Origin of the sequence: Microbispora triticiradicis (genome assembly GCF_005864065.1) — a bacterium.
GTDB classification, from domain to species: domain Bacteria; phylum Actinomycetota; class Actinomycetes; order Streptosporangiales; family Streptosporangiaceae; genus Microbispora; species Microbispora triticiradicis.
In genome coordinates this window covers 1,014,074-1,071,201 of sequence record NZ_VANP01000001.1, presented here as the reverse complement: position 1 = coordinate 1,071,201, position 57,128 = coordinate 1,014,074, and the positions used below count along the sequence as shown (strand labels likewise).

Genomic DNA, 57,128 nt, shown 5'->3' with positions numbered 1-57,128 from the left:
GGCGATCCCGGCGTATCCGGCGGGCGTGCCGGGCTCGATGATCACCAGCATGCCCGCGTGCCGCGCCGACTCCAGCGCCAGGGACCGCACCACGTCGTCCCGGACCGCGGGCGACAGCTCCCCGAGCACGTACGACATGGTGACCAGGTCGGCCGCGGGCGCGGCCGTTCCCCGGTCGAGCACCGTCTGCCGCCAGCGGGCCTCCCGTACGGCCGCCGCGGGAGAGCGGGCGGCCAGCCGCCGGCCGAAGGCGATGGCGGAGGCGGACTGTTCGAGCACGGTGACGTCCGTCAGCCCGGGCCAGACCGCGTTCGCGGCCCACACCGCGCTGCCCGTCCCGCCCCCCACGTCGGCGTGCGTCCGCGGCGCGAAGCCGGGCGCGAGCAGGGCGACCTGGCGCAGCGCCGCGGCCACCGCGCTGCAGGTCGCCGGCATGCGGTAGCCGGCGTACGCGGCGACGGCGGCCTCGGAGCCCAGCGCGGGGACGCTCCGGTCGAAACCCTCCCGGTACTGCCGGATGAGCGCCGATACGTTTCGCGTCAGTTCGGGCACGGGAAAGCGGCCGAGCGACTCTTCCAGCGCGTCGTCGAGGGCATCGGGAAGGGCGGACACGCCGTTCATGATGCCCCGCCCCCGGTCACGCTGTCGAAACGACGCCTCACGCGAGCCGTACGGTGACCGTGTGGGAGGCGCCGGCCCGATCCGCCGGCCGGCCGAAGACGAGCGTGAGCCGGGCCCCCGTCCGGGCGCTGTCCAGGAGCGGATGCGGGTCCACGAGCCCGGCCACCGGGTGGTCCCACGTCACCGTCAGCCCGTCGAGCTCGCGCCGGGGATCGGCCACCGTCACCGTCGCCGTGCCGTCGCCCAGGTCCCGTACGAGGACCGCGCACGGATCGGAGGCGGCCAGGCCGCCCGCCCGTCCCCCCGCCCAGAAGGCGACCGCGGTGATCCCGAGTGACGGCACCGCGATCCCCTGCTGCGCGGAGGTGTTGGCGAGCACGCGGGCCCAGCCGGGGTCGGCGGCACGGGCCCGCGTCGCGGCCGGGCCCGCCCCCGGCATGAGGTGGTAGACGTAGCCGGCCGCGTCCGGGTCCACGCCGTGGTCCAGCCAGATCGTGGCGTACGACCGGCCGGCCCCACCCGCCGTACGGGTTTCGCGCAGCGTCCGCAGAGGCTGCCCCGGAGGCAGGACATAGCCGCCGTGGCCGTCCAGATGCGCCCACCCCGCCGTGACGTCCACTGTGAGGGCGTCCACGGTGAGGGCGGCGCCGGTCCTGCGGTTGTCCACCACGGTCTCGACCGGCACGCCGTCCCGGCAAGTGATCCCGGCGCCGAGGCAGACGACCGCGTCGTCGAGGAAGAACCACGACTTGAAGGCCTCAAGGGTGCTTTTCAGGCCGTACAGGTGCTGGCCCACGGCCGCGTACGCGCCGTCGGTGACGCCGCCCACCCATTCGGCAGGCGGGCGGGTGTCGCCCCACGCGCCGCCCGCCCCGTCGGGCAGGCTCAGCGTGGAGACGGTGGTGCCCGGCAGCCGGTAGGGGTCCACGGTGGGCCAGAAGGAGTCGGAGTACTGGTCGCCGTGCTCCCGTCCCCACCAGTAGAGCATTCCGGCGCCCGTGTGCCAGCCGCGCGGGTTCTCCCCGTTGCCGTGCTCGTAGTGCGCCACCCGTGAGGAGGCCATGCTGAGCGCCGCGCACCAGCCGGGCCGGCGGTGTACGGCGCGGGCGCTCGCGGGGAACAGGCGGTGCCCGAGGGGCTCGGGCGCCGCCGGTGTCGTCTCGTCGCGCAGCACGGCCGCGAGCCGCGCGTGGAACGCCGGATCGCCTCCCTCGGCGGCCCGGAGCATGGGCTTCGCGGTGTCGCGCGCCGCCCAGCCCTTGACCATGCCCCGCCAGCGGGCCCGGTCGGCGGCCGGGGCCGTCTCCGCCAGCAGCAGGATCGCGGCGGCGATCTCCCTGCCGCGTGCATGGTCGCCGTACGGCCGCCTGGCGACGCCGCGTCCCCGTACGAGGTCCATGAACGCGCCGTCGTGGACGAACGGCGCGAACGACCTGTCGACCGCGTCGAGGACGTTGCGGAAGGCCGGGTCGGTGATCTCCCACGGCGTGCCGCGCAGCACCGCGGACAGCGTCGCGAGGCCGGTCAGCGCCACCACGCCATACCCTCCCTGGTAGGGGACCGAGCCGTGCTGGATGAACGAGCCGTCGCGGTAGAACCCGTCGCCCTCGGTGACGTACCGGAAGACCGGCGAGAGCGCGGAGACGGCGAGCGCGGCCCGGCCGGGGTCCGCTCCGGCGATCGCCCGCAGCAGCGTGACCGTGCACAGGTCCACCCGGTTGGCCCCGGTGCTGTTGCCCGCGTAGTCGTCGAGGCGGCCCGGGGGGACGAAGTTGTCCACAGCCTCGCACAGCGCACCGGTCTGACCGCCCGTCAGGTGTGGATTGGCCAGCAAAGCCGCGTCGAGGAGTGCCCTCGGCGCTCCGATCTGCCAGTCCCACCAGTTGCCGGTCTGGCCGGCGTCCGCGGCGTACACGTGCCGCACGTAGTGCTCGATCCCGGTGGCCACGGCCGAGCCGAGGCCCGGCTCGGCCGTCAGCCCGGTGCCCGGCAGCGCGTACGCGCGGGCCATGGCGCGCAGCCGCGCCGGGGTGGCGCCGAGGGACGGGAAGGGCAGGTCCGGCCAGAGCGACCGGCCGGTGGGGGTCATGGCGTCGCGGTGCAGGCGGGCCTCCGCACCCAGCCGCGCCAGCCGGTCCCGGTACGGCTCCCGCGCCGGATCGAACAGGCCCGCGCCGAGCGTGACCTCCCGCCAGCGGCGGCCCAGCACGGCCACATCCTCGGCCCCGGGCCCGGTGTGGGGGTCACAGGCCGTCAGGAGGACGGCGAGGCCGCTGAACTGGAGAAATAATCGCCGGGAAGGTCCCTTCACGCGTAGATTATCCGCGCGATCCGCCGCTTTCATCGATCTTCGGCAGACATCTATGGGAGCGCTCCCAAATGACGTACCTTTCTTCTGCCTTGTCACCGGGAAAGGGAGCGTGTTGTGAGACGAGTGTTATCCGCGGCCGGTCTGGCCCTGCTGCTGCCGCTGACGGCGACCTCGGTCGCCTCCGCCACAGGCGGGCACGGGCCGGGGACCTGCGCGAAGAAGGCCGCGCTGTTCTGCGAGGACTTCCAGTCGCTGCCCGTCGGCGGCGCGGCCAGCCTCAAGTGGGGCGTCGACACCAAGCACGGCACGCTCACCGTCGAACCCGCGGCGGGCGGCCAGAAGGTGCTGCACGTCCACACCGAGGGCAACGGCCGGGCCTTCCTCAGGGTGGACGACTTCGCCCCTCCCGGCAACGGCTTCTACGGCCGCGTCCGGCTGCGCGTGAAGGCGTTCCCCACCGCGCCCGACTGGGCGCACTACACGCTCGTCGAGGCCACCGGCGCGGGCCCGGAGATCGTCCGGCCGCTCGGCGGGCAGTACGTCCCCACGCTGGGCAAGGACCTGTGGGGCGTCGGCGCGGACGGCGGCCCCACCGGCGACTGGACCGACTGGCGCGAGTCCGCGCCCTCCCGGGCCGGCGTCTGGCAGTGCGTCGAGTGGCGGATGGACCCCGCCGACAACCGGATCTCGGTGTGGTTCGACGGCGTCCCCCAGCCCGATCTGACCGTCTCCACCCGCGCCCACGGCGGCAACGACGCCGACTTCGTCTTCCCCAGGTTCGACACGGTGAAGCTCGGCTGGCAGCTCTACCAGCCGAACCCCGCTCCCTCGGCGTACGACCTCTGGATGGACGACATCACGCTGAGCACCGGCCGCGTCGGCTGCGCCTGATCCCGGACGCCCGACCCGTCACGCCGCCTCGGTCCGGCTCCCGCACAGCAGGCGCAGGGAGCCGGCCGCCAGGCCGGTGACCAGCACGACGTGTACGGCGAGGTGGACGGCCATGAAGTAGGCCGTGAACGCCACCCCGCGCTGCCGGCGTACGAACCCGACCAGCACCGGATCGGCGGCCGCGAACCCGGCGACGAACGCCGCGGGCAGCACGGACGCGAGCGGGTGGAACAGCCCGAGCGGCACGCTCAGCAGCACCAGCACGAGGCACGCCAGGGCGAGCGCGCAGGAGAGGATGCCGGCCGGGCTGTTGGCGTGCTCGGGCTTGGCCGCGCCGCGCCGGGCGGTGGCCAGGGCGAGCGGGATCAACGGCAGGGCCCGCCGCCACTGCTCGGTGAGGATCGGCAGCAGGCGGCTGCCGTCGTCGTGGCGACCCACGACCGTGTCGGTCAGCACGATGCGGCTGCGCACGGCGAGCCTGCTGCTGTACTCGACGTCCTCGCAGTCGCGCAGCCGCTCGTCGAACCGGCCGGCGGCGAGCAGCACGTCGCGGCGGATCGCGGCGAGGGCGAAGACGACGCTGTTGACCTCCCCGAGGTGGCGGCGCCGCCAGTGGACCGCGTGCAGGATGCGGTACCACTCGACCGGGCCGTCGTCGATCAGGGGCTCGACGTCGTAGACGCCGTGCACGCAGCCGACCTCCGGGTCGCGCTCCAGGATCTCCATCGCGCCCGCCACGGCGTCGGGCCGCAGCGCCACGTCGGCGTCGAGGAAGAAGATCACGTCGCCGGTGGTGGCGTCGATCCCGGCGTTGCGGGCGGCCGAGACGCCCCGGTTCTCCGGCAGGCGCACGACCCGGCAGCCCAGCTCCTCGGCGATCTCCGCCGAGCCGTCGGTGGAGGCGTCGTCCACCACGACGACCTCGCCGGGCCGCCGCGTCTGCGCGAGCACCGACTCCAGGCACAGCCGCAGGGTCTTGGCGGCGTTGTAGCAGGGCACCACCAGGGAGATCACCGGCGGCCCGCCTTCCCCGCCGATCCGGCGTACACGGCCAGCGTCTCGTCGGCGGCGCGGCGCCAGCTCAGCGTCTCGCGCACCAGCCGCTCCCCCCGCTCGGCGAGCGCGCGGCGCAGGTCCGGGTCGCTCATGACCTCGACGACCCCCTCGGCGATGTCACCCGGCTCGTCCGCCCGTACGAACCGCACGGCGGGCTCGGCGGGGTCGCCGAGGAAGATCCGGGAGAAGCCGTCGCCCAGGATCACCGGGCGGGACAGCGCCATCGCCTCGGTCGCCACCAGCCCGAACGGCTCGAACAGCGAGGGGAAGACGCAGGCGTCGGCCATCGCGTAGTGCTCCAGCAGGGCCTGGCCGTCCACGAAGCCGCCCGAGGTCAGCACCCGGTCGCCGAGCCCCGACCCGGCGGCGATGCGCCGCACGCCGTCCTCGTCCCCCTCGCCCACGATCACCAGGCGCAGGCCGGGCACGGCCGCGGCGATCGCGGGCATCGCCTCCAGCAGTTCGTAGACGCCCTTCTGCCGTTCGATCCGGCCGACGAACAGCAGCACCGGATCCTCCGCGCCGATGCCGAGCCGGGCGCGCAGATCCGCCGCCCCCAGCCGCAGCTTCTCCCGGTCGAAGCCGGGGTCGGCCACCACCCGTTCGTACGTGCCGCCCAGCCGGACGACGTCGATCGGCGTCCGGTCCCACCCCGCCGCGAGCAGTTGCTCACGCACCTCGGGGGTGGCCACCACGACCCGGCGGGAGATCCGCGCCAGCCACCGCTCCAGCGCGGCGAACAGGCCGAGCGGGTCGGTGATGCTGCGCTGCCGCGCCACGCCGTACTCGGTCGTGTGGACGTGGAAGACCACCGGGAGCCGCAGCACGTAGTGACTCAGCAGGCCGCACAGGAAGTTCGTCGAGTCGTGGACGGCGACGACGTCCGGCCGCCGGGCGGGAGGCAGCCGCCGCAGCAGCAGGAAGTAACGCCAGTTGCTCACCACGACGGTCAGCGCGAGCAGGAGGAACTCCGCGCCCCGCGTGCGGTTGAGCCGCCGCCCGCGGGCGACCGCGCCGAGCACCCACCCGAGCACGCGCCCGCGCGGCCGGTACGCCGTGACGCCGCCGGCCCGCTCCCACACCGGCAGCCCGCCGTCGTTCAGGGTGAGGACGGCGAGGTCGTGGCCGCTCGACAGGTGCGGCGCGATCATCTCGGCGTACCGGCCGAGCCCCGCCGTGATGTTGGGCGGGAACTGGTTGATGACGAAGGCGATCCTCATCGCCGTGCCTCCCGTACGCCGGTCACGGCCGCGGGAGGCTCGCCGGGCCGGTACAACCGGGCGCAGGCGGCCACCACGACGGCCACGAGGATGAGATTGGTCAGGGCGAAGGCGACCAGCCCGCCGGTCAGTCCCTGCCAGGCGATGAGCGCCGCCTGACCGCCGAGCGCGAGCGGCGTGCCGGCCAGCAGGCAGCCGATGAGCACCCGGGCCCCCCGCACCCCGTCCATCGTCAGGGCGACCTGGTAGAGGTTGAAGACCGTGTGCGCGCCGATCCCCAGCGCCGACAGGGCCATCAGCCCGAGCGAGTACGGATACTCCCCGCCCATCAGCAGGAAGAAGACCGTGCTCGCCGCGAACGAGAACACGGCCGTCGCGGCGAAGACGGCCGGGCCGAGCCGGGCGATGCGCCGCATCACCGCGGGCTTGTCCAGGGTCGCCAGCGTGGGCAGCAGCACCAGGCCGACACCGTCGGTGAACACCACGCCCAGCAGCCGCTTGGGGAACCCGTTGTAGACGGAGTAGACGCCGACGTCGGCGGGAGGCGCCCAGTGGTTCAGGAAGATCACGTCGACCCCGAACGCCACGGCGGTGAGCGCGCCGATTGCGGTGACGTACGCGCCGTGCCGGTACGTCGAGCGGGCCAGCGCCCGCGACCAGAGCCTCGGCCTGACCTCGAACCCGGCGAAGGAGAGCGCGGCGAACACGAGGTTCGTGCCGATCAGCGCGACGAGGTACGGCTCCGCGTCGCGCACGTCGAGGGCGAGCAGGCAGAACGCGGCGGTGCCCAGATAGGCGACCGCGACGGCGAGCTTGAGCCACGCGACGAGGCTGAACCGCTTCAGCCCCCGCAGGAAGCTCTCGGTGAGCTGGTTGAGCGTCATCGACAACGCCAGCGCGAGCGCGAAGGCCAGCGTGCGGACGTCCACGCCGAGCGCGGCGGTCAGCGGCCCGGCGGCCAGCAGCCCGGCGGCGAACACCGCCGCGCCCAGCACGAGCGTCGACAGCAGCGCCGTGGTCACCAGGGCAGGCCGCGCGCCGGGCTCGGCCCGCGGCAGCTCCTGGAACATGACGAGGTTGAGGCTCATCAGCATGCCGACCGTGACGATCAGCGCGATCGACAGGACGACGGTGAAGTGGCCGAACGCCGCGGCTCCGGCGCCCCGGGCGATGACGAGCGTGGTCGCCGCGGCCGTGCCGCTGGCGACGGTGCTGACCAGCGTGGGCCCGGCCGCCCAGCGGTGGGCGGCCAGCAGCGCGGCCGCCCGCTCCGTCAGCGCGCCCACCGCAGGTACGCCCTCCGGGCGAACTCGAGGTCGTCGGCCGTGTTCACGCCGCGCGCCTCGCCGGGATCGGCGACCGGCACCACGGTCAGCGGCCAGCCCCGCTCGCGCGACAGGTGCGGCAGGAACGGCAGGAAGTTGACCTCTCCGGTGCGTGCCCCCACCGCGGCCCCCACCGCTGCCTCTGCCAGGTAGCGCGTCCACTCCTCGTGCAGCCCGGCGACGTCGAGGCAGAAGACGCCCACGTCGCCGAGCCCGCCGGGACGGCACTCGTCGCCCTCCCTGGTCTGCCGCACCCGCGTCAGCACGCCCCGGTCGTCCAGTTCGTACTCCACGTACGGGTCCGGCATCGGCACGAGCGGCAGCGTGAGGCCCTTCTCGTGGGTCTCGGCCACCTCGTGGATGGTCGAGGGCGACAGGTTCGCCTGGTCGCCCCAGACCACCAGGATCACGTCGTGGCCGCTCCAGTGCGGGGCCGCGCCGAAGATCGCCCCGCCCATGCCGGTGGGCGACTCCTGCACGCTCACCGAGACCGATCCCGCCGCGATCTCCGCCGCCGCGAGCGCGCGGAACGGCCCCTCCCCCTCGGGAGACATCACGACGTGGACGTGCTCCACGTGCGGCCGGAGCCGCTGGTGGAGCACGTGCCACACGGTGACGCCGTCGGCGACCTCCACCATGATCTTCGGGATGCCGAGCCCCAGGCGGGTGCCCCGCCCGGCGGCCGGGATCACCGCGCAGATCCGCTCAGCCCGCACCGCTCACCTCCACGTCCTTCTCCGCGTCCGTCTCCACGGCCGGCTCCGCGTCCTTCTCCAGCAGGGTGGCGATCTCCTCCAGGTCGCGGGCCGCGACCGCCCCCGGGGCCGGCTCGGCGACGTGCGCGTGGATGGTCGCCAGGCCCGCGCCGACCGCCGACGCGACGCCGTGCGCGGAGTCCTCCAGCACCACCACCGCGCCGGGGTCGAGACCCCAGTGCTCGCAGGCGTACGCGTAGCAGGCCGGGTCGGGCTTGCTCACCGGGAGGTCGTCGCCGGTGAGCACGTCGATGAAGTACGCGTCGAGGGACCGCTCCGCGAGCGTCCGCTCGACCGAGGCGCGGCTGCCGCCGGTGACCACGTACGCCGCCCGGCCGGCGGTGGTCAGGCGGGCGAGCAGCCGCCGCGCGCCGGGGAACACGGCCACCGTTCCAAGGTTCTCGCGGTACAGCCGCTGCTTGAGCCGGGCCAGCCGGGCCGCCTCCTCGGTGTCGCCCAGCAGCCGCACCGCCACCTCACGGGTGCTCGCGCCGGTGTGGTCCGCGTACCGGAAGGAGGCGAGCAGGCCGGGCGCGACCTCGGCGATGGCCTGTCGGAAGGCCGCCTCGTGGGCCGGGCAGGAGTCGACGAGGGTGCCGTCGAGATCGAAGAGCCAGACGCGGCGGGCACAGGCCTCCGCCAGGAGATCGGTCACCGGGCCCCCGCCAGCGCCGCCTCGTGTCTGATGGCGAGCAGCGCCTCGGCCGTACGCCTCCCGTGATGCGCGCCGGGGTGGCCCGGGTCCTCCAGGTCGGCGGTGAGCCAGCGGGCCCCCGCCCACTCGCCCCGCCCGAGCACCCCGTGCGGCACCGTCGGAACGCCCGGCGTGGCTTCGGCTCCCGCGGCCGCGTCCGGTCCCTGATGGCTGAGGACGTGGGTCACCAGGCGCCGCCGGTTGCCGGGGTCGCCGAGGTAGGCCAGCGTGCGGTCCACGAGGTCCGGCGCGCTCAGCCCCCGGCTGTCGTGGTCGTCGCGGGTGTTGACGACGAAGACCTTCGCCGCCGCCCGGCTCCGCGCCACAGCGTCCGCCACGCCCGGCGTCAGATAACTGGGCAGCAGTGAGGAGTGCGGCGTTCCGGGGCCGTACACGATGAGGTCGGCGTTCCTGATCGCCTCCAGCGCCCGCGGGTTCGGCGTGACCTCGGCGCGGTCCTCGAGCAGGTCATCCCTCGCCCACTCGGGGGGCGACGCCTCCAGTTCGGCCCGCCGCCGACCGCCGACCGGCTCGCGCAGCAGGAACAGATCGGTGATCGTCGCCTGCGGCCGCCGCTGGTCGCGCGGCGCGACGATGTCGGCCTCGTCGGCCAGCAGCGTGCCGTCCCGCCTCAGCGCGACGAGGAACGCGTTCTCCCCGTTGGTCACGTTGAGCAGCCGTACGGGCGAGCCGAACGCCCGGGCGCAGGCGTCGACGGCGGCGTTGAAGTCCCGGCCCAGCCGCAGGTACGCCCCGGCGAACACGAGGTTGCCGAGCGCGCAGTCGGCGAGGTCGAACCCCTGGGGAGCGGCGGCGAGCCGCCGGGCGAAGGCGCGCAGGTGCGCCGCGACGAGCGCGGACGCCTCCTCCGGCAGCGCGGCGAACCGGCCGCGCCGCGCGGCGACGGCCTCGATGACCTCGGTCAGCCCGGCGGGCGTGGCCCCGGCCGGCAGGCGGTGTTCGAGCACCGTCGCCAGCGCGGCCTGCGCCGGGTCGGCGGGATCGAGGTGGAGCAGCAGGTTCTTGCGGAAGTCCGACGGCCCGAGCATCCCGGGCAGGTAGCGCCGCAGCGCGCCGGTGGAGTGGCCGTTGTCGTAGCCGTTGACCACCAGCGACAGATCGACGCCGGGAGTGACCAGCATGCCCCTCGCGATGCTGGCCGCTCCGCGTCCGCCGTTGAACATGGTGACCGCGACGCTCATCGGGCCTCCTCGGCGACCGGCGCGGGCGTGACGGCGCCGGGGGTGGGAGGCCGCAGGACCCCCCGGCGCAGCAGCCAGTGACGGAAACCGAGATAGACGACGAACAGGGCGCGGTCGCGCGCACCGCGCCAGAACCGCCAGCCACGCCGGCCCCCGCCGCGCTCGCGGTGCTCGATGGGCACCTCCACCCACTCGTGGCCGATCTCGGCGACCCGGGCGGTGATCTCGGTCGAGCAGTTCATGCCGCCCGACTCCAGGGGCAGGGCCCGGAACAGCGGGCCGTACACCACCTTGAAGATCGAGTTGAAGTCGCGGTAGCGGGTGCCGTGCAGCAGGTTGCTGACCGCGCCGCTGGCCGCCGACCCCCAGCGGTACGCCGCGCCGTCGGCCTTCCTGATCCGGGCGCCGGAGAACGCCATGGCCTCCCCGGCCCGGATGCGCGGGACGACCCGATCGAGGTTGGCGATCGGGAACTGGCCGTCGGAGTCGAGCAGCACGACCCAGTCGAGCCGGGTGTGGGCGATGGCGGTGGCGATGGCCGCGCCCGCGCCCTGGTTGCGATGATGCGTGACGACGACGAGACGCGGGCACCGGGCCCGCAGACCGGCGAGGATCTCACCGGTCGCGTCACCGCTGCCGTCGTCGCAGACGACGATCTCCCAGTCGCCTACGGCCGGGTTGTTCTCCAGATACTCCTGCCACTCGCTGACCGTCGCCGCGATGGTCTCCGCCTCGTTGTACGCGGGCGCGGCCACGGAGATGTCGACAGCACTGTCCATCCGGCCGTCCAGGGAGCCGCCCGGGGAACCGTCCTCGGGACGCGTCACGGGATGCGTGTACGGCAAAGTCACCTCCTCGGGAGGTATCGGGTTGCGGGGAAACGAGGGAGAGGATCAGCGGTCGTCCGCGCCGAGCAGACGGCCGATCCAGCGGTCCAGGGGAAGCAGATTGATCCCGACGATGATCGGGACGTGCACGAGGGCGAACACGATCGTCGCGCCGAACGAGATCGGTCCCCCGGTGAACAGGTTGATGTGCGGCGCGTCGATGGTCTCGGGGATCTCGACGGGGTTGGCGACGAACCACATGATGTCGAGGAAGCCGGAGAAGACGATGAGGACGCCGGTCGCCATGATCTTCAGGCAGCGGCCCGGCGTGCCCCCGCCGATCCGGTACGCGGCGGCGACCGTGAGCACGATGCCCGGATAGAGCAGCAGATAGAGATGCGTGTAGAAGCTGTCGCCCTGGGCCCGCGCGCCGTCGCCGTAGTAGAACCAGCTGATCCTCGGGATCAGGTAGCCCGTGAAGAGAACGAACGGGACGTAGAGCAGCCAGTTCAGCCGGGGCGACACCCAGGGGAAGACCGCGATCGCCACGCACAGGCAGGCGAACGCGAGGAGCTTGGCCACCATCTGCCAGGGCGACTGGATCTCCCTGGTGTGCGGCGTGGCCAGCCACACGAAACCGGTGCCGGCGGCGCCGACGACCAGGGCCATCCACCACACGTGGGGCGCCCACGGGCGGGAACCGGCACGGACGACGTCCGCCGGAAAATTTCCGTCGAGACGGGGCCGGGACGGAGGACTTTCGCCGAATGCCGTCATGAGGACGCGGCACCTTCCTTCCAACGTGCCACTGGGGCAGGCGTGCCGTATGGGCGCTGCGAAGAATGCAGCCGCGAGCGCGGGAGCGCTCCCACGCATTATGTCATTCTCATCCGGAAATGCGTCCGCAATAGTGAGTATTGGGCGACAGAGCCGGATATTTTCGGGCGTCTTCCCAGGTCAGACGGGGTCGGGGTGACGAATTCGTACCCGCGAGTAGTTGAATGTTGCGCCACCGTTCGCCATTCCCTCGCGTTACGGACATTGTCAACCGTGTTTGCGGACGCATGTCAATTTTGGACCGGTCCTTATCCCGAGGAGCGGCCGTCCACCCGGACGCAATGCCGCGGCACGCGCCGACGGCGCCGTGCTCTGTCCTGTCCTGTCCCGCCCGGCGCCGTCCTCAACCCGGGTGCCCCCGGTCAACCTTTCTCGGGCACCCACCCGGGCCGCACCCGGACGATCGACACTTACCACTCGCCGGGATGGGCGCCGGGCGTGGATGGTCGCGCGTGAATGGCGCGGAGCGGAAAGCTCCTCCTTGAGCCATTCCATCAGCCCTGCCCTGCGGGACCGGCCGCGCCGCTGTCCGGCCAGGATGCGGCGCGCCACACCGTACGGCTTCGGTCCCGGCGCTGACACGAGAATTCCTCGCGCTCAAGAGGCGGCATTTTCCTGGTCGTTTCACCGGCAACCGCGCTCTTGATCACACGCAGATGACCCGCAGCTCATCACGCGACAAAAGTCGGCAAGCGGACATAATCCGGGAAACCCGCACTCCTCCGGCCGCTACGAGAGCGTGCGGCAGGGGTTCGGATCCCGGGTGAAGGCCTTTGGTCAGTGGTTGACGGGGATTCGGGGGGCTTGGGGGTCGGCGGTGGCCCTCCGATGGCGCGGCGCGTCCCCGCCGCCTCGGCCGTCCTGCTCGCCCGCTGCCTGGTCACGTCCCGGCTGCTCGGGCGCCGCCTGACGCGACGGCCGACCCTCGGCCTTCATGATCTCCTCTTCGAGGTCGCCCGGCGTGGGCGCCTCCAGCAGACGGGCCACGATCCGCGTCGCCGCCCGGGGGACGGCCCAGAAGCTGCCGGTGCGCTCGCCGTACCAGACCATCCAGCCGGGCGTCTTCGCCGCCAGGGCCCGCGCCGCGCTCCTGCCCGCGGTGCTCTCGCTCGTCATACCGATCCTCCCGCTCGCCGTGTCTCCGGGGAGCGCCCCTCTACCCCGTTACGGGCGGGCCAAGCACGGCCATGTGAGCACGGCGTGTGAGACGTGGCGCCGGGAGCCCGGCTCCCGACGGTCAGTAATGCCCACGCCAAGAGCACGCCCAGAAAGTAATACTGGTTAAGGGGGATATTAGGGATGGCCCGCTTATCTGGCTAGCTGGTATGTTTGAATGACTCAAGTCCCCGGTAGAGCGGGCGGCGGCGAGGCATCGGCCCGCCGACCCCAAGCTGTGCCGCGCCACTGGCTCGGACGACCGGCTCACGTCACGGAAACCCTTACGGAACAGGGGTTTTGCATGATCCCCGTAGCGCGGGAGACCCCCCGGAGCAACCAGGATAAGTCCCCTGTTCTTTACTTATTTGCCCCTATATGGCGCACAACTGGGGTTGCCGGACGGACTCCCATGCCATCGACTGCCGGACATTACTGGGACCTGACACTCCTCCGGGTAGCGTCGTTCAAGACAGTACGCCCGAAAAATATGGATGAAGGCGCGTATATGACAACGCAGCAGCTTGAGATCAGTGTGAGCGATCACCAGCCGGCCCTCGTGGTCGTGCTGCGGGGTGAACTCGACATCGCCACCGGAGACAGCCTCCGGAACGCGATCAGGAAGCTCGTCCACCAGGGTCGCGCGAAGATCGTGGTGGACGCGTCGAACCTGCGGTTCTGCGACTCCTGCGGCCTGGAAGCGCTGCTGGACGCCCGGGACGACATCGAGAAGGCCGCCGGTTGCCTGCGGCTCACCGGAGTTCACGGCATCTTGAAGATCGTCCTTGAGGCGACCAGGCTGCGCGACACGTTCTCGATCGACGGCACGCCCGTCGAGGCCGTCGCCGCCATGGTGGTGACGGACTCGCACGACGTGTCCATGGTCTGATCACCGGAGTCTGACCTCTGATCATCCGGCCCCCGCCCTCACGCCGAGGGCGGGGGCTCTCGTACAGAACCCCTCCTGCCGCAGCGCACCGGCGGTCGTTTGCACCGGTCGGGCCGGGGTACGCGCGGACGAGGAAAGACCGGACCGTTCAGGGGGAGCACCATGGATCAGTCCCGTGTGCCCGTGCTGGAGGCGTTGGCCGCCTACCGGAAGCGAGGAGACCTGAGCTTCACTCCTCCGGGCCACAAGCAGGGCCGGGGGGTGGATCCGCGGGTCCTGGAGATCATGGGTGCCGACGTCTTCCGCGACGACGTGATGGTCATGAACGGCCTGGACGACCGGCTGCAGACCAACAGGGTGCTCGAAGAGGCCCAGCAACTCATGGCGGAGGCGGTCAACGCGGAGCAGGCGTTCTTCTCCACCTGCGGAAGCTCCCTGTCGATCAAGAGCGCCATGCTCTCCGTGGCCGGTCCGGGCGAGCGCCTGCTGGTCGCGCGCAACGCCCACAAGTCGGTCATCTCGGCGCTGATCCTGAGCGGCGTCGAACCGGTATGGGTCCACGGAGACTGGGACGGCGACCTCCACATGTCGTACCCGCCCACTCCCCAGGCGGTGGAGGAGGCGTTCCGGGCCGCCCCCGACGCCAAGGGCGTGCTCGTCGCCAGCCCGGTCGACTACGGCACGTGCGCCGACCTGGCCGGCATCAACGAGGTGTGCCGCAGGTACGACCGCACGTTCATCGTGGACGAGGCCTGGGGCGCCCACCTGCCGTTCCACGACGACCTGCCCGAGTGGGGGATGAACATCGGGGCGGACCTGTGCGTGACGAGCGTCCACAAGATGGGCAACGGGCTGGAGCAGAGCTCGGTGTTCCATCTGCAGGGCAACCGCGTGGACCCCGCCGTCCTCAAGGCCCGCGAGGACCTGCTCGGCACGACCAGCCCCTCCACCCTGATCTACGCCGCGCTCGACGGCTGGCGTCGGCAGATGGTGGAGAACGGCAAGGACCTGCTCGACCACGCGCTGGAGCTCGCGGCGTCGGTCCGCGCCGAGATCGGCAAGATGCACGGGCTCTGGGTACTGGACAAGGAGAACACCGGCGCGTTCGACCTCGACCCGCTGAAGCTCGTGATCGACGTGTCGGGCCTCGGCGTCGACGGCTACCACGCCTCTGACTGGCTGCGCGAGCACTGCCACGTCAACATGTCGCTGAGCGACCACCGCAGGGTGAGCGCCGAGATCACCGTCGCCGACGGCGAGGAGACGGCCGGCGTGCTGCTCGACGCGCTGCGCGCCCTGTCGTCGGCCCGTGACCTGCCGCCCGCCGCCAGGATCGACGTGCCCGAGCCGGGTGAGCTGGAACTGGAGGTCGCCATGCTGCCCAGGGACGCGTTCTTCGGGCGGGTCGAGATCGTGCCCACCGGTCAGGCGGTGGGGCGGATCGCGGCCGAACTGGTCACACCGTACCCGCCGGGCGCGCCCGCCCTGTGCCCCGGCGAGATCATCACCGAGCCGGTGCTGAGCTACCTGACCACCGGCCTCGACGGCGGCATGGACATCCCGGACGCGAGCGACCCCACGCTGAAGACGCTCCGGGTGGTCTCGGAGTGACGACCCGGTCTCACGCCCAACGGGAGCTGACGGTCTCCGCCAGGAGCATCTCGGCGACCTCGCGCGGACGGCCGCCTCGGGCGTAGGCGGCCCGCTGCCGCGCGGCGCCCGATCCGTACCGCCGCATGTGGTCGAGCTGGAGGGTCAGCGCGGCCCAGTCGCCGTTCTCCTCCAGCATCGGCCGTACGTGCTCCAGCATGCGGTCGACCAGGTGCCAGCCGGGCACGCGGGCGCCGGCGAGCAGGTCGTACGCCTCGCCCTCCACTCCGTCGTGCGCCGCGCGCCAGTAGGCCGCGCGCAGAAGCGTGTCCTCCACCTCGGGGGCGGGCACGCCGGCCCGTACGTCCCGGAGCGCGGTGGCGGCCAGGCCCCGCACGAGCCCGGCCAGCATCGCGGTCTCGGCGGCGGTCGGGCACACGTCCGCCGCGCGGATCTCCAGCGTCGGCACGTGGTCGGAGAGGCGGGCCAGCCAGTAGATCATCCCCCGGTCGAGGATCGTGCCGCCGGTCAGCATCCCGGCGACGAGGTTCTCGTAGTGCCGGCTCGAGCGGAAGTACGGCGGCGGCTCCGCGCTCGGCCACCGGCCCATGACCATCGCCCGCCAGCTCGCGTGGCCGGTGTCCCTGCCGTCCGCGATCGGCGAGTTGGCCGTCAGGGCCTGCAGGACGGGGAGCCAGGGCCGCAGGTGGTTGCTGACCCGCAGCGCCTCCTCACGGTCCCCGAGTCCGACGTGGACGTGGCAGCCGCAGACGCCCTGCCCGTCCATCACGGCCCCGAACTCGCGGAGCATGGCGTGGTAGCGGGGGCACGACGACAGGGGCGGCACCCCGAGGTTGCCGTCCAGGGCCGTGCCGCACGCGGCCAGCCCCAGGCCCGCGTCCGCGGCGGCGCGGGCGGCGGCCCGGCGCGACTCCACCAGGTCGCCGTGCAGCGCACGCAGATCGGTGTGCACGGCGCTGTTGCTCTCCAGTTGGAACCGCGTCAGTTCGAACACCAGCCGGTCCGCCGCCGGCCCGGCCAGCCGTGCGTACACGTCCTCGGCCGCCGGGACGACCCGACCGGTGCCGGGGTCCAGAAGAAGGAACTCCTCCTCGACGCCGAGCGTGAGCGCCGCCGGGTCCACGGGTGCCCGGGTGACGAGGGAAGAGCCGTGGACGGTGTCGAACCGGCCCTCCCTTGTCACGTCTGGCATCGGTGGTCTTTCTCGGAGGAGGGTCCAGTGAATCAGTCCCCCATTCCCCCGGACGATGCCGCGAAAAACCACAAATGGCATTTCTTGACGCGGGTCCGTACGGCCCTGCCCGGGCGTGCCGCACCACTAGACTGACCGCCTGACCGGGGCCTGCCCGGCCGTGCCCGTGTCCGTTCAATGTCCGTGTCCGATCGCCCGTGTCCCGCCGAGGTGTGCCAGTGACCGCCGCCGTCGTAGTGACCCCCGTGCCCGCGCACGTCCCCGACCACGTCCTGGTCATGGCACTCCACGGCGCGCTGGACTACACCAACGCCGACCGGCTGCGTGAGGAGCTCACGGCGGCCGTCGGCGAGGGCCACCGCGAGTTGCTGCTCGACCTGAGCGCGCTGAGCTTCTGCGACTCCACCGGGATCCGGATCCTGCTGTCCGTACGCAAGCTGCTGCAGGAGCGGGACGGCGGGGTGACCCTGGCGGGGATGAACCCCCGGCTGGCGCGGATATTCCGGACCACCGGGCTCATCCACGCGTTCACCGTCGAGCCGGACCTCACGGAGGCCGTCGGCTCGCTGAACGCCCGGCCGGGGCCCGAGTAGGGCAGGTAGCGGCATCGGAAGGGTCACAAGAAGGTAGCCTCGGTGACGCCGAGGTGAGATGAACGGCAGAACCCGGTGAGGGCGTGGCAGGGCGGCGGCGAGGAGGACAGGTGGTGGACCACCACCAGCAGTGGCCGATAACGGATGACCTCGCGACGTTACGTGACGACATCCAGCGGTTCGCCCTTGCGGCGGGACTCACCGGCGCCCGGCTGGACGATCTCGTCATCGCCGCCAACGAGGCCGCGATCAACGTGCTCGAACACGGCGGCGGAGTGGGCACGCTGGTGATGTCCTCCGACGGCGCCGTGCTCGCCGTCGAGGTGGCCGACGAGCTGGGCACGCTGCGCCCCGGCGCCGTGCCTGGACAGCGGCCCTCCGGCCGGAGTGTCCGGGGCTTCGGCCTCTGGCTCATGGGCGAGTTGTGCGACTCGGTGACGATCGAGCAGGTGCCCGGCCGGTCGACGATCCGGCTGTCCATGAACCTCGACACCGGCGGCCCGGCCGCCGGAGCGGGCATCGCTCCCGTACGAGGGAGCATCCACCCGATCTGAACCGGCGGCCGGGCCTTCGGCCGGTCCCGCGTTGACCCTGGTTATCCTCTCGATCCCGTAAATCGGGCCGACACGACGGACCGAGCGCCATAACCTGGGTCCCGCCACCACCTCCTCCAGGGCTGCCGCACGGCTACCTGAGAAACGTCCATGACGCGGCGGCAACCGCGATCAGGACGCAGAGGCGAATGGTCCGGGGCGTGCTGTCGACGACGTCCCGGACCGCTCTGGCCACCTCGCCAACCCACGAGCCGATCTCCGGGTCGTGGAACCGGACTTCCTGACGGCGTTCCCCGCTTCCGCGGGGTCTGATGGCACTCATCGGGGCACCCTCCCCCATATGCGCTGTCCGGGCGGCGATTCCCCGGACCTTTCCCAGATGGTCACAGGTGACCCAGCGTGCACGCAACGCACACGGACGGCATTCGGGGTTCCATGCGGAGAGTGACGATCGTGTCACAACTTGCGAGGTATTTTCGCCCTGATACGTCCAGGAAAGCGTGCTTCGCTGTCTGATTTGTCCGCGGCCCTTTCCGGAAATTTGGACCAGCTCGCGACACGCCGTCATTTGTCTCCGAGGGCGGCGGCCGGCGGGCGTATCCGGGACAGCACACAGCGACCGCGGAGGCTCCTCGGAGAGCACAAGGAGGCTTCCACAGACGATGTTACCGAATGTGACGGAGTGGTCACGCACACCCGGGCGCTCGGCGGGCCGCCACCGATCCTGCCGCCACCCCAATCAGCCGCCGAGGTCGCGGACGACGTTCTCCAGGCACCGGGTCAGCGTCTCGACCCGCTCCTCGGTGACGGGCTGGTCACCGGTGGCCTCGGGCAGGTCCGCGCGCCGAGTGATCACCAGGGCCCGGTGCCGCTCGTCGATCTGGTCGAGCGGCAGCACCATGCACTCGCCCCGGACGAAGACCAGCGCGACGTCCGGGTCGGCCGACTCCAGCAGCCGTCGTACGCAGTCGGGGTCGAGCAGCGCCATCGCGACTCCTCCCGTGCCGGGATCGGCAGAACGGTTCAGGGCGGGTTCAGGGCCGGATGCCCACACCCGTCGTCACTTCCTTGATCCGTCCCCGGCCCGAGTCCGGGGCGAGCGGCGGGGTGCCCATGCCCGCCCCGCGCCGCATGCCCTCCAGTACGGCGCGCAGGGCGTCCACGGCGGTGTGGCGGGGCCGCCAGCCCAGCTCCTCACGGGCCCGGGTGATGTCCATGATCGGGATCTGCAGGGCCATCTCCACCAGGCCCGGCGAGGCCGGGATCAGCCGCAGGTGCCAGCCCGCCGCGACTGCCGTACGCACCAGCGTGGCCGGGACCGGCACCCGCCGCGCGCCGAGGAGGTCCGCGAGCACGGCGGGGTCGACGACCGGGTCGGCGGCGAGGTTGAACGCGCCCCGCACGTCGCGGGTGAGCGCCAGGCGGAAGGCCTCACCGGCGTCCAGCGAGTGCAGCGCCTGGAACCGCAGGCGGGGCATGTCCGGCACGAACGGGATCGTCCCCGGCCGCACCAGCCGCTGCGGCAGGAACGGACCGGCGAACAGCCGCCGCTGCTCAGTCGCGGCCTCCTCCTTGAAGATGAAGCCGGGGCGCATCCGCACGACCCGGATGTCCGGGTGGTCGCGCTCGAAAACGTCGAGCACCCGCTCGACGTACGCCTTCTCCCTGGCGTAGGCGGCGTTCGGCCAGCCGTGGGTCGGCCAGGACTCGTCGACGGGCGGGTCCTTCGGCCCCGGCGAGTACGCCCCCACGGACGACGAGTGGACGAGGACCGACACCCCGGCCCGGGCGGCCGCGGCGAAGACGCGCATGCTGCCGATCACATTGGCGTTCCAGGTGGTGACGGGATCGTGGGTGGGCTGGAACAGCCAGGCGAGGTGCACCACGGCGTCGGCCCCGGTCATGATCGGGCCGAGGTCGTCCCGGAAGACGTCGGCCGTCCGCCACTCGGTCTTCGCCGGGCACCAGTCCGGCATCCGCCGGGCCACTCCGACGATCGAGGTCACGCTCGGCTCGGACTCCAGGGCGGTGAGCACGCTGGTCCCGACGTTCCCGCTCGCGCCAACCACGACAACTCGCATGAGGCTCTCCGTTTCCTGACACCCTTCGCGACAAACCGCCACAAAGGTCGCGATAGCCCCATCCCCGACCGAGGCGCGATCATGCACCAGGGCGACCGAGAGGATGCGGGAGCTCCAGATTTCCCCTGGGACAATGCGGGGGAATCAGTGGTGGCGCGGGAATACCGCTACCTAGGAGGATTAAGTTCTCATAGTGGTCAGAGAGGCGGAACAGCAGAGATGGCTCAGATCGTCGGTGGCGGACGCCCCGTCAATGACGCCGAGCGACGGGTCATCGCCCACCTGCGGGACAACGCGCCTGACGACTGGCTGCTGCTGCACAACATCGAGGTGCCGCGCGGCGCGGACCTGTTCGAGGTGGACGTGGTCGTGCTGACCGGCCACTCGCTCGTCGTGATCGACGTGAAGGGCGCCCGGGGCCGGTTCGAGGTGTCGGGCAACCGGTGGTTCCCCCAGCACCGCGAGGCGTTCGGCTCGCCAGTGGCCAAGCTGCGCGGCACCGCGCGGGCGCTGAAGGGCCTGCTGATCGACAAGCACCGCGAGCTCGAACGGCTGTACGTCGACAACGTCGTGGTGCTGACCGCCCCGGGAGCCGTCCTCGTCGATCCCAGCGGGCGCGACGCCCGGCACGTCACGACGATCGCCGGGCTCGTCCCCATGCTCAGCGACGTGTCCCGGGTCAGGCACGGGTGCAGCCGGGACGCCGCGCCGTACCGGACCGCGATCATCGAGGCGCTGAACGGGACCGTGCGCCGGCCCACCGCCCCGCCGCGGTTCGGCAACTGGGAGGTGGAGGAGCAACTCGGCGGCGACAGCCGCGTCACCGAGTATCGCGCCGTCAACGCGACCGCGCCGACCAGCGGGACCGTGCTGCTGCGCGTCTACCGCGCCGATCCGATGGCCGAGCAGCAGCGGCGGGTCGCCGAACAGCGCCGCATCGCCAACGCCTACCAGGCGCTCGCCAAGATCCCGCCGCATCCCTGTGTCGTACGCTCGCGGGACTTCTTCGCCATCGACGACGAGAGCCGGTTCGTGCTCGTGCTCGACGACGTCCACGGGCAGGCCCTGCACCTGCATCTGACCGGGCGCGGGCTGGACATCGGCGCCAAGCTCGCCGTGCTGGAGGACATGCTGGACGGCCTCGCCCACGTCCACGCCAACAAGGTCATCCACCGGGCGCTCACCCCCGCCTGCGTGCTCGTGGCGGACGACGGCAACGCCATGCTGACCGGCTTCGACTACGCCAAGCCCGGCCCGCGCAAGCACACCGTCGCCAACGAGCTCCCCAACATCCTCGACGTCCACTACGTCGCCCCCGAGTGCCGGGCACGGCCCGACCGGATGACCCCCGCCTCGGACGTCTACTCGGCCGGGGTCATCGCCTCCCAGCTGCTGACGGGCGAACTCCCCATGCCCGGCATGGACGCCGAGCCGGCCGCCGCGGGGGTCGCCCCGGAGGTCATGGACCTCGTACGGCGGATGCGCGACCTCACCCCCGCCAAGCGTCCGGACGCGGTCACGGCCCTCGCCGAACTGCGTGACGCCCGGGAGGCCCAGCCCCGGCGGCGAATGCCGCTCGGCGGCAGGATCCGCGACGCCCTCCGCCGCCTCCACCCCCGGGGGTGACCGCGTCGGGAGGCCGATCGACGGCGATGACGGGACCTTCGTCCCTAACCCGCCGGCGGGCCGATCACGCAGGCTTGCAGACATGAAGCTCGACTCGGCCGGCCTTGAGATTCTCCCGGGAGGGGAATGTCTGAACCTGCTGGCCTCCACCCCCATCGGCAGGATCGTCTTCACCGACCGGGCCCTCCCCGCCGTCCAGCCGGTCAACTTCTGCCTGCTCGACGGGAACATCGTCATCCGCACCGCCGCGGGTTCCAAGCTCGCCGCGGCGGCGCGGAACGCCGTCGTCGCCTTCGAGGCCGACGAGTTCGACGCGACGTTCCGTACGGGCTGGTCGGTGACCGCGGTGGGGCACGCCCGCGCGGTGTCGGAACCCGAGGAGATCGACCGCCTGTCGGCGCTGCCGCTGTCGCCCTGGGTGCCCGGGACCCGCGACCACTTCATCGTGATGGCCCCCGAGCAGATCTCCGGCCGCAGGCTCAACCGCTGAGCACCGCACCGCGCAGGACGCCGGTGTCCGCGGGCCGCCGGGGGTGGCGGATGATGGACGGGTGCTCGCCCGTCCCGTGTCCCCGTCCCTGCTCGTGGAGGAACTGGCCGATCTGATCGCCGCCCGGCCGCGCGACGCGTGGGTGCGCGTCGCGGTGGACGGCGCTCCCGCCGCCGGGCCGGGACGGCTGGCCGACGCCCTGGCCGGCCCGCTGCGCCTGCGCGGCAGGGAGGTCCTGCGGGCGCCCGCGTCGGGCTTCCTGCGCCCCGCGTCGCTGCGGCTGGAGTTCGGCCGGACCGACCCCGACGTGTTCCACGACGAGTGGCTGGACGCGGCCGGCCTCGTCCGCGAGGTGCTGGGGCCGCTGGAGCCGGGCGGTGGCGGCCGGGTGCTGCCCTCGCTGTGGGACAGCGTGCGGGACCGGGCCACCCGGGCCGGCTACGTCACGCTGCCGCCGGGCGGGGTGGCGCTGGTGGACGGCGCGCTGCTGCTCGGCCGCGGCCTGCCGTTCGACCTGACGATCCACCTGTCCCTGTCGCCGGCCGCGCTGGCGCGCCGCACGCCGCCCGAGGAGCACTGGACGCTGCCCGCCTACGAACGGTACGAACGCGAGACGGGCCCGGCGCGGGCCGCCGACGTGGTCGTCCGCGTCGAGGACCCGCGCCGGCCCGCCGTGGTCACCCGGCCGGGCTGAACCGGAGGCCGCGACCGGGTGAGGTCTTGCCTGAGATGGACGCCTGCCTCTTACAACAGGCCGCCCAGGCTCAGCAGGGGAAGTCCCACCTGCAGCCCCGCGTCCACGGCGAGCCCGAGCCGCAGGAGCGGGTCGTCATCGTAGGTGCAGGTGGTGCAGCACGTCACGCAAGGTGTGCAGGTGCACGGTCGGCCGGGCGCCGGGCCGGACCGCGTCACGGGCGGCGGGTCGGTCGGCTTCGCGGGCGGCGGGCAGGGCACCTTCACGGGCGGCGTGACCGGCGGCTTCGCGGACGGCGGGCTGGACACCTTCACGGGCGGCGTGACCGGCGGTGTGACCGGTGGCTTCGCGGACGGCGTGACCGGCGGCTTCGCCGGCGTGCTGGGGGTTTGCGAGACGTGGGGAACGTGTACGACGTTCTTCACCGGAGGCACGACGATCTCCGGGACGTCGGGCGCCGGAAGCCGCTCCGGCGTCGTGAAGATCGGCACGTCCTCGCCCTCCGGCAGGTTCTGCACGGGCGGCATGGCCCACCCGGGGCCGTTGCCGATCGCCGGACCGCCGGGGCCCTGGTTGCCGGACGGCATTCCCGGAGCCTGCGGCCCCGTCGTGCTGGGCGGGACGGCCGCCGAGGGGCGGTTCGGCCGCGGACGCTGAGGCTGGGGCTCCCGCTGGTGGGGACGCTGCCGCTCCGGCTGCCGCTGCTTGTGCGGACGCTTGCCGTGCCGGGGGTGGCGGGCGGCCGGGTGGACGCTGACGGCGGGTCGCCGCACCGTGATCGGCACTCCGTCTCCAGGTACGGCCTGCGCCGGCGCGGCGACGACCGCGCCGAGGGCCACGAACCCTCCGGTGACGACGGCGCCCACTCTGACCGCCACTCGCATGCCCATGCAGTTCTTCAACTCTTCTTCCTCGCAGTAGCGATGTCCGAGCCATTTCCTGGCTGGTCAGGTGACACCGGCGCGATCTGGTCAACCGCCCGCACTTACCGCTTGTCCCGATACGCGGAGCTCGAATGCCGACGTGGCCGGCCGGACTTCCGGCGGCCGATACCGGGACCGGCGCCGCGACGGGCCGTCCGCGCAATCACCGATCCCGGTCTCCCATTCAGCCGATTCGCACTCGGCTGATTCGCACTCAGCCGATGCGGATACCCAGGTCGACGAGGAGCGCCACGTCGAGAAGGTGCCTCCTCCAGAGGATCGGCGGGCAGGCGACGCAGGTCGGCGTACAGGTCGGGTCCGGGCTCGGCTCCTCCAGGGTCGTCACCTTCGGCGTCGGCGTCGCGGTCGGCGGGCAGTCGGTGATGGTGACCGTGATCGTGGTACACGTCGGCTGAGCCTGCGGAGCGGCCACCGCGGCCATCGCCGGCGCGGCCACGACCACACCTCCGGCCAGCACCGCGCCGGCCATCAGCCCCTTGACGAGATTCGTGCGCTTACGCATTTCCGTACCTTTCAAACAGCGATGCTCGAGAAATCGAGATTGCAGCTCGGCGAGGACGTTCCTCCCCGGTGTCACCGTGGGAACATCCTGCCAGCCGGTAAATCTCCCCGGTTCTGCCGACACAAACGACCGCCCCCATGTTTTCCCAGGTGTTTGCCGCTCTCAGAATGAGGGAGTCCGAATTATTCATCGCTGTCGCATCGGGCCGCTTATTCGATATCCGACATAGAACCCAAATCAATCACCGCCGGGATGAAATGAAAAAGGCCGGGGACACGCCCCGGCCCTCACACCGCCTGTCTCACAGTCCGTACTCCTCCAGCAGGCGCAGCCACACCTCGCTCACGGTGGGGTAGGAGGGCACGGCGTGCCACAGGTCGTCCAGGGTGACCCCGGCGGCGACCGCGACCGTCGCGGCGTGCAGCAGCTCGGCCGCGCCGGGAGCCACGAAGGTCACGCCGAGCAGCACGCGGCGGCTCTCGTCGACCACCGCCTTGGCCCTGCCCCCGTAACCGTCGCCGAGCAGGTAGCCCCCGGCCACCTGGCCCATCTCGTACTCGACGGCACGTACGTCGAAGCCCTCGGCACGGGCCTGCGCCTCGGTGCGGCCCACCGCGCACACCTGGGGATCGGTGAAGATCACCTGGGGGGCGCCGAGCCCGTCCGCGCGGTCGCGCATCGAGGGCCGGTCGTCCGCCTCGCCCCGGGCCCGGGCGACGATCACGTCCGACGCGATCCGCGCCTGGTACTTGCCCATGTGCGTGAGCGGCGCCATGCCGTTGACGTCCCCCACGGCGTAGAGCCAGCCGTCGGCCACGCCGGTGGCCCGCATGCTGTCGTCCACGCCCACCGGGCGCGACTCCGGCAGGCCCACCGACGCCAGGCCGAGATCGCCGATGGCGGGGCGGCGTCCGGTGGCGACCAGGATCTCGTCGGCCGTGATCGTGTCTCCGCTCGTCAGCCGAACCGTCACCGCCCCGCCCGGCTCCGGCCGCTCGACCTTCTCGGCGCTCTCACGCAGGCGGACGTCGACCCCCTGCTCGGTCAGCGACCGCGCCACCGCCTCCCCGGCGAAGGGCTCCACCCGGTCGAGCAGCCCGCCGCCCCGGACCAGCATCGTGACCTCCCGCGACCCGAGCCCGCGCATGGCCTGCGCCATCTCGCACGCGACCACTCCGCCGCCGATCACCACGAGCCGGTCCGGTACGGCGTGCGCGGCGGTCACCTCGCGGTTCGTCCACGGCTGCGCGGCGGCCAGCCCGGCGACCGGGGGGATGACCGGGACGCTGCCGGTCGCCAGCACGACGGCGTGGTTCGCGGTGAGCGTGCGCGTGCCGCCGTCGGCCGTCGCGACCTCCACGCTCCGGGCGCCGGTGAGCCGCCCGGCCCCGCGTACGAGCGTCACCTTCGCGGAGTCGAGCCACCTGGCCTGCCCGGAGTCGTCGTAGTTCGAGACCACGGTGTCACGGTGGGCCAGCACGGCACCGGCGTCGATCGGGCCGTCGAGCCGCAGCCCCTGGACCCGGCTCACCTCGCCCGCGAGGTCGACCGGCCGCAGCAGCGCCTTGCTCGGCATGCAGGCCCAGTAGGAACACTCCCCACCGGCCAGTTCACGTTCGACGATGACGGTGCTCAGCCCGGCCGCCGCGACCCGCCCGGCGACGACCTCCCCCGCGGGTCCCGCACCCACCACGATCACATCGAAGACTTCCGGCATGGTCACCCTTCCTCTCGTACCGGAGTCCACCCTGTCACGGGCGCCTGGGAGCCGCGGAGACGAGTCCGCCCTCGTAGGCCGCTATGACGAGCTGGGCCCGGTCCCGCGCGCCGAGCTTGGCGATCAGGTGGCCGATGTGGGTCTTCACCGTGGCCGTGCTCACGTGCAGCGCGGCGGCGATCTCCTGGTTGGACAGGCCGCGCGCGACGAGGGTGAGCACCTCGCGCTCCCGCCCGGTGAGCCCGTCCAGCGACACGGACCACCGCGGGCCGGACGGGGCGGCCGGGGTGGTCCGGGCGAACTCGGCGATCAGCCGCCGGGTGACGCTCGGCGCCAGCAGTCCCTCCCCCGCCGCGATGACGCGGATCGCCGCAAGCAGGTCGGCGGGCGGAGTGTTCTTCAGCAGGAAGCCGCCGGCTCCCGCGCGCAGCCCCGCGTAGACGTACTCGTCCAGGTCGAACGTGGTGAGGATCAGGACCTTCACCGTGGAGGACTCGGCGCAGATCCGCCGGGTCGCCTCGATGCCGTCCAGGCCGGGCATGCGCACGTCCATCAGGACGACGTCGGGACGCTCCCGCCGCGCCAGTTCGACGGCCTCCGTCCCGGTTCCGGCCTCGCCGACCGCGACCAGCCCGGGCGTGCTGTCGACCAGCAGGCGCAGGCTGCCGCGCAGCAGGTCCTGGTCGTCGGCGAGCAGCACACGGATCGGCTCGGGTGCGGTCACAGGTCCTCCACCTCGGCGGCAGGGTCTCCGGCGGGCTCCGCCGCGGACGGAGCGGGCAGGCGGGCGAACACCCGGAAGCCGCCCTCCGGGCGCGGCCCGGCCGTGAACTCGCCGCCGAACAGCAGGGCGCGCTCCCGCATGCCGATCAGCCCGTGCCCGGGCGGTCCCGGGGGCAGCGTACGGCGGCCCGGGCCGTCGTCGGTCACCTCGACCCGCACCTCGGCCGCGTCCCGCTCCACGAGGACCCGGCACCGGGCGGGAGCCGCGTGCCGCACGACGTTGGTGAGGGCCTCCTGCGCGATCCGGTGGACGGCGAGTTCCAGCGTCTCCGGCAGGGCGCCCGTCACGCGCACGTCCAGGTCGACCTCCACGCCCGCGGCGGCCGCCCGCTCCGCCAGTTCCGGCAGCGCCGCGAGACCGGGAACCGGGGACCGGCCGGGAAAGTCGTCCCGCAACACGCCGAGCGCCTGCCGCATCTCCGCGAGGGCACGCCTGCTGGTGTCCTCGATGACCCGCAGCGCCTCCCTCGCCTCCTCCGGATGCCGGTCGGCCACGTGCGCCGCCACCCCGGCCTTCACCCCGATGAGGCTCAGCGTGTGGGAGACCACGTCGTGCAGTTCGCGGGCGATGCGCAGCCGTTCCTCGGCGACCGCGCGCTCGGCCGCCCGCTCCGCCCCCAGTTCGGCCCCGCGCGCGGCGTACGCCCGCCGCTCCCGCACCGCCCGGCCGATCGTCCACGCGCCGCCCAGCGCCAGCGCGCCGAGCACCAGGCTCGTCACGACCCGTCCGGGCGCCGGGTCCGCCGACACCCCGCCGACCGCGGCGAACAGCAGCGCCCCCAGGCTCAGCACCCCGATCGCCGTCGTCGGCTCCCACCTGCGCCGCCGCGTCGTCAGCGCGACCGGATAGAGCGCGTACGCCGCGGCGGCGAGCGGCTCGTGGACGACGCCGAGCGCCAGTGCGGCCACGGACGCGGCGAGCACGACGCCGAAGACCGGCACCGGCCACAGCCGCCTGACCGCGACCGGCAGCGTCATCGCGGCGATCAGGGCGTGTGCGTTCCACGTGGCCGGGACGCCCGCCTGGAGGGACAGCGCGAACGCGTATCCCAGCCCGGCGAGCGTGTCCAGCACGACCAGCTCACCGCGGCGCAGCGGCCGGGGGAACAGCGGCCGCACGTCCGGATCGTCCACCCGGCCACGGTAGACCGCGCGAGGCCCCGCCGCCTCCCGCCGCGGTCTGTCATCCCCTGGTCTGAGGGACGGCGAGAAGATCGCCCCCGGGCCCGACGCCGGGAGGGGCCGCCGCGCGGGACCGTCGAGGCATGATCGAAGTCAGAGAGCTGACCAAACGGTTCGGCCGCACGGTCGCCGTGGACGGGCTGACGTTCCACGTGAAACCAGGCCGGGTCACCGGGTTCCTCGGGCCGAACGGCGCCGGCAAGTCGACGACCATGCGGGTGATCCTCGGCCTCGACCACCCGGCGGGCGGTGAGGCGCTTGTCGGGGGCCGCCTCTACTCCCGCATCCGCCACCCCATGCGGGAGGTGGGCGCGCTCCTGGACGCCGGGGCGGTCCAGGGGGGTCGCACACCGCTCGGCCACCTGAGCTGGATCGCCCGCAGCAACCGCGTCGGCCGGGAGCGGGTCGTGTCCGTCATCGAGCAGGTGGGCCTCGCCGGGGTCGCGCGCAAGCGGATCGCCGGATTCTCCCTCGGCATGCGGCAACGCCTCGGGATCGCCGCCGCGCTGCTCGGCGACCCCGGCGTGCTGCTGTTCGACGAGCCGGTCAACGGCCTCGACCCGGACGGTGTGCGCTGGATCCGCGAACTGATGCGCGGCCTCGCCGCCGAGGGGCGCACGGTGCTTCTGTCGAGCCACCTGATGAGCGAGATGGAGCTCACCGCCGACCACCTCGTGATCATCGGCCGCGGGCGGCTCCTCGCCGACACCGCCATGCGCGACCTCACGGGCGTACGGGACGTGTTCGTCCGCAGCCCGCGCGCCGCGGATCTCGCCGCCGCGCTGTCCGCCGCGGGCGGGACGGTCGCTCCGGCCGGGTCGGGGAACGGGGAGGGGGCGGACCTGTCGGTGCGCGGGCTCGGCCCGGTGGAGATCGGCGACCTCGCCGCGCGGCACGCGATCCCGGTGCACGAGATCACGCCGCGCGCCGCCTCGCTGGAGGAGACCTACCTGCGGCTCACCGAAGCCGTGACGGACCACGTGAGTGGGAGGGCCGACCGGTGATCGACGCGCTCGCCGCCGAGTGGCTCAAGCTCCGCACCCTCCGGTCCACCTCCGTCGTCCTCGGCGTGGTGGCGGTCGTCGTCGGCCTCATGGCCCTGCTGGCGTGGTACGCCGCGGGCCTCTGGGACGGCCTGCCACCCGATCAGCGGGACCACCTCGCCGTGTCGTCGCTGCCGGAGCTGACCGGCATGCTCGGCTCACTGTGCCTGGCCGTGCTGGGCGTGCTCGCCGTCTCCGGGGAGTACGCCACCGGCATGATCCGGAGCACGTTCACCGTGATGCCGTCGCGCGGGCGGGTGCTGGCCGCCAAGGCGGCCGTCCTCTCGGTCGTGGCGTTCTGCGCCGGGTTCGCGGCCATCCTCGCGACGTACGCGCTGGGGCGGCTGATCATCGGTGACCGTGCCATCCGGGGGCAGTCGACTGAGCCGCTGGCCCGGCAGCTCCCGCTCTTCCTGGCGATGAGCCTGGCCATCGTGATGTTCGCGCTGCTCGGACTGGGCCTGGCCGCTGTCACGCGGTCCGCCGTCGCCGCGATCGCCGTCCTGGTGGCCGTCTGGTACGTCGTCCCCCTCGTGGCCTTCAACCTCCCGGCCCCGTGGGGCGACCGCCTCGGCTCCGTGCTCCCCGGCGCCCTGGCGGGTGAGCTGGCCGGCACCGGCAATCCCGGCTCGGTCGGCGGCTCGCTGCTCTCGCCCGGCGCCGCGCTCGTGGTCATGGTCGCCTGGGTGGCCGTGCCGTACGGGGTGGCCGCCCTCCTGCTGGCCCGCAGGGACGCGTGATGCCGGGCGAGTGCCGGGTACGGCTTCCCCATGACGACCTCAGCACGGGACGAACTGACGGGGCTCGACCCCTTCGACATCTTCGACACCGAGGCCGCCCGGCTCGACGGCTACTTCTCCTCGCTCGACGACGACGGCTGGAACCGCCCGTCCAGATGTGAGGGCTGGACGACCCGCGACGTGCTGGCCCACCTCGCGGGTGAGGAGCTGTACAACCACGCGTGCCTCGACGACGACATCGACGGGTTCTTCGAGATGCTCGAACACGAGGGCGTGCGCGGCGGCTTCGACGGTTTCAACGAATGGTGCGTGCGCAGGCGCCGCGGGCTGCCGGTGGAGCAGGTGCTCGACGAGTGGCGGACGAAGAACGCGGAGACGCGCCGGCGGATGCGGGCCCTAGGCCGCGACGGCACCCTGCACACGTCGGCCGGGCCGTACCCGGTGGGCCTGCAGACCTTCCACTACGACTCGGAGTACGCCACGCACGCCGACGACGTGGGGGCGCCGGTGACGCCGGACGAGGCCGGGGACCGCCTCGGCTGGCGGGTCCCCGTCGGCCTGTTCGCGCTGGCGGAGCGCGGGTCGAAGGCGCAGGTCGTACCCGTCTGCGGCCGGATCGAGGTGCAGGTGGACGGCCTCACCGCCGATCTCGGCCCCGAGGAGTTCGTGGAGGCGACGGTCGGCCGCCTGCCCGCCGACCACCTGCTCGACCCCCGCGTCCGCAGCTCACTGCGCTGCCTTGCGTAACAGCGCTGCTCGCCTAACGGGTCCGACCGCGGCCTCGGCACCGGTGGTAATAAGACCCGCGTGGTCCGCCGCGCCGGCGTCCGCGCCGGCCGCGGTCCCGTACGCCTGAGTGCCCGGCACGGACGGCCGGCAGGGCGGACAGCGGGACGGACAGCGGGAGACCCGGCGCTGCCCGTCACAGGCCCGGACGCCCTGCCGGACACGCTGCCGGACAGACCGCCGCAGGGAGCGCCGTGCGCGCGGAGCCGGCGCCGCCGCGGTGGGTGGACGGGACGTACGCGGCCGGGCGGCCGGGTCAGGCCGCCCGGCCGGCGCGTAGCGCGACATGAACTAGATGTCGGATATGTGATGTCAGCCGTTGAACGTCTCAATGCGAAGTCCCCGAAAGAAGATGCGGCCAGGACAGGCCGGTTTGCCCGGGGGGATCCAGACGTGCGGCGGCGCGTCAACGATGCACCGGGATCGGGCCCAAAGCAATCAGGCGCGCCATACAGAACGCATTCGGCCCGATTAGCCACCCGATCGGACAGCGGACGAAAGGCAGCTCAGGGCAGCCAGGAGACGCGGCCGCGCAGCAGGCCGTACCCGACGAAGGCGACCACGTCGATCACCGTGTGCGCGACGATCAGCGGCATCGTGCGCCCCCAGCGCTGGTACAGCCGGCCGAAGACCACGCCCATCGCGATGTTGCCGACGAAGCCGCCGAAGCCCTGGTAGAGGTGATAGGAGCCGCGCAGGACGGCCGACGCGCCCACCGACCGCCACGGCGACCAGCCGCGCTGCCGCAGCCGGTGCAGCAGATACCCGCTGACCAGCACCTCCTCCAGCACACCGTTCTGGGCGGCCTCGGCGATGAGGACGGGAACCCGCCACCAGGCGTCCGGCAGGCTGTCCGGGACGACGTTGAGGTTGATCCCGGACCTGAAGGCGAACAGGTAGAACACCAGCCCCGTGCCGCCGATCACGGCCGCCAGCGCGGCGCCGCGCAGCGTGTCGCGGCCCGGCTCCCGCCAGTCGGCCCCGATCGTCCGCATCGACTCGCCCGACCGCGCCAGCAGGTACGCGACGAGCCCCACCGGGGCCACGTTCACCGCGATCCCCGCGAGGTGCAGCGTGAGGTCCAGCCACGGACGGCCGGGGGCCAGCGAGCCGACGAGCACGGCGTGCTGGTCGCCCAGTTCCTTCGGCGCGGTCAGCGCGCCGACCAGACGGATGAGCGACAGCAGCGCGCTGGCGCCGAGCGACACCGCGAAGACCGCGACGATCTCCGGGCCGATCAGCCGCGGGGTGAGACCACGCAGGCCGTCCTGCTCGGCGGGCACCTGTTCAGCGGGCCCCTGCTCATCGGGCACGGCGGCGACCGGCCGTCCGGGAACGTCCTCCATGCTGGCAGGGTAGCCGCCCCCGGGACACGGTCGTCCGCCCGCGCAACCCGTTCAGCCCGCTCAGTACGGCAGCACACTGGTCTTGAAAGCCGGTGCCACGAACGCCGCCTTGAACTTCGGGAAGGCCACGGTCTTCGCGTTGCCGTCCGAGGTGTACCGGTCGGTGGGGTTGGCCTTCAGCCAGTCGAGCCAGGCCATCGAGCAGAACTTCTTGCAGTCGCCGACCTTGTTCTCCTTCGACCTGATCCGCGGGATGCTGAGAGGGTCGAAGTCCTTGGTGAACGGCGACGGCGCGGGGGTGTACCCGGCCAGGAACACGCCCTTGTAGTCGTAGCGCACCCCTCCGGACGCCCCCTGCAGCGCCCACTTCTTCTCGTGCGGCTGGTTGCCGTACGGCAGGGCGAGCGTGACCGGCGGCGTCTTGATAAGCGACGTGATCAGCGTCTGCCCCGCCACGATCTGCTTCTCCACCTCGTCCTTCGGCTTGCCGAGCAGGTTGAGGTGATCGCGGGTGTGGTTGCCGATGTCGAAGTTGTGGTCCTTGAGCCACTGCAGGACCTGGATCTGCTCCTCCGGACGGGCCTTGCCGAACAGGTCCTTGATCACGTACATGGTCGCCACCGGCCGGAAGCCCGGGTGCTTCTTCGCGACGTCCATGAGGATGCCGATCGCGCAGTCCGGCGCCGGATTGCCCATGCCGTCCAGCGTGAGCTGGGCGGGCGAGGAGTCGTCGAACGTCAGCACCACCGGGTGCTTACCCGCCGGAATGTCGATCTTTCCGGTGACGTACTCGGCCGCGGTGATCGGCACGTAGTCCTCGGCCGCCAGCCGCTCCAGCTCGTCCCGGAAGTCCTTCGGGCTGCGGTCGTCGCCCGGCGGCGGGTTCTGCACGATCCGGTGATACATGATCACCGGAATCTGTCCCAGCTCGTTGGCCTTCACCTGGGCGGCGGCGGCCATCTCGGACTTGCGCAGCGCCGCCTCGTTGGCCACCTTGTTCCGCTGGTGACCGGCCTGGCCCGCCTGCGTGGCGTGTTTGCCGCCGCCGGTCGCGCAGCCGGAGAGCGTGGCGGAGGCCCCGGCCACACCCACCAGCGCCGCGACGACGCCGGCAATCCTGAAGCGCCCCATGGATCCCCCTCATCGGGCCGCGCTTGACGATGAGGGGCTCCTACCCGCCGGATGCGATCACTTCACGGCGCGTAGGACAAACATCACGCTAAGTGAGAGACATGTGCGGCTCGGCGCAGAAGGCCACGCCGTCCCCGCCGATGTGCACCCGTCCCTCGGAGGCGGGGACGAAGACGGACTCCCCGGGACGCAGCTTGACCTCGCCACCCCCAGTGGCGCCCCCGGTGGCACCCCCGGTCGTCCCCACGTTCACGACGCCTTCGACACACAGCACGATCCGGGGCGCCGCGTCGACGAACACTCCGGCCGCGCCGGGCGCGATCCTGCGGAGCAGGAACTCCGGCACCGGCGGCACGTACGCGCCGTCGTCCGGCTCCACCACCACGGGCTGCGCCACGGGGTCGGTGATCCGCAGCAGTTCCTCCACGTCGATGTGCTTGCCGGTGAGGCCGGCCCGCAGCACGTTGTCGGAGCACGCCATGACCTCCACGGCGAAGCCGTCGAGATAGCAGTGCGGCACCCCGGCCCCGAGGAACAACGCCTCCCCGGGGGCGAGCGTGTGCCGCCGCATCAGCAGCGGCGCCAGCACGGCCGGGTCCTCCGGATACCGCCGGGCCAGCCGCGTGACGAGCGCGTAGTCGGGCGCGTGGACCGACGAGGCCGCCCACACCACCGACTCGACCAGCTTCCGGCGGGAGCCCGGCCACTCCAGCAGCGTCCGCAGCGCGCCGATCACGTCGCCGTCACCCAGAGCCTGCACCACCGGCCGCAGCGGCTCGACGTGCAGCCGGTCGATCAGCATCGCCGACTGCTCGGCCGGCCGGAACCCGGCCAGCCCGGTGAACGGCGTGAGCGCGCAGACCAGCTCGGGCTTGTGCCACGGGTCGGTGTAGTTCGCGTCGCCCCGCGCGTGGCCGGCCGCGGCCTGCTCGGCGTCCGGATGCACCTGCAGCGACAGCGGCCGCTCCACCGCGATCAGCTTCAGCAGGTACGGCAGCCGCCCGCCGAACCGCTCCGCGACCGTCTCGCCGAGCGTCCCGGCGGGGTCCGCGGCGATCACGTCGGTGAGCGTCGTCTCGGCCCCGTCCCTGGTCAGCCGGGAGGGAGCGGCGGGGTGGGCGCCGAGCCACATCTCCGCCTCGGGTCCGGCGGCAGTGCGGCCGGTGAGGGCGGCGATGGCCGTCCTGGAACCCCAGGGGTAGTCCTTGATGGGGTTGGTGAGCAGGTCCACGTGCGTCCTCTCGCATGCGGCGGGGAAAGAGCGAGCGCGGTCCGAGACTAACGGGATTCGTTGACACACCGGAGCACCGGGTGCCGGACCAGCGCGCCGGGGTCGGGACGGCCGCCGGTGACGTGGAAGACCGCCGTCTCGCCCGGCAGCAGCGTGACGAGCTGGTCGTCCACCGTCGCCCGGGGATCGAGCCGGTCGGGGAAGATCGCGAGCTCGCGCACCAGCGTCCGCGCGGTCACGGTCACCCGCAGGCCGTCCTCGGTCTCCTCGACCACCGTGTCCATCTCGGCCGGGGGATAGTCCATCGCCGGGTCCTCGCGCGGGAACCACAGCGCGCGGGCGTCGCCGAGGGTCGCCACCAGCACCTCCCCCGCCGGGTTCCCGGCCCGCGCCACCGCCTCGGGCAGGTCCACGGACGCCGTGCCGCGCGCCGGGACCGACACGTCGAAGCGCTCCTTGGCCAGGATCTCGCCCGCCAGGCTGAGCCGTTCGACGGCGAGCTCACCCGACCACGCCTCGCAGGCGTCGTTCACCACCGCCAGCGCGTCCCCCTGGAAGGTGAGCAGCCGGTCGGCGAAGGCCCGGCGCAGCGCGTACCACAGCGGCTTGCGCCGCCCGCCGCCGTCCACGGCGGCCCAGGAGGTGACCGGCCAGCAGTCGTTGAGCTGCCACACGATCGTGCCCATGCAGTACGGCGCGAGCGCCCGGAACCGCTCGATCCCGAACGCCATCGCCCTGGCCTGGTTGAGCTGGGTGTAGTAGTGCCAGTCGTCGAAGCCGTCCGGCCGGGGCAGGTGCTCGCCGAGGCCGCGGAGCAGCTTGAGGCCGCCGTCGACCGCCTTCTGGTGGTGCGCGACCCCCGGGGACGACGGCGTCAGCGGGTCGTCGGAGACCGCGGCGCGCAGGGTAGCGTACGCCGGCGGGCCCTGGAAGCCGAACTCGGCCACGAACCTCGGCGTGTAGGTCGCGTAGTGGTGGTAGTCGTGGGTGTTCCAGACGGTCCAGATGTGGACGGTGCCCCGGGACGGGTCGTTGGGCGGCAGGTCGGGGGAGCCGGAGTAGGGGCTGCCCGGCCAGTACGGCCGGGCCGGGTCGAGCTCAGCGACGATCCGGGGCAGCAGGTCGTAGTAGAAGGCGCCGCCCCAGCCGCGGCCCTCCAGGTTCTCCTGCCATCCCCAGTCGGCGTGGCCCTCGATGTTCTCGTTGTTGCCGCACCACAGCACGAGGCTCGGATGGCGGGTCAGGCGGGCGACGTGCTCCCGGGCCTCGGCCTCGATCTCCGCCGCGAACGGGCCCTCCTCGGGGTAGGCCGCGCAGGCGAACGGGAAGTCCTGCCAGACCAGCAGGCCCATCTCGTCGGCGAGGTCGTAGAAGTCGTCGCTCTCGTACATCCCGCCGCCCCACACCCGCAGGCAGTTGGCGCCCGCCCCGGCCGCCTGGGCGAACCGCTCGGCCAGGCGGTCACGGGTGATCCGGCTGGGGAAGCAGTCGTCGGGGATCCAGTTGAACCCCTTCACGAAGACCGGCACGCCGTTGACCACGACCGTGAACGCGTCGCCGGTGCGGTCGAGCTCGACCGACCGGAATCCGATCCGGCCCCTCCACTCCTGGTCCTCCAGGCCTACGACCAGGTCGTACAGGGGCTGCTCGCCGTACCCGCGCGGCCACCAGAGGTCGGGGTCCGGCACGGTCAGCGTGACGACGGACCGGCGCGCCCCGGCCGCGACGGTCACACTCTCCGTCACACCCGCCACCGTGGCCGTGAGGGTGAGCGGGCGCTCGGCGGCGCGCTCGACCGTCACGTGCACCTCGACGGTGCCGTCCCCGGACACCAGGGGACGCACCTCGGCCAGGCGGGCGGTGCTCCAGGTCTCGATGCCGATGGGCCGCCAGATCCCGGCGGTGACCAGCGTCGGTCCCCAGTCCCAGCCGAAATTGCAGGCCATCTTGCGGATGAACTGGTACGGCTCGTCGTACGCGCCGGGCCGGTCGCCGAGCGCCGCCTTCTGCGCCTCCGCGTACCCGTACGGCGGGTCGAACAGGATCCGCAGCGTGTTGTCGCCCGCCTGCAGCAGGTGCCGCACCGGGAAGCGGTACGACCGGTGCATGTTGGCCGTCCGGCCGATCTCGACGCCGTTGAGCACGAGCGTGGCGACCGTGTCGAGCCCGGCGCAGACCAGGTCGGCCCGGTCGTCGCCGGTGTCGTCCTCCCCCGGCTCCCAGGTGAAGGTGGTCTCGTAGGCCCACGCCGTACGGCCGATCCAGGTGAGCCCCTCCTCGTTGTCGTCCAGGTAGGGGTCCTCGATCAGCCCGGCGGCGAGGAGATCGGTGTGGACGCAGCCGGGAACGGACGCGGGCAGCCCCGCGACCACGGGCCGGAGCTGCCCGGTCGACGACACGGCGGTGACGGTCCACCCGTCGTGCAGGGGACGGTACGAGCTCACGCTCTCTCCTTCGTCTTCTTCTCCTCAGGCGCGGCTCCCGCGCAGCCGGAGCAGGCCACGAAGTGCCCGTCCGCCACCTCGGCCAGCCCGGGACGGGTCCGGCTCCCCTGCGCCGCCTCGTGATACGCGCACGGCAGGTCCTCCGCCCGCTCCTCCGCCGTGCCGTCTACCGGGGCATCCGTCCACTTGGTGTGCAGGCGCGGGACCGCGGCCAGCAGCGATCGCGTGTACGGATGCCTCGGGTCGCCGAACACGAGGGGGGTCGGGCCCATCTCGGCGATCCTCCCGTCCCGCAGCACCACGGTCCGGTCGCTGACGTAGTTGCCGAGCGACAGGTCGTGCGTGACGAACAGGATGCCGAGGCCCCGCGCCCGCAGGTCGGCGAGCAGGTTGAGCACGTCGATCCGGGTGGACGCGTCGAGCATGCTGATGATCTCGTCGGCGACCAGCAGCCGGATGTCGAGCAGCACGGCCCGGGCGATCAGCATGCGCTGGAGCTGGCCTCCGCTGAGCTGGTGGGGATACTTGCCGAGGACGTTGCCGGGATCGAGCCGCACGCTCTCCAGCGCGTCCTCCACGCGCCCCCGCCACTCACGGGCGCCCACCCCGGGGAAGTACTGCTCCTTGATCAAGGCGAAGACCCGGTCGGCCCGGAAGATGGGGTTGAAGCAGCTGAAGGGGTCCTGGAAGACGCCCTGCACCTGCCGGTAGTACTCCTTGCGGTCCCTGATCGAGGAGATGTCCCGGCCGTCCAGGGTGATCGTGCCGCCGCTGACCTGGGTGAGGCGCAGGACCATCCGGCCGATCGTGCTCTTGCCGCTGCCGCTCTCGCCGATGAGCGAGACCACCTCTCCCTCCCCGACCTCGAAGCCGACGCCGGAGACGGCCGTCAGCGCGCGCCCGCCGAACGCGCCGACGCGGTAGACCTTGGAGACGCCATCCAGTTTCAGCATTCACTCGGCCTTCCAGCAGGCGACGAGGTGGCCGGGGGCCACCTCCGCGAACGGCGGCTGCTCGGCGCACTGCTCGAACGCCACCGGGCAGCGGTCCCGGAACCGGCATCCCCCGGGCGGGTTCAGCAGGGACGGCGGGTTGCCGGGGATCCCGGCCAGCCGCCGGTCCTCGTAGCGCACCCCCACCTCCGGCAGCGCGGAGATGAGCTGCCTGGTGTACGGATGCCTCGGCGCGGTGACGAGCACCTCGGCCGGAGCCTTCTCGGCCAGCCGCCCCGCGTACATCACGAGGATCGTGTCGGCGATCTGGTACACGAGCGAGATGTCGTGGGTGACGACCATCATGCTGGTCACCAGCCCGTGGTCGCGGAACCCGAGCAGCGTCGTGGCCACGGCCTTCTGGCTCGACACGTCGAGCGCGGAGGTGACCTCGTCGGCGATCAGCAGCGAGGGGTTCAGCAGCGTGGAGACCACCATGACCACCCGCTGCTTCATGCCGCCGGACAGCTCGATCGGGTAGCGCCCGAGCACGTCCTTCGACAGGCCGACCAGCTCCAGCCGGCGCTCCAGCTCGGCGGTGCCGCCGGGCACGCCCCGCGCCGCCAGCAGCTCGCCGACCATCTTCCCGATCTTCCTGGTCGGGTTGAGCGCGCTCATCGAGTACTGCGGGATGAGCGACACCTCCCGGAAGCGGAACTCGTCCATCGCCCGGTCGTCGGCGATCGGCAGTGTCCTGCCGTCCAGCTCGACCGTGCCGCCGGCGTGGCGCATGCGGCCGTCCAGCCGGATCAGGCTTTTGGCGAGCGTGGACTTGCCCGAGCCCGACTCCCCGGCCAGGCCCATGATCTCGCCGTCCGCGACGGAGAACGTGACGCCGTCGAGCGCCTTCACCTCGCCGCGCAGCGTCCGGTAGTAGACCCGGAGGTCGGTGACACTCAGCGCCACGTCACATCTCCCTCAGCTTCGGGTTGAACACCTCGTCCAGCCCGACGTTCATGACGTAGAGCGCGCCGACGATCGCCGTGATGCCGGCCCCCGGCGGGACGAACCACCACCACATGCCGAGCTGGAGGGCACTCCACCGGGCCGCGTTGTTGAGCATCAGCCCGAGGGAGACCGAGTCGGTCGGGCCGAGCCCGATGAAGTCGAGCGAGGCCGCGATCAGGATCGCGCTGCCGAACAGCAGGATGAACGTCAGGAACAGGTACGAGCTCATGTTCGGCGCGATCTCCCGAAGGATGATCTTCGGGGTGCGCACCCCGCTCAACCGGGCCAGGTCCACGAAGTCGCGTGAGCGCAGCGAGAACGTCTGCGCCCTGATCGCCCGCGCGGCCCACGGCCAGGAGGTCAGCCCGATGAACAGCGCCTGCACGCCGACGCTGCGCACCCCGAGGTACGCGTTGACGATCAGCAGCACCACCAGCGCGGGCAGCACGAGCACGATGTTGGTGACCATGGTGAGCAATTCGTCGACCCACCCGCCGCGGTAGCCCGCGACGAAACCCACGACCATGCCGACGACCGACGCCAGCACGCCGCCGAGCACGCCCACCAGGAACGTCGACCGCAGGCCGTACAGGAACTGGGCGAAGACGTCCTGGCCGAACGTCGTGGTGCCGAACCAGAACTCCCCCGACGGCGGCGCCATGGCGGGCCCGACGTAGTCGGCGGGCTTGTGGTCGATCGTCATGGGCCCGACCACCCCGGCCACGAGGAAGACGGCGACGACGACCGTGCCGACGACCAGCTTGCGGTTGCGCAGCGCGAAGTGCAGCGCCTCGTTTCTCACGCCGTTCCTCCCATCCCCGTGCGGGTACGCGGATCCACCAGGACGTACGCGATGTCGATGACGAAGTTGGCGATCAGCACGCCGACGACGACGAACAGTAAGGTCCCCTGCAGCAGGAAGAAGTCCTGGTTCTGGATCGCCTGGAGGATCAGGTGGCCGAGCCCGGGATAGCTGAAGACGATCTCGGTCACCAGCGCGCCCGCCACGAGCACGCCGAGTTGCAGGGCGAGGCCGGTCACCTGGGGCAGGATCGCGTTCCTGAAGGCGTAGCGCCGCACCAGCCGCATCGGCGCGCCGAGCGCCCGCAGGTAGTTGACGTAGTCCGCCTCCAGCTCATAGATGATCATGTTGCGCATGCCGATCGCCCAGCCGCCGAACGCGACCAGGAACAGCGAGGCGAACGGGAGGAACCAGTGCTGGGCGAGGCTGCCCAGGAACTCCCCCGACCAGGACGGCTGGAGGTCGTAGCCGTACGCCCCGGCGACCGGGAAGATTCCCGCGATGATGCCGAACGCCCAGGCCAGCAGGATCGCCAGCCACATGTACGGCGTGGCGGTCAGCACGTAGCCGAGCGGCAGCACCGTGTTGTCCAGCCACTTGCGCCGCGCCGCGAACGCGCCGAACCGGTTGCCGGCGACCCAGCTCAGCAGGATGGACGGGATCAGCAGGCCCAGCGTGTACGGCACGGCCCGGACGATCACGTCCGTGACCGGCGTCGGGAACAGCCAGATGCTGATGCCGAGGTCCCCCCGTAACAGCGAGCCCCAGAAGTTGAGGTACTGCCGCCACAGCGGCAGGTCGAAGCCGAACATCGCGGTGTAGTGGGCGCGCATGGCCTCGACGGCCGCCGGCTGCGCGACGTTGGCCCGCGAGAGCATGCTCTGCACGGGGTCGCCCGGCATGAACCGGGGGATCATCCAGTTGACGGTCACGGCCACGAAGAACGTCAGGCCGTAGACGAGAAGCTTTCTGCCGAAGTAGCGGCGCACGTCGACCTCCCGGTCGCGGAACGGCGCCCCCCTCACAGCGGGGAAGGGGACGCGAAAAGATCAGCCGCCGGAGGCCGGCTGGAGTTCGGTGAGCATGAGCGTGCCGCCCATCTCCAGCCAGTTGCGCCACACCGTCGGCGGATACTTCGGCGTGCCCTGCGCACTGGTCGGCCAGTTCTTCCAGACCGAGTTGGTGGTCTGGGACCACAGGCCGTTGTACCAGAGGGGGATGACGGGCATGTCGTCCAGCTGGATCTTCTGCAGCTCCGAGGTGATCTTCTTCATGCCCTCCAGGTCCTCGGGCTTGACCTGGTCGAGCTGCTGGGTGAGCTCCCACGCCCGCTTGTTCTCGTACCGGCCGTAGTTCGTCGTGGTCTGCAGCTTCTGCACCGGCAGGCGGAACAGGTAGTCGTAGTACAGCCAGGGGGTGTTCGCGAGCTGCTTGTCGTTGTTGATGACCATGTCGTACTTGCCGGAGTTGCGAATGTCGACGAGCGCGTTGTAGTCGGGGAAGTCGGCCTCGACGTCGATGCCGGCGGCCTTGGCGCTGGAGCTGATGACCCGGGCGGCCTCCATCCAGTCGGTCCACCCGGCGGGCACGATGAGCTTCAGCGAGATCTTGGCGCCACTCGGCGATTCCACCAGCCCGTCGCCGTTGCGGTCCTTGTACCCGGCGTCGGCCAGCAGCTGCTTGGCCTTGTCGGGGTTGTAGGAGAAGCCCATCTGGGAGGTGACGTTCTTGTCGATGTACTTGTCCCACTGCGGCAGCAGGCCGGTCGGGTCGGAGGCCTTGACCAGGTTGCCGTAGACGCCCTCGACGATCTTCTTGGTGTCGATCGAGTAGGCGACCGCCTTGCGGAACTCCTTGTCGTCCATCGGCTTCTTGGTGGTGTTGAACCACAGCCACGCCGTGTTCGCCGACAGCATGTACGGCGGCTGGTCGTAGTAGGTCTTGATGCCGAAGTTGCCCTTGACCAGGTTCGCGATGCCCGGCAGGAAGTTCACGCTGAGGTCGAGGCCCTTCTGCAGCAGCAGGCCCATCGCGACCTCGTTGCTGGAGTTGACGATGTCGACGACGTACTTCGGCTTGACGTCCTTGTTCAGCGCCTTCGTCGCCCACCATCCGTCGCGCTTGACCCAGACCATGCGGTCCTGGTCGTGCGACTGGTAGGCGTACGGACCGGTGCCGATGGGCTTCTCGTTGATCCCGTTCATCACCTCGTCCTCCGACCTGCTCTCCCACAGGTGCTTGGGAACGATGGCCCGGCTGTAGAGGTGGTTGGCCCACTCCTGGTAGTTGGCCGTGGTGAAGGTGAACTTCACCGTGTAGTCGTCGACCTTGTCGGCGGACTTCATCCACGACCACAGCGGGTGGTAGGGAACGGTCTCGAACTTGCCGAGCTCGAAGGTGAAGATGACATCGTCGGCGGTGAAGGGCTTGCCGTCCGACCAGGTGATCCCCTTGCGCAGCTTGAGCGTGTACTCCAGGCCGCCGGTCCAGTCGCCGCTCTCGGCCAGCCAGGGCGAGAACCTGTCGGTGTTCGGGTCGTACATGAACAGCGTCTCGTAGACCAGGCCCTTGGTGCCGGTGGCGAAGTCCCACTCGCGCAGGGGGTTCCAGTTCGCCGGGGGGCCCCACTGGGTGCCGCTGGTGTAGAGGGTCTGGTTGCGGGGGAAGGCTCCACCGCCGCTGCCGCCCGCCGCCGGGGCGGCCGCTCCTCCCGCGGCCCCTCCCGTCGCGCCGCCCGGGGCCGTCGACCCGCCGCTCGAGCAGGCCGCGCCTAATAAGCCGGTCACCAGCACCGGTACAAGAAACCGCGCTCGGTTTCGCATGGTGTCTCTCCTTCCCCCACGCGACGCCGCGCGGGGTCTGCATCCAGGCCCCGATGTTGCTCGGCTCGCTACTGCTGAACCGGATAAGTGCCGAAACCGTAAAATCCGGATGTCGGTGGTGTCAATAGGAAGAAGATGGAGGCAAAGTAACGGTAGTAAGCTGACAGCCACTGGACCGGTTCAGCCCGAGGGGACACGTGAGAAGACCGACCATCGCGGACATCGCACGCCAGGCGGGAGTCTCCAAGGGGGCGGTCTCGTACGCCCTGAACGGCCAGCCGGGAGTGTCGGAGGCCACCAGGGCGCGCATCCTGGCCATCGCCGACGAGATCGGCTGGCGGCCGAACATCGCCGCCCGCGCGCTCAACGGCGCCCGCGCGCACGCGGTGGGCCTCGCCCTGTGCCGGCCCGCCCGCTTCCTCGGCGTCGAGCCGTTCTTCATGGAACTGATCAGCGGCATCGAGGCCGAGCTCTCTGCCCGCTCGTACGCGTTACTGCTCCAGGTGGTCGGCGACCACGAGACGGAGATGGGCGTCTACCGCCGCTGGTGGGGAGAGGGCCGGGTGGACGGCGCGATCCTCGTCGACCTCCACCTCGACGACCCCCGGGTGCCGGAGATCGAGGAGATGGGCATGCCCGTCGTCGTGATCGGGCACCCCTCGGCCGCCGGGTCGCTCCTGCCGGTCTGGGCCGACGACGGCGCGGCCGTACGGGAGACGGTGGAGTATCTCGCCGCGCTCGGGCACCGGCGCATCGCCCGCGTCGCCGGTCTGCCGCGGCTCGTCCACACGGTCATCCGCGACCGCGCGTTCACCGATGTCTGCGCCGGCCTCGGCCTCGACGTCTGCCCCACGGTGCACACCGACTACACCGGCGAGGAGGGGGCCCGGGCGACCCGCCGGCTGCTCAGCTCGCCCGACCGCCCCACCGCGATCGTCTACGACAACGACATCATGGCCGTGGCCGGTCTGTCCGTCGCCCAGGAGATGCGGCTCGACGTGCCCGCCGACCTGTCCATCGTCGCCTGGGACGACTCCCCGCTCTGCCAGGTCGTCCGGCCGCCGCTGACCGTGCTCGCCCGCGACATCCCGGCGTACGGCGGGCACGCGGCGCAGCGGCTGCTGTCGCTGATCGACGGCGCGGACACCAGGCATCTGGAGGACGAGCCCCCGCGCCTCACCACCCGGGGCAGCACGGCCCCGCCCGCCTGACGGTTCACGCATTTGGAAGGTGGCGTTCAGGGAAGATCGCTACACTTGGCCCCGTTTGCCGTAGCCGGCTCTCGACCAGGCGGGAAGCCCTGGTCCGACCCCCAGGAGCACGACAGTGGGTCACGTCGACGTCCGTCCCGCCCCCCCGGCGGAGGACCTCCCGGCGCCACCTCCCCGGACGCCGCCGAAGTGGCGGGCCTGGCTGTGGGTGGGCCTGTCGGGCGTGCTGGGCGTGCTGATCGGCGCCGTCACGGCCACCGCCGGTCAGTACGTCAAGCTGACCGGCAACGTCCGGCACGAGGCGGTGACCAGACAGGACCTCGGCGACGCGCGGCCCCAGAAGATCAGCAAAGCGCTCAACGTGCTGATCGTCGGCTCCGACCAGCGTGACGGCGCGAACGCCAGATACGGCCGGTTCCCGGGCGAGCGCACGGACACGATCATCCTGGCGCACATCTCCCCGAACCGGGACGGCGCGGTCCTGATCAGCTTCCCCCGCGACTCGCTCGTCCAGTTACCGGCGTGTCCCGCCAAGGGCGACCGGCTCCCTGGCCAGCGGCCACACATCGGGATGATCAACGAGTCGTTCAACTCCGGCGGCATCGGCTGCACCTGGAGAACGATCGAACGGCTGACCCAGATCCGCATCGACCACTTCGTGAAGGTCGACTTCACCGGCTTCAAGGCGATGGTGAACGCGCTGGGCGGCGTGCCGGTCTGCCTGCCGCAGCCCGTCCACGACAAGAAGGCGCTGCTCACCCTGCCCGCCGGCAGGCAGGTGCTCAAGGGCGAGCAGGCCCTCGGGTACGTCCGCGCCCGCTACTCGCTCGGCGACGGCTCCGACATCGGCCGGATCCAGCGGCAGCAGATGTTCCTCGCCTCGATGGCCAAGAAGGCGATGAGCGGCGAGACGCTGATCGACCCCGCGACGCTGTTCGGGTTCCTCGACGCGGTGACCAAGGCGATCACCACCGACCCCGAGCTCACGATCGGCGTGATGAAGGACCTTGCGATGAGCGCGAAGGGCCTGACGGCCGGGCAGATCCGCTTCGTCACCACCCCCTGGCGCTACTCGGTCACCAGCCCCGGCCGGGTCGAGTGGGTGCAGCCCCAGGCCAGGCGCCTGTTCACCATGGTCGCCGCCGACCAGATCGCCAAGAACGTGCGCAGCGGCGAGCAGAAGATCCCCAAGTCGCAGATCCACATCCTGGTGCGCAACGGCAGCGGCAGGCAGGGCCTCGGCACCGAGGTGGCCGCAGAACTGGAGCAGCGCGGCTACCACATCGTGAAGGTCGAGCAGGCGCCCAGGCCGTACGCGAAGACCACCGTGGCCTACTCCGCCAACGGCGAGGGCCGGGCGTCGCGGTTGTACCGCGAACTCAAGAAGACGCGGTCCCACCTGGTCCGCACGTCCACCACGCAGGCCCTCGTGCTGGGGATCGGCGCCGACTGGCAGGGGATGAAGCCCCCCAAGACGCTCGACGACGTGGAGGGCTTCGACGCGACCCAGGACAGCTGCACGGCGTCCTGATCCAACGGCCTCCTGAGCTAGAACAATATGTCCAGCAGGCCTCCGCCGCGGCGCGGCGCCTCCTGGGTGGGGGCGGGCGCGGGAGCGGTGGTGGGCTCGGCCGTCGGCTCTGTCGTGGGTGCGACGGTCGCCGGCGCCTCGGTCGGCTCGTCCACCGTCACCGGAGCCTGCGACCGCACCGGGCCGCGCGACCGGGCCGGACGCGGAGAGGTGGTGGCTCGCAGCCCGGACTTCTGGTCGCGGGCCGATGTGTCACGGGACGGCGCCGCAGTGGCCGGTCCAGGGGTAGGCGCGGTGGTAGGGGCGCCGGACGAGGGATCGTCGTCACCCGGTCCGGGCTCGGCGAGCGCCGCGTCGTCGCCGGAGGCACTGTCCGGAGCCGGCGTCGGGGACGTCGCGGGTGCGCCGGCCGCGCAGCCCGCGCCTCCCGCACCTCCCGCGCTACAGGGCGGTTCGGCCGGGCTGCCCACCCACAGGGCGAGGGCCCAGATCGCGGCGACGACGCCGACACCGATCAGGCCGGCCCGCAGCAGCATGCCGCCGCGCCGCGACTCCTCCTCGTCCCCATAGGCGTCCTCCTCGGAGTCCTCGGGATCGGGCGCGCTGCGCCAGCCCGAGCCCAGGAAACCCCGGGGCTCGCTGCCCGAGGACTCCAGGACGACGGTCGCGGGCCTTTCCGCGGGCCTTTCGGTCTCCGGACGCCAGTCCTCCGCCAGCACGTCGCCGTGATCGGCCTGTTCGCCCTGCGCGGTCTGTCCCTCTGTCTGCCCGCGTGTCTGCCCCGGGGCGGCGAGGGCCGCTTCGTCGTGCTCCTCCGACCAGAACCGGTCTCCCTCGGCGTCGTGCCGGGCCTCGCCCGCGATGTACGGCCGTACCAGCGGGCCGGTCTGCTCGTGGGCGTCCTCGCCCTCGGCCGGGTCGTGCATGAGGGTCCTTCCGTACGTCATAGGTGAGCTGAGGGGATCAGGTCCTGTCCCCCCAGCGAACGTTCCTAGCACCTCTCGACACCACTTGTCCGGAAATTCCACAGCAATCACTGGAATCTCTGCCGTCACTCCATCCTCAAACCCAGCAAACCCATCGGAGTTGACGGAATCTCTGGAACGGTCTTTAATATCGACTAAACCGACTGACATGGTAGGAATAGAGGCAAGGCATGAAAGTGCGCAGGCTCGGGGCCATCGCAGCCGCCGTCGTGGCGACGTCCACCCTGGTCACCGCCTGCGGGGGAGGCGACAACGCCGGCGGGGGCGACGGCGGAGGCAAGGTCCAGTTGGCGCTGGTCGCCTACTCCACCCCCCAGGCGGCGTTCAAGGACATCATCGCGGCGTTCCAGAAGACGCCCGAGGGCAAGAACATCACCTTCACCCAGTCGTTCGGCGCGTCCGGCGACCAGAGCCGGGCCGTGGCCAACGGCCTCAAGGCGGACATCGTCGAGTTCTCCCTGGAGACCGACATCACCCGGCTCGTGAAGGCCGGCATCGTCGCGGCGGACTGGAACTCCGGCCCCACCGCCGGACCCAGCAAGGGCATCCTGACCAGGTCCGTCGTCGTGATCGGCACCCGCAAGGGCAACCCGAAGGGTCTGAAGACCTGGGACGACCTGATCAAGCCGGGAGTCGAGGTCATCACCCCGAACCCCTTCACCTCCGGCGGCGCCCGCTGGAACCTGCTCGCGGGCTACGGCGCGAAGTCGGACAAGGGCGCCGACCAGGCCGCCGGGCTCACCTATCTCGACTCGCTGCTCAAGAACGTGCCGGTCCAGGACGACAGCGGCCGCAAGTCGCTGCAGACCTTCACCGGCGGCAAGGGCGACGCGATCCTCACGTACGAGAACGAGGCGATCTTCGCCCGGCAGAACGGCCAGGAACTCGACTACACGGTTCCCGACGCCACGATCCTCATCGAGAACCCGGTCGCCGTGACGAAGAACAGCGCGCACCCCGCGGAGGCCGCGGCCTTCCTCAAGTACCTCTACTCGGTCGAGGCGCAGACGATCTTCGCGAAGAACGGCTACCGCCCCGTCGCCGACGGGGTGACCGGCTTCGACTGGCCCGCCCCGCCGCAGCTGTTCACCATCCAGGACCTCGGCGGCTGGGACAAGATCACCACCGAGTTCTTCGACTCGAAGACCGGCAAGGTCGCGGACATCGAGCGCAAGCTCGGCGTGGCCACCGAGAAGTGAGCGCTGGGAAAGTGAGCACTGGGAAATGAGCGTCGACGCCGCTGTGGGAGTGCGGCCGTCCCGGCGTCTGGCCGGCGGCACCGCCGCCGGCCTCGGGACCGCGGTGCTCTACCTGAGCCTGATCGTGCTGATCCCGCTGGCCGCCGTGGTGTGGCGGTCGGCCGACGAGGGCCCCGGTTACTTCTGGCGCTCGGTCACCACCCCCGACGCCTGGGCGGCGCTCACCCTGACGATCGGCGCGTCCGCCCTCGTGGCCGTGGTCAACCTGGTCATGGGCACGCTCATCGCCTGGGTGCTGGTCCGCGACCGCTTCCCGGGCAGGGCGGTCCTCGACACGATCATCGACCTGCCGTTCGCGCTGCCGACGATCGTGGCCGGTCTCGTCCTGCTCGCGTTGTACGGCCCGCAGTCCCCGCTCGGGATCAACCTGGCCTACAGCAGGGCCGGCGTCGTGCTGGCGCTGATGTTCGTCACGCTGCCGTTCGTCGTCCGTACGGTGCAGCCGGTCCTGCTGGAACTGGACGGGGAGATGGAGCAGGCCGCGGCGTCCCTCGGCGCCCGGCCGTTCCAGACCTTCCGCCGGATCATCCTGCCGAACCTGCTTCCCGCGATGCTGTCGGGCACCGCGCTCGCCTTCACCCGGGCGATCGCGGAGTTCGGCTCCACCGTGCTGATCTCCGGCAACCTGCCGTTCAAGACGCAGGTCGCGGCGGTGAACCTCTTCAGTCAGATCGAGGGCGACAACATGACGGGAGCGGCCGCGATCGCGACGGTCCTGCTCGTGGTGGCCCTGGTCGCACTGATCGCACTCGACGTCCTGCAGCGATGGGGGAGCCGCCGTGGCTAAGCACGTCCTGCGCCTGACCGCCGTCGTCTACATCCTGTTCCTGCTGGTCCTGCCGGTCGGACTGATCATCTGGCGGACCTTCGGGGACGGGCTCGGCCCGTTCGTCGAAGCCCTGACCTCGCCGTCGGCCGTACACGCCTTCAAGGTGACGATCACGGTCGCCGCCTGGGCGGTCGTGGCCAACACGGTCTTCGGCGTCGGCGCCGCGCTCCTGCTCGTGCGGCACGAGTTCCCCGGCAAACGGCTGCTCGGAGCGTTCATCGACCTGCCGATGGCCGTCTCGCCGGTCGTCGTCGGGCTCGCGCTCATCCTCGTGTACGGCCGGTTCTCCCCCGCGGGCGGCCTGCTGGAGAGCTGGGGCATCCAAGTGATCTTCTCCACCCCCGGCATGGTGCTGGCCACGGTGTTCGTCGCGCTGCCCCTGGTCGTACGGGCCATCGTGCCGGTGCTGGAGGAGCTCGGCGACGAGCAGGAGCAGGCCGCGCACACGCTGGGCGCGAGCCGCCTCCAGTCGTTCGTCCGCATCACGCTCCCCGGCATCCGCTGGGCCCTCGGCTACGGCGTCGTGCTCTGCCTGGCCCGTTCGCTCGGCGAGTACGGCGCGGTCGCGGTGGTCTCGGGCCGCCTCGTGGACCAGACCCAGACGCTGACGCTGTTCGTGGAGGAGCGGTTCCAGAACTTCGACCAGCCGGCCGCGTTCGCCGCCGCCACGGCCCTCGCCCTGATCGCCGTGGTCACCCTGCTGCTCACCAAGCTCCTGCGCCCGAAGGATCTGTCCGATGGCAATTGAGGTACGCGACGTGAACAAGTCGTTCGGGGCCACCCCGGTCCTGCGCGACGTGTCCGTGGACGTCGAGTCGGGGTCGCTCACCGCCCTGCTCGGCCCGAGCGGCGGGGGGAAGTCGACGCTGCTGCGGGTGATCGCCGGGCTCGAACGGCCCGACACCGGCACCGTCCGGATCTCCGGCTTCGACGCCACCCGCCTGTCGCCCCAGCGCCGCAACGTCGGCTTCGTGTTCCAGCACTACGCCGCCTTCAAGCACCTGTCGGTCTTCCGCAACGTGGCCTTCGGCCTGGAGATCCGCAAGCGGCCCAAGGACGAGATCCGCAAGCGGGTCATGGAACTGCTGGAGCTGGTCCACCTGGAGAAGCTGGCCGACCGTTACCCGTCGCAGCTCTCCGGCGGCCAGCGTCAGCGCATGGCCCTGGCCCGGGCGCTCGCGGTGGAACCGGAGGTGCTGCTGCTCGACGAGCCGTTCGGCGCCCTCGACGCGCAGGTGCGCAAGGAGTTGCGGGCCTGGCTGCGCCGGCTGCACGACGAGGTGCACGTCACCACCGTCTTCGTCACCCACGACCAGGAGGAGGCCATCGAGGTGGCCGACACGATCGTGGTGCTGGCCAACGGAGAGGTCGTGCAGGCCGGCAGCCCGGGCGAGGTGTACGACAACCCCGCCAACCCGTTCGTGATGCGCTTCCTCGGCCCGGTCACCGAGATCGGGGGCAGCCTGGTCCGCCCGCACGACATCGAGATCAGCTCCGGCCCGGTCGAGGGCGGGGCCCCCGCCGTGGTCTCCCGCGTCGTACGGCTCGGCTTCGAGGTACGCGTGGAGGTGAAGATCGGCACGGAGGAGGCGTGGGTCCAGGTGACGCGTGAGCAGGCCGACCGGCTCGCGCTGTCGCCCGGCGACACGGTGCACCTCAAGCCCTCTCCCGGGGCCCGGTCCCTGGTCCTCAGTGCCGTGTGAGAAATGCGGCTCTCCGTCAGGACCCAGTACGCCCTGCGCGCCGCCGCCGAACTGGCCGCGGCGGCGCCGGGGCCCGTCCCGGCCGAGCGGATCGCGTCGGCCCAGGGCATTCCCCGGCGTTTCCTCGACAACATCCTGTTGCAGATGCGGCGGGCCGGTCTCATCCACAGCCAGCGGGGACCGGAGGGCGGCTACTGGCTGGCCCGGCCCGCCACGGAGATCACGCTCGCCGACGTCGTGCTCATCGTCGAGGGAGCGCCGCAGGACAACGAGGATTTCCACGGCGTCGCCGGGCCGCTCGCCGATGTCTGGACGGCGCTGCGCGACCACGAGCAGGCGACGCTCACGGAGGTCACCCTCGCCCACATCGCGGCCGGTTCACTTCCGCCCCTCTAATCACCGCTATTCGCCCGGTTAGTTGTGCAAGACTCCGCATTCAAGGTGAAACGTGCCAGGCATAGAGGGCGGGCGAGATGGGTGCTGCTGGGCGGCTCATCGTCAAGCGATACCGGTTGGTCCGCGCTCTCGGCCGTGGCCGCACCGGGGTCGTCTGGGAGGGGCACGACACCCTGCTCGACCGGCCCGTGGCGGTCCGGGAGGTGCTGCTGCCCCCGGGCCTGGGCGAGACCGCGCGACTGCGGCTCGTCCACAAGATCGCCCGGGAGGCCCGGCAGGCCGAAGGGCTGCGCCATCCGCACATCGCCGCCGTCCACGACGTGGCCGAGGAGGACGGCGCTCCGTACATCGTGATGGAGCTGGTCCGGTCCCGCTCGCTCGACGGGATGGTCGCGGGCGACGGCCCGCTCACGCCCGCGCAGGCCGCGCCGATCGCCCGAAAGGTCCTGTCCGCGCTGGCCCATGCCCACGCGGCCGGCGTACGGCACGGCGATGTCCGGCCGGCCAACGTCCTCGTCGGTCATGACGGCCGGGTGCTGCTCGCCGACTTCGGCGTCTCCATGTTCACCACCGACCCGGCCTTCGCCCGCACCCGCCGCGACCCCGCTGCTCTTCCCACTGCTGCGACTGCCGGCCGGGATCCGGAGGACTTCCTCGCCCCGGAACGTTCCGCGGACGACCCCCGCACGATCGCCGCCGACCTGTGGTCGCTGGGCGCCACCCTCCATCTCGCGGTCACCGGCCGGCCGCCGTCGCATCCGCTGGGAGAGGTCCCCGAGGAGCTTCGCGCCGTACTGACCGGGCTCCTCGCCCGGGACCCGCGGCGGCGGATCGACGCGGAGGCCGCCGACCGGCTGCTCGCCGAGGCCGAGCCACCGGCTCCCGCTCCCCCCGTACGGCGGAGCCTCGGCCGGGCCCGGCTGGTCGTGGGCGTCACGGCGGCCGTGCTGGTCGCCTGTGCGGTGGGCGGCTGGGCGGTGCTGCGCCCCGGCGCCGAAGGCCGGGCCGCCGCCCCTCCGGCCGCCATCCCTGTCACGACACCTGCTGCCCCGGCCACTGCCCCTGCCACTGTCCCGGCCTCTGCCACTGGACCGGACGCCGTGCCCGTCTCCGGCTCGGCCTCCGCCACTCCCGCGCCGCGGCTCAAGTTGAAGTGGTATCGCTCGGACGCCGGCTGGCGGGCCGGTGTGCCCCGCGACTGGACCCGCGAGGACCAGCCGTACACCATCGCCTGGCGTGCCCCGGACGACGCGGCGGCGCTCGTCGTCGAGGTGACCGCGCAGAGCGGCACCGATCCCCTCGCGGCGCTCGGCGAGGCCGAGGCCATCTTCCTGCCGACCGCCAAGAGCTACCGCAAACTCCGGCTCAAGCCCGTGACCAGCCCGTACGGGCCCACCGCCGACTGGGAGTTCACCTGGAAGCCGCGGAAGGCGCCGGCGGGTGACCACCTGGTCAAGGGAGTCGGATATCACCAGTACCGACGGGTGATCTCGACGGGCACGACGACCAGCGTGCTGACCTGGACCACCCGGGCCTCCGACTGGGACACCCTGCGCCCGACCCTGGTCAAAGTGCTCTCGCTCTTCCAGCCGCCCGCCGCGAGCTGAAAATCCCCTCCCCGCCCCTGCGGATGTGCCATGATGAGCCACGACCGAAAGTGACAACGGTTTTCATTTTCTAGTGTGGTTACCGAGCAGGGGGTGACGCCATGAGAGTGGCGTTCGTGGGCAAGGGCGGAAGCGGGAAGACGACCCTGTCGTCGCTGTTCGCGAGGTATGCGACGCGGCGGGGACCGGTCGTCGCGATCGACGCGGACATCAACCAGCATCTCGGCCTGGCCCTCGGCGCTCCCGGGCAGCCTCACCCGCTGGGCGGGATGCTGACCGAGATCAAGGACTACCTGCGGGGCGACAACCCCCGCATCCGTGACGCGGCGTCCATGGTGAAGACGACTCCGCCCGGGCGCGGCTCCCGCCTGGTCCGGCTGGACGACCCGTTCTTCCCGTTCAGCCACGTCGACGGCGTCTCGCTCATGGTCACCGGCCCGTTCGGCGAGGACGACCTCGGGGTCGCCTGCTACCACTCCAAAGTCGGCGCGGTGGAGCTCTACCTCAATCACCTGGTCGACGGGCCCGGCGAGTACGTCGTGGTGGACATGACCGCCGGGGCCGACTCCTTCGCCTCCGGGCTCTTCACCCGGTTCGACCTCACCTTCCTGGTCGCCGAACCCACCCGGCAGGGCGTCGGCGTCTACCGGCAGTACCGCGACCACGCCGCCGGATTCGACATCCCGCTGGCCGTCGTGGGCAACAAGATCCACTCTCCGGAGGACGCCGACTTCCTCCGCGAGCAGGTGGGCGACGACCTGCTGACCTGGTTCGGTCACTCCCCCGCCGTCCGCGCGATGGAGCAGGGCCGGCCGTTCACTCTCGGCGACCTGGAGCCCACCGGCCACCATGCACTCGCCACCATGCTCGACCGGCTCGACGCGCAGCCCAAGGACTGGGCGAAGTTCGGCAGGCAGGCGGCCGAGTTCCACACCCGCAACGCCCGCGCGTGGGCGAACCGCGCCACCGGCGAAGACCTGGTCGCGCAGATCGACCCCGAATTCGTGTACGGCCCCGCCGTCACCACCCCCTGAACCTGACCCTGAACTCGTCGAAAGACATCGAGAGGAGAACAGCCATGTCGCTGTCCGTGCCCGACAACCTGCTCGCCCAGGCCCGTGCCGGCGAGGTGGACGACGCGGCCTTCGTCGCCTGCGTCCGCGACTCGCTGCCATACGCCTGGACGACCATCACCGCGCTGATCGAACAGCGGGACCGATCCGGAGCCGACTTCGCCGACAACCAGGTGCCGCCGCCCGACGAGGCCTCCCGCGGGCAGTTGCTCCGCTGCCTGGCCAGCGACGCGATGCGCGGCGCCCTCGAAAGGCACTTCGGCGTACGGCTCGCCTTCCAGAACTGCCACCGGGTCGCGGTCTTCGATCCGGCGGCGGCCGAGGCCTACGGGGAGTTCGTCACCCCCCGCGCGCAGATCCTGAACCAGAGCCCCGGCCTGGTCGACTGCTGAACACGCCCTACTGTGATCCGCCGTTGACATAGAGGGTCTGTCCCGTGACGTACGACGCGTCGTCGGAGGCGAAGAACGCCACCACCGACGCGATCTCGGTCGGCTGGGCGACCCGCCGCAACGGCACGAACTGCGAGGCGACGGCCTGGTGCTCCTCCGGCGACATGCCGAGCCGCACCGCCGTCGCCTCGGTCATCGGGGTCGCCACATAACCGGGCGCGACCGCGTTCACACGGACCCCGAACTGGCCGAGCTCGATCGCGAGGGTCGCGGTCAGCCCCTGGATCCCCGCTTTCGCCGCCGAGTAGTTGGCCTGCCCGCGGTTGCCCAGCGCCGACCGGCTCGACAGGTTGACGATGGCCCCCGATCTCCGGTCCACCATGTGTTTCTGCACCGCCCGGCTCATCAGGAACGCGCCCTTCAGATTCACGTCGAGCACCTTGTCCCAGTCGTCCTCCGACATGCGGAACACCAGGTTGTCCCGCGTCAGACCGGCGTTGTTGACCAGCACGTCGATACGCCCGAACTCGGCCATCACCGCCGACACGAGGCTCTCCACCTGGGCGCCATCGGACACGTCACCGCCGAAGGCGACCGCTCTGCCTCCGGTGACCGCGATCTCGTCCACGATCGTGGCGCAGCGATCCGCCGTGAGGTCCACGCACGCCACCACCGCGCCCTCCGCCGCGAGACGGCGGGCCGTGGCCGCACCGATCCCCCGCGCCGCACCGGTGACCACGGCGAACTTCCCAACGAACCGCTCCATCGCCAACCTCCGCGCCCGTGCCCGATCACAGCAACTTACTTAGCGCTCCCCCACAGGCGCGCTTCAACACAGGCGGGCTTCAACACAGGCGCGCCGCCGCTCATCCGCCTGGCTCACCTTCTCCGTGCTCACCTTGTCCGGGCTCACCTGTCCGCGTCCAGCCCCACGCGCCTGCCCGCCTCTATATCCGCAGTCGTGTGGTGCGGGGGTTGCGGTAGGTGAAGGCCCAGCGGTCGGCTCCGATCTTGCGGCGGGTGTAGCGGGTGGGGTGGCGGTAGCGGTCGCGGTTGTGGAACTGGCACGCCGGTCCCAGCAGTTTGAGGTCGGTCAGCCCGCCGCTGCACCAGTCCTCGGCGTGGTCGATCTGGCACATCGTGGCGGGCAGCGGGCAGCCGTCCACCCAGCAGGTGGCGTACCGGGCGAAGACGGCCCGCCGCTGGGCCGGGGTGGCCAGGCGGACCTTGCGGCCCATGTCCAGGACCTGCCCGGCAGCGTTGATGACGACCCGGACCAGGGTGCTGGTGCGGGCCAGCCGGTGCACGCTGGAGACGGGCAGCAGATGCCCGGTCGCCAGGATCAGCCCTGGCAACCCCCGCAACCACACCCACGGCGGACTGTTGCCCCCCAACCCTGGCGGAGCGTCGGCTCCCGTCCCCGCCCAGGACTCACCTCCCGGCCAGGCGCCACCTCCCAGCCGGGCGTCACTTCCAGGCCAGGCGTCGTTTCCCGGCCAAGCGCTGCCTGCCGCCCACGCCCGATCTCCCGACCCGGGCGGCGCGTCGGAGTGCTCCCCAAGCCAGGCGCTACCTCCCGGCCATGCCCGGCCTCCCCGCCAGGCACCGCCTTCCGGTCGGGCGCCGCCTGTTGGTCGGGCGCAGCCTTCTGCCTGCAGTGGGGCATCGGCTTCCGCCCACGGCCGCGCGTCGGAGCCGAGCCCTTGAGCGGTGCAATCGTCAGGGTCGGGAACGGGGTCGTCGCCTGAGCCGGGCTCAGGGCCAGGATCGTCACCCGGGTCCGTGTCCAAGAAGCCCGTGTCCAAGAAGCCGACGTCTGATTGGCCGGTCTCTGAGGGATGGGTGCCCAACGGGCCGGGATCAGGACCAGGGCCTGTGTCGGTGCCGGAGGAGCCGGGGCCAGGGCCGTCGCTCGGGTCGGCGTCTGAGGGGTCGCTGGTGGGGTGGCCGGCAGATGGGTCAGCTGTGGGGTCGTCTGAAGGGCTGGCTGTGGGATCACCTGAGGGGGTAGTGCCTGCGGGCTCGCGTGAGGGTTCGCCGGCTGGGGGGTCGTCGGGGAGGGATTCGGCGGTGACGAGCACCAGAAGCTCGGTTGCGATCTTGTTCTCCAGGAACGCGATGAACGCATCGGCGTTCCGCACGCTCGGGGTGCGGTCGTCGCCCTCGGCCTTGGGCTTGGCGTAGACATCCAGCAGGTGCTGCAACCGCGCGGCGGCCTCGACCGGGAGGTAGAACTCTCCCTCCAGCCCGCCGTTCCGGCGCCGCCGCACCCGGAAGAACCGGCGGTCGAAGTCGGCCTGCTCGTCGCTTTCGTGGCCGTCGGGGTCCAGCACCGCCCGCAGATACCGCCCCGCCTTGGCCACCTCCGCCGCCCCCGCCGAACCTGCCAACTCCAACAGAATCCCCTCGGCGGTGATCGCCTGCTCATCGGTCAACCCCGCGGTGGCCGTGCAGATCGCCTCCACGATCCCCTCCGCCAGGCTGCCCTCGGCGAACCGCTCACGCACCCGCGACAGACGACCCAACTCCGTGCCCATCGTCACCAACCGGCCCGCGCCGGGGATGGTCATTCCGCCAGCGGATCGCAGCCACAACCTGGTGGAGGCATGCCCATGGTTCTTCGCCTCCCCGGATCGATGCACCCGGCCGACCCGGGCGGCAAGCGCCGAAGTGATCCGGTCGCGGGCGGCCAGCAACTCCTCGGCCTCGGCCAGGCACACCTCCGCCGATTCGGGCGCCGGCGCGAGCGCCACTGCCCGGGCCGCCTCACCAACAGCCGCCACCGCCGCCCACGACGACGACCCCACACCACGATCACCCTCGAAGACACCGTCGGGAGCATCGCCGGGTACATCGCCACGAGCGCTACCCGGAGCACCGTCGGGAGCGCCCACCTTCGCCTGGCGGTCGTTACGACTCGTGCGCTCTCGCGCCCCAGGAACGACGATCGGGACGAATTCACGGGCGGCTGAACCCTCGGAAGACCACAGCGGCGAACCGGCCGTCAACTGGTCCCACCAGTCGGCGTCCTCACCAATCGAACGATGAGGGTGGTCAGAACCATCGCCGAACAGGTACATCGCACCCCCTCGATGCATTCGAAAATCTGTCTGTATTCTTTCATCTGCTGTCACGGACAGCAACCAGCCGAATACGATAGCTGGAGCCACTGGCCAGGTGGTGATATCAGCGCAAGTCGGGCACACAAGCCATAAGACGGATTCGCATTCCATATCTCTGTCGTCATCACGGCTCCAGCGGAATGGAATCCCCGGAAACCGGCCGGGAGCCGTGTTTGCGGGTGCAGGCAAGTAGGAGGCCGAGGAGGGACTCGCCCCTACGACCGACAAACTCTCCGCACCATCGGCAGGCCCCCGAAACCCTGTGACGGGACCGGGGGGGGCGGGACCGGGGCGCAACGCGGTGACGCGACCCGGCGCAACCCGGGTGACGGGACGCCGGGAAAAGGGCGTCGCGGGTGCTGTCGGCGGGGGACTTGACACCCCGTAGAAGACGTCCTCCCGATCGTGCCGAACGCCCCTCGGCGGACCGGCGGATCTTTGGCTGAAACTTTACCCTGGGCACCCGCGAACAGGAACGGCGATCAGCCGTCTGACCTGTGGATTCTCGACCGGGCTCGGTCCTTAACCCACGCCCCGCCAAGATGTCTTGTGCCATTTGGCATCAGGCGTGCCCAGCAGCCCCCATCATGTGCTCATGCCCGCTTTTGTCACCCTGTCCGGGCGCTCCGTGCGCCTGGAACCGCTCAGCTTCGCGGTGCTCGACGATCTTGTCGCCGCGGCGAGTGAAGACCGTTCTACGTACGCCTTCACTCGCGTTCCCGCTGGACGGGACGAGATGGCCTCCTACGTGGAGGCCGCCTTGGCTGAGCAGGCGGAGGGCCGCACGATGCCCTTCGCCATCCGGTGGCTGCACACCGACCGTGTGGTCGGTGCCACCCGTCTGATGAACCTGGAGTACTGGCAGGGCCCGATGCCCTGGCCTCCGGGTGCCAAGGGCGCGGTGGGCGAGGTCCCGTCCGTCGCGGACATCGGGTACACCTGGCTCGCCGCGTCGGCCCAGGGCACCGGTGTCAACCGGGAG

General features: G+C 71.6%; 53 protein-coding genes (2 of these 53 running past the window's edge). 22 read left to right on the top strand and 31 right to left on the bottom strand.

Annotation, left to right across the window (positions count from 1 at the left end; all coding sequences use genetic code 11):
• Positions 1-612: the 5' portion of a small ribosomal subunit Rsm22 family protein gene (locus tag FED44_RS05040; protein WP_208758821.1), read on the bottom strand. 387 nt of this gene lie to the left of the window's left edge; 612 of the gene's 999 nt are visible here — the first part of the coding sequence; its start codon is at positions 610-612; its stop codon lies off the left edge, out of view.
• Positions 613-658: 46 nt separating this feature from the next.
• Positions 659-2,932, bottom strand: a complete 2,274-nt coding sequence (locus FED44_RS05035) for a polysaccharide lyase 8 family protein (RefSeq protein WP_208758820.1) — start codon at positions 2,930-2,932, stop codon at positions 659-661.
• A gap of 114 nt (positions 2,933-3,046) precedes the next feature.
• Between FED44_RS05035 and FED44_RS05030 the strand changes: the two genes are divergently transcribed.
• Positions 3,047-3,823 (top strand): hypothetical protein, encoded by a 777-nt coding sequence (locus FED44_RS05030; protein WP_111697661.1) that lies wholly within the window; start codon positions 3,047-3,049, stop codon positions 3,821-3,823.
• 18 nt (positions 3,824-3,841) lie between these two features.
• Here the strand turns inward: FED44_RS05030 and FED44_RS05025 are convergent, their stop codons facing one another.
• From FED44_RS05025 to FED44_RS04985, 9 genes are all read right to left on the bottom strand, one after another.
• Positions 3,842-4,837: a glycosyltransferase family 2 protein gene (locus tag FED44_RS05025; RefSeq protein WP_244301708.1), complete on the bottom strand. Its 996-nt coding sequence runs from the start codon at positions 4,835-4,837 to the stop codon at positions 3,842-3,844.
• Complete coding sequence (locus FED44_RS05020; RefSeq protein ID WP_111697660.1) at positions 4,834-6,099, bottom strand: glycosyltransferase family 4 protein; 1,266 nt, start codon at positions 6,097-6,099, stop codon at positions 4,834-4,836. Before FED44_RS05020 ends, FED44_RS05025 begins: the two co-directional genes overlap by 4 nt.
• Positions 6,096-7,385 carry a lipopolysaccharide biosynthesis protein gene (locus FED44_RS05015; RefSeq protein ID WP_138459861.1) on the bottom strand — a complete coding sequence of 430 codons (1,290 nt, stop codon included), beginning with the start codon at positions 7,383-7,385 and terminating at the stop codon, positions 6,096-6,098. Before FED44_RS05015 ends, FED44_RS05020 begins: the two co-directional genes overlap by 4 nt.
• Complete coding sequence (locus tag FED44_RS05010) at positions 7,373-8,140, bottom strand: NTP transferase domain-containing protein (protein WP_244301707.1); 768 nt, start codon at positions 8,138-8,140, stop codon at positions 7,373-7,375. Before FED44_RS05010 ends, FED44_RS05015 begins: the two co-directional genes overlap by 13 nt.
• Entirely contained in the window at positions 8,130-8,834 is a 705-nt protein-coding gene (locus FED44_RS05005) for an HAD family hydrolase (RefSeq protein WP_244301706.1), read from the bottom strand. Before FED44_RS05005 ends, FED44_RS05010 begins: the two co-directional genes overlap by 11 nt.
• Positions 8,831-10,075, bottom strand: a complete 1,245-nt coding sequence (locus FED44_RS05000) for a 2-phospho-L-lactate transferase CofD family protein (protein WP_138459860.1) — start codon at positions 10,073-10,075, stop codon at positions 8,831-8,833. Before FED44_RS05000 ends, FED44_RS05005 begins: the two co-directional genes overlap by 4 nt.
• On the bottom strand, positions 10,072-10,902 hold the full coding sequence (locus FED44_RS04995) for a glycosyltransferase family 2 protein (protein WP_244301705.1): 831 nt from the start codon (positions 10,900-10,902) through the stop codon (positions 10,072-10,074). Before FED44_RS04995 ends, FED44_RS05000 begins: the two co-directional genes overlap by 4 nt.
• 66 nt (positions 10,903-10,968) lie before the next feature.
• Entirely contained in the window at positions 10,969-11,679 is a 711-nt protein-coding gene (locus FED44_RS04990; RefSeq protein WP_244301704.1) for a hypothetical protein, read from the bottom strand.
• 837 nt (positions 11,680-12,516) lie between these two features.
• Positions 12,517-12,855 carry a hypothetical protein gene (locus tag FED44_RS04985; protein WP_111697656.1) on the bottom strand — a complete coding sequence of 113 codons (339 nt, stop codon included), beginning with the start codon at positions 12,853-12,855 and terminating at the stop codon, positions 12,517-12,519.
• A gap of 547 nt (positions 12,856-13,402) precedes the next feature.
• Between FED44_RS04985 and FED44_RS35660 the strand changes: the two genes are divergently transcribed.
• Together FED44_RS35660 and FED44_RS04975 are read left to right on the top strand one after the other, a co-directional pair.
• Positions 13,403-13,783, top strand: coding sequence for an STAS domain-containing protein (locus FED44_RS35660; RefSeq protein ID WP_167521393.1), 381 nt, complete (start codon positions 13,403-13,405; stop codon positions 13,781-13,783).
• A gap of 162 nt (positions 13,784-13,945) precedes the next feature.
• Positions 13,946-15,394, top strand: coding sequence for an aminotransferase class I/II-fold pyridoxal phosphate-dependent enzyme (locus FED44_RS04975; protein WP_138459858.1), 1,449 nt, complete (start codon positions 13,946-13,948; stop codon positions 15,392-15,394).
• Between the two features lie 10 nt (positions 15,395-15,404).
• Here the strand turns inward: FED44_RS04975 and FED44_RS04970 are convergent, their stop codons facing one another.
• Positions 15,405-16,586, bottom strand: coding sequence for a carboxylate-amine ligase (locus tag FED44_RS04970; protein WP_138459857.1), 1,182 nt, complete (start codon positions 16,584-16,586; stop codon positions 15,405-15,407).
• A 218-nt stretch (positions 16,587-16,804) separates the two neighbouring features.
• On the opposite strand from FED44_RS04970, the gene FED44_RS04965 reads away from it, so the two are divergent.
• Positions 16,805-17,179, top strand: coding sequence for an STAS domain-containing protein (locus FED44_RS04965; RefSeq protein ID WP_244301703.1), 375 nt, complete (start codon positions 16,805-16,807; stop codon positions 17,177-17,179).
• Between the two features lie 110 nt (positions 17,180-17,289).
• Positions 17,290-17,733, top strand: coding sequence for an ATP-binding protein (locus FED44_RS04960; RefSeq protein ID WP_165900445.1), 444 nt, complete (start codon positions 17,290-17,292; stop codon positions 17,731-17,733).
• 739 nt (positions 17,734-18,472) lie between these two features.
• Here FED44_RS04960 and FED44_RS04955 read toward each other — a convergent pair.
• Both FED44_RS04955 and FED44_RS04950 read right to left on the bottom strand, forming a co-directional pair.
• On the bottom strand, positions 18,473-18,721 hold the full coding sequence (locus FED44_RS04955; protein ID WP_111697650.1) for a hypothetical protein: 249 nt from the start codon (positions 18,719-18,721) through the stop codon (positions 18,473-18,475).
• Positions 18,722-18,767: 46 nt separating this feature from the next.
• Complete coding sequence (locus FED44_RS04950) at positions 18,768-19,814, bottom strand: NAD-dependent epimerase/dehydratase family protein (RefSeq protein WP_111697649.1); 1,047 nt, start codon at positions 19,812-19,814, stop codon at positions 18,768-18,770.
• A 219-nt stretch (positions 19,815-20,033) separates the two neighbouring features.
• Between FED44_RS04950 and mads6 the strand changes: the two genes are divergently transcribed.
• The 3 genes from mads6 (at position 20,034) to FED44_RS04935 (ending at position 22,624) form a co-directional block, all read left to right on the top strand.
• Positions 20,034-21,440 (top strand): methylation-associated defense system protein kinase MAD6, encoded by a 1,407-nt coding sequence (gene mads6, locus FED44_RS04945; protein ID WP_138459856.1) that lies wholly within the window; start codon positions 20,034-20,036, stop codon positions 21,438-21,440.
• 82 nt (positions 21,441-21,522) lie between these two features.
• Positions 21,523-21,930, top strand: a complete 408-nt coding sequence (locus FED44_RS04940) for a pyridoxamine 5'-phosphate oxidase family protein (protein ID WP_111697647.1) — start codon at positions 21,523-21,525, stop codon at positions 21,928-21,930.
• 61 nt (positions 21,931-21,991) lie between these two features.
• Complete coding sequence (locus FED44_RS04935; protein ID WP_138459855.1) at positions 21,992-22,624, top strand: nucleoside/nucleotide kinase family protein; 633 nt, start codon at positions 21,992-21,994, stop codon at positions 22,622-22,624.
• Positions 22,625-22,674: 50 nt separating this feature from the next.
• Here FED44_RS04935 and FED44_RS04930 read toward each other — a convergent pair whose 3' ends face one another.
• From FED44_RS04930 to FED44_RS36245, 5 genes are all read right to left on the bottom strand, one after another.
• Positions 22,675-23,514 (bottom strand): hypothetical protein, encoded by an 840-nt coding sequence (locus FED44_RS04930; RefSeq protein WP_138459854.1) that lies wholly within the window; start codon positions 23,512-23,514, stop codon positions 22,675-22,677.
• Positions 23,515-23,761: 247 nt separating this feature from the next.
• The gene (locus tag FED44_RS04925; protein WP_111697644.1) at positions 23,762-24,070 is read right to left on the bottom strand and encodes a hypothetical protein; all 309 of its coding nucleotides are present in this window, start codon (positions 24,068-24,070) and stop codon (positions 23,762-23,764) included.
• A 301-nt stretch (positions 24,071-24,371) separates the two neighbouring features.
• Entirely contained in the window at positions 24,372-25,787 is a 1,416-nt protein-coding gene (locus tag FED44_RS04920; protein ID WP_138459853.1) for a dihydrolipoyl dehydrogenase family protein, read from the bottom strand.
• 34 nt (positions 25,788-25,821) lie between these two features.
• Positions 25,822-26,511 carry a response regulator gene (locus tag FED44_RS04915; protein WP_165900443.1) on the bottom strand — a complete coding sequence of 230 codons (690 nt, stop codon included), beginning with the start codon at positions 26,509-26,511 and terminating at the stop codon, positions 25,822-25,824.
• A complete protein-coding gene (locus FED44_RS36245; protein WP_208758819.1) occupies positions 26,508-27,704 on the bottom strand; it encodes a sensor histidine kinase in 1,197 nt (398 codons plus the stop codon). Before FED44_RS36245 ends, FED44_RS04915 begins: the two co-directional genes overlap by 4 nt.
• Positions 27,705-27,835: 131 nt before the next feature.
• Here FED44_RS36245 and FED44_RS04905 point away from each other — a divergent pair, with 131 nt between their 5' ends.
• Genes FED44_RS04905 through FED44_RS04895 form a run of 3 tightly spaced genes read left to right on the top strand, consistent with a single transcriptional unit; the run spans position 27,836 to position 30,282 of the window.
• On the top strand, positions 27,836-28,756 hold the full coding sequence (locus FED44_RS04905) for an ABC transporter ATP-binding protein (RefSeq protein WP_111697642.1): 921 nt from the start codon (positions 27,836-27,838) through the stop codon (positions 28,754-28,756).
• Positions 28,753-29,535: an ABC transporter permease gene (locus tag FED44_RS04900; protein WP_138459852.1), complete on the top strand. Its 783-nt coding sequence runs from the start codon at positions 28,753-28,755 to the stop codon at positions 29,533-29,535. The genes FED44_RS04905 and FED44_RS04900 overlap by 4 nt, the downstream gene beginning before the upstream one ends.
• Before the next feature lie 30 nt (positions 29,536-29,565).
• Positions 29,566-30,282, top strand: coding sequence for a maleylpyruvate isomerase family mycothiol-dependent enzyme (locus FED44_RS04895; RefSeq protein ID WP_138459851.1), 717 nt, complete (start codon positions 29,566-29,568; stop codon positions 30,280-30,282).
• A gap of 545 nt (positions 30,283-30,827) precedes the next feature.
• Here the strand turns inward: FED44_RS04895 and FED44_RS04890 are convergent.
• The 9 genes from FED44_RS04890 to FED44_RS04850 all read right to left on the bottom strand — a co-directional run bounded on the left by FED44_RS04890 (position 30,828) and on the right by FED44_RS04850 (position 42,037).
• Entirely contained in the window at positions 30,828-31,667 is an 840-nt protein-coding gene (locus FED44_RS04890) for a CPBP family intramembrane glutamic endopeptidase (RefSeq protein WP_111697639.1), read from the bottom strand.
• 60 nt (positions 31,668-31,727) lie between these two features.
• A complete protein-coding gene (locus tag FED44_RS04885) occupies positions 31,728-32,798 on the bottom strand; it encodes a polysaccharide deacetylase family protein (RefSeq protein WP_138459850.1) in 1,071 nt (356 codons plus the stop codon).
• An 88-nt stretch (positions 32,799-32,886) separates the two neighbouring features.
• A complete protein-coding gene (manA, locus tag FED44_RS04880; protein ID WP_138459849.1) occupies positions 32,887-34,029 on the bottom strand; it encodes a mannose-6-phosphate isomerase, class I in 1,143 nt (380 codons plus the stop codon).
• A gap of 47 nt (positions 34,030-34,076) precedes the next feature.
• A complete protein-coding gene (locus tag FED44_RS04875; protein ID WP_138459848.1) occupies positions 34,077-36,473 on the bottom strand; it encodes a glycoside hydrolase family 2 protein in 2,397 nt (798 codons plus the stop codon).
• Positions 36,470-37,426 carry an ABC transporter ATP-binding protein gene (locus FED44_RS04870; RefSeq protein WP_138459847.1) on the bottom strand — a complete coding sequence of 319 codons (957 nt, stop codon included), beginning with the start codon at positions 37,424-37,426 and terminating at the stop codon, positions 36,470-36,472. Before FED44_RS04870 ends, FED44_RS04875 begins: the two co-directional genes overlap by 4 nt.
• Positions 37,427-38,371 carry an ABC transporter ATP-binding protein gene (locus FED44_RS04865; RefSeq protein ID WP_138459846.1) on the bottom strand — a complete coding sequence of 315 codons (945 nt, stop codon included), beginning with the start codon at positions 38,369-38,371 and terminating at the stop codon, positions 37,427-37,429. It lies immediately after the preceding gene.
• Between the two features lies 1 nt (position 38,372).
• Positions 38,373-39,215 carry an ABC transporter permease gene (locus tag FED44_RS04860; RefSeq protein ID WP_111697633.1) on the bottom strand — a complete coding sequence of 281 codons (843 nt, stop codon included), beginning with the start codon at positions 39,213-39,215 and terminating at the stop codon, positions 38,373-38,375.
• Positions 39,212-40,204: an ABC transporter permease gene (locus tag FED44_RS04855; protein WP_138459934.1), complete on the bottom strand. Its 993-nt coding sequence runs from the start codon at positions 40,202-40,204 to the stop codon at positions 39,212-39,214. The genes FED44_RS04860 and FED44_RS04855 overlap by 4 nt, the downstream gene beginning before the upstream one ends.
• A gap of 60 nt (positions 40,205-40,264) precedes the next feature.
• Positions 40,265-42,037 carry an ABC transporter substrate-binding protein gene (locus tag FED44_RS04850; RefSeq protein ID WP_111697631.1) on the bottom strand — a complete coding sequence of 591 codons (1,773 nt, stop codon included), beginning with the start codon at positions 42,035-42,037 and terminating at the stop codon, positions 40,265-40,267.
• 197 nt (positions 42,038-42,234) lie between these two features.
• On the opposite strand from FED44_RS04850, the gene FED44_RS04845 reads away from it, so the two are divergent.
• Positions 42,235-43,248 (top strand): LacI family DNA-binding transcriptional regulator, encoded by a 1,014-nt coding sequence (locus tag FED44_RS04845; RefSeq protein WP_111697630.1) that lies wholly within the window; start codon positions 42,235-42,237, stop codon positions 43,246-43,248.
• 115 nt (positions 43,249-43,363) lie between these two features.
• On the top strand, positions 43,364-44,779 hold the full coding sequence (locus tag FED44_RS04840) for an LCP family protein (RefSeq protein WP_111697629.1): 1,416 nt from the start codon (positions 43,364-43,366) through the stop codon (positions 44,777-44,779).
• 17 nt (positions 44,780-44,796) lie between these two features.
• Here FED44_RS04840 and FED44_RS04835 read toward each other — a convergent pair whose 3' ends face one another.
• Complete coding sequence (locus FED44_RS04835) at positions 44,797-45,726, bottom strand: hypothetical protein (RefSeq protein ID WP_138459845.1); 930 nt, start codon at positions 45,724-45,726, stop codon at positions 44,797-44,799.
• 209 nt (positions 45,727-45,935) lie between these two features.
• Between FED44_RS04835 and FED44_RS04830 the strand changes: the two genes are divergently transcribed.
• The 8 genes from FED44_RS04830 to FED44_RS04795 all read left to right on the top strand — a co-directional run bounded on the left by FED44_RS04830 (position 45,936) and on the right by FED44_RS04795 (position 53,024).
• A complete protein-coding gene (locus tag FED44_RS04830; protein WP_111697627.1) occupies positions 45,936-46,964 on the top strand; it encodes a sulfate ABC transporter substrate-binding protein in 1,029 nt (342 codons plus the stop codon).
• Between the two features lie 25 nt (positions 46,965-46,989).
• Positions 46,990-47,811, top strand: a complete 822-nt coding sequence (gene cysT, locus FED44_RS04825; RefSeq protein ID WP_111697626.1) for a sulfate ABC transporter permease subunit CysT — start codon at positions 46,990-46,992, stop codon at positions 47,809-47,811.
• The gene (locus tag FED44_RS04820) at positions 47,804-48,601 is read left to right on the top strand and encodes a sulfate ABC transporter permease (protein ID WP_111697625.1); all 798 of its coding nucleotides are present in this window, start codon (positions 47,804-47,806) and stop codon (positions 48,599-48,601) included. The genes cysT and FED44_RS04820 overlap by 8 nt, the downstream gene beginning before the upstream one ends.
• Positions 48,591-49,556: a sulfate/molybdate ABC transporter ATP-binding protein gene (locus FED44_RS04815; RefSeq protein ID WP_138459844.1), complete on the top strand. Its 966-nt coding sequence runs from the start codon at positions 48,591-48,593 to the stop codon at positions 49,554-49,556. Before FED44_RS04820 ends, FED44_RS04815 begins: the two co-directional genes overlap by 11 nt.
• 3 nt (positions 49,557-49,559) lie before the next feature.
• Positions 49,560-49,952, top strand: coding sequence for an RrF2 family transcriptional regulator (locus FED44_RS04810; protein WP_111697623.1), 393 nt, complete (start codon positions 49,560-49,562; stop codon positions 49,950-49,952).
• 77 nt (positions 49,953-50,029) lie between these two features.
• A complete protein-coding gene (locus tag FED44_RS04805) occupies positions 50,030-51,559 on the top strand; it encodes a serine/threonine-protein kinase (protein WP_138459843.1) in 1,530 nt (509 codons plus the stop codon).
• Positions 51,560-51,660: 101 nt separating this feature from the next.
• Positions 51,661-52,593, top strand: coding sequence for an ATP-binding protein (locus tag FED44_RS04800; protein ID WP_111697621.1), 933 nt, complete (start codon positions 51,661-51,663; stop codon positions 52,591-52,593).
• A gap of 44 nt (positions 52,594-52,637) precedes the next feature.
• A complete protein-coding gene (locus FED44_RS04795; protein WP_138459842.1) occupies positions 52,638-53,024 on the top strand; it encodes an SCO5389 family protein in 387 nt (128 codons plus the stop codon).
• A gap of 7 nt (positions 53,025-53,031) precedes the next feature.
• Here FED44_RS04795 and FED44_RS04790 read toward each other — a convergent pair whose 3' ends face one another.
• Positions 53,032-53,790, bottom strand: a complete 759-nt coding sequence (locus FED44_RS04790; RefSeq protein WP_111697619.1) for a glucose 1-dehydrogenase — start codon at positions 53,788-53,790, stop codon at positions 53,032-53,034.
• A gap of 181 nt (positions 53,791-53,971) precedes the next feature.
• A complete protein-coding gene (locus tag FED44_RS04785; RefSeq protein ID WP_167521391.1) occupies positions 53,972-55,831 on the bottom strand; it encodes an HNH endonuclease signature motif containing protein in 1,860 nt (619 codons plus the stop codon).
• A gap of 910 nt (positions 55,832-56,741) precedes the next feature.
• Here FED44_RS04785 and FED44_RS04780 point away from each other — a divergent pair.
• Positions 56,742-57,128, top strand: the 5' portion of a protein-coding gene (locus tag FED44_RS04780) for a GNAT family N-acetyltransferase (RefSeq protein WP_111697670.1). 270 nt of this gene lie beyond the right edge of the window; the window shows 387 of its 657 coding nt (coding positions 1-387); it begins with the start codon at positions 56,742-56,744; the stop codon falls past the right edge of the window.

What these genes read in the sequence shown, in the direction of transcription:
- FED44_RS04985 (WP_111697656.1), bottom strand. Translation starts at nt 12,855, where the DNA reads ATGACGAGCGAGAGCACCGCGGGCAGGAGCGCGGCGCGGGCCCTGGCG.
- cysT (WP_111697626.1), top strand. Translation starts at nt 46,990, where the DNA reads ATGAGCGTCGACGCCGCTGTGGGAGTGCGGCCGTCCCGGCGTCTGGCC.
- FED44_RS04890 (WP_111697639.1), bottom strand. Translation starts at nt 31,667, where the DNA reads ATGGAGGACGTTCCCGGACGGCCGGTCGCCGCCGTGCCCGATGAGCAG.
- FED44_RS04790 (WP_111697619.1), bottom strand. Translation starts at nt 53,790, where the DNA reads ATGGAGCGGTTCGTTGGGAAGTTCGCCGTGGTCACCGGTGCGGCGCGG.
- FED44_RS04895 (WP_138459851.1), top strand. Translation starts at nt 29,566, where the DNA reads ATGACGACCTCAGCACGGGACGAACTGACGGGGCTCGACCCCTTCGAC.
- FED44_RS35660 (WP_167521393.1), top strand. Translation starts at nt 13,403, where the DNA reads ATGACAACGCAGCAGCTTGAGATCAGTGTGAGCGATCACCAGCCGGCC.
- FED44_RS04955 (WP_111697650.1), bottom strand. Translation starts at nt 18,721, where the DNA reads ATGGCGCTGCTCGACCCCGACTGCGTACGACGGCTGCTGGAGTCGGCC.
- FED44_RS05020 (WP_111697660.1), bottom strand. Translation starts at nt 6,099, where the DNA reads ATGAGGATCGCCTTCGTCATCAACCAGTTCCCGCCCAACATCACGGCG.
- FED44_RS04885 (WP_138459850.1), bottom strand. Translation starts at nt 32,798, where the DNA reads ATGGGGCGCTTCAGGATTGCCGGCGTCGTCGCGGCGCTGGTGGGTGTG.
- FED44_RS04800 (WP_111697621.1), top strand. Translation starts at nt 51,661, where the DNA reads ATGAGAGTGGCGTTCGTGGGCAAGGGCGGAAGCGGGAAGACGACCCTG.
- FED44_RS04920 (WP_138459853.1), bottom strand. Translation starts at nt 25,787, where the DNA reads ATGCCGGAAGTCTTCGATGTGATCGTGGTGGGTGCGGGACCCGCGGGG.
- FED44_RS04990 (WP_244301704.1), bottom strand. Translation starts at nt 11,679, where the DNA reads ATGACGGCATTCGGCGAAAGTCCTCCGTCCCGGCCCCGTCTCGACGGA.
- FED44_RS04850 (WP_111697631.1), bottom strand. Translation starts at nt 42,037, where the DNA reads ATGCGAAACCGAGCGCGGTTTCTTGTACCGGTGCTGGTGACCGGCTTA.
- FED44_RS04835 (WP_138459845.1), bottom strand. Translation starts at nt 45,726, where the DNA reads ATGACGTACGGAAGGACCCTCATGCACGACCCGGCCGAGGGCGAGGAC.
- FED44_RS04795 (WP_138459842.1), top strand. Translation starts at nt 52,638, where the DNA reads ATGTCGCTGTCCGTGCCCGACAACCTGCTCGCCCAGGCCCGTGCCGGC.
- FED44_RS04975 (WP_138459858.1), top strand. Translation starts at nt 13,946, where the DNA reads ATGGATCAGTCCCGTGTGCCCGTGCTGGAGGCGTTGGCCGCCTACCGG.
- FED44_RS04970 (WP_138459857.1), bottom strand. Translation starts at nt 16,586, where the DNA reads ATGCCAGACGTGACAAGGGAGGGCCGGTTCGACACCGTCCACGGCTCT.
- FED44_RS04815 (WP_138459844.1), top strand. Translation starts at nt 48,591, where the DNA reads ATGGCAATTGAGGTACGCGACGTGAACAAGTCGTTCGGGGCCACCCCG.
- FED44_RS04870 (WP_138459847.1), bottom strand. Translation starts at nt 37,426, where the DNA reads ATGCTGAAACTGGATGGCGTCTCCAAGGTCTACCGCGTCGGCGCGTTC.
- FED44_RS04950 (WP_111697649.1), bottom strand. Translation starts at nt 19,814, where the DNA reads ATGCGAGTTGTCGTGGTTGGCGCGAGCGGGAACGTCGGGACCAGCGTG.
- FED44_RS04805 (WP_138459843.1), top strand. Translation starts at nt 50,030, where the DNA reads ATGGGTGCTGCTGGGCGGCTCATCGTCAAGCGATACCGGTTGGTCCGC.
- mads6 (WP_138459856.1), top strand. Translation starts at nt 20,034, where the DNA reads ATGGCTCAGATCGTCGGTGGCGGACGCCCCGTCAATGACGCCGAGCGA.
- FED44_RS04925 (WP_111697644.1), bottom strand. Translation starts at nt 24,070, where the DNA reads ATGCGTAAGCGCACGAATCTCGTCAAGGGGCTGATGGCCGGCGCGGTG.
- FED44_RS04830 (WP_111697627.1), top strand. Translation starts at nt 45,936, where the DNA reads ATGAAAGTGCGCAGGCTCGGGGCCATCGCAGCCGCCGTCGTGGCGACG.
- FED44_RS04940 (WP_111697647.1), top strand. Translation starts at nt 21,523, where the DNA reads ATGAAGCTCGACTCGGCCGGCCTTGAGATTCTCCCGGGAGGGGAATGT.
- FED44_RS04810 (WP_111697623.1), top strand. Translation starts at nt 49,560, where the DNA reads ATGCGGCTCTCCGTCAGGACCCAGTACGCCCTGCGCGCCGCCGCCGAA.
- FED44_RS04905 (WP_111697642.1), top strand. Translation starts at nt 27,836, where the DNA reads ATGATCGAAGTCAGAGAGCTGACCAAACGGTTCGGCCGCACGGTCGCC.
- FED44_RS05000 (WP_138459860.1), bottom strand. Translation starts at nt 10,075, where the DNA reads ATGAGCGTCGCGGTCACCATGTTCAACGGCGGACGCGGAGCGGCCAGC.
- FED44_RS04930 (WP_138459854.1), bottom strand. Translation starts at nt 23,514, where the DNA reads ATGGGCATGCGAGTGGCGGTCAGAGTGGGCGCCGTCGTCACCGGAGGG.